Source organism: Amycolatopsis sp. ATCC 39116 (assembly GCF_000231075.2).
In the GTDB taxonomy this organism is placed as follows: Bacteria; Actinomycetota; Actinomycetes; order Mycobacteriales; family Pseudonocardiaceae; genus Amycolatopsis_E; species Amycolatopsis_E tucumanensis.
Map to the genome: position 1 here is coordinate 1 of NZ_AFWY03000021.1, position 55942 is coordinate 55942.

Genomic DNA, 55942 nt, shown 5'->3' on the forward strand with positions numbered 1-55942 from the left:
AAGCTGCTGCTTCTATAAAACTTTTGTGTTCTCGCGGAGGGCGTCAGCAACCCTACTGGTTTAGTAGTAGTGGTTGGCGACCCACCCGCGGGCCGACCAAGAACTTTACCCGGTTCGGTTCGCGGTGTCAACACCGCCCGACCCTGGTCCGTCCGCCGGGGCTTTCGGCCCCGTCGTCCCGGTCTCCCTGGCGACGAAGAGAAGATTACATGCCCCGGAACCCCCCTGAAACAGGGGGGTCCCTTAACGGCATTTCCCCTGGTCAGAGCACCGGTAGGAGCGTCTTGAGCTCGTACGGCGTGACCGAGCGCCGGTAGGCGTCCCACTCGGCGCGCTTGTTCCGGAGGAAGAAGTCGTAGACGTGCTCGCCCAGCGCGTCGGGCAGCAGCTCGGACTTCTCCATCTCGGCGAGGGCCTCGCCGAGGTTCTGCGGCAGCTGGTCGTACCCGGCCGCGCGGCGCTCGGCGTCGCTCATCGACCAGATGTTGTCCTCGGCCGCCGGCGGCAGCTCGTAGCCCTTCTCGATCCCCTTCAACCCGGCGGCGATCACGACCGAGTACGCCAGGTAGGGGTTGCAGGCGGAGTCGATCGTGCGGATCTCGACCCGTCGCGACGACGCCTTCCCCGGCGAGTAGTTCGGCACCCGCACCAGCGCGGACCGGTTCGCCCGGCCCCACGACACCGTGGTCGGTGCCTCTCCCCCGCTGATCAGCCGCTTGTACGAGTTCACCCACTGGTTGGTCACGGCGGAGATCTCCCGCGCGTGGTGGAGCAGGCCGGCGACGAAGGCCTTGCCCGTCTCGGACAACTCGTACGGGTCTTCCGGGTTGTGGAACGCGTTGCGGTCGCCCTCGAACAACGACACGTGCGTGTGCATCCCCGAGCCGGGCTGCTCGGTGAACGGTTTCGGCATGAAGGTCGCACGCACCCCCTGGGTCAGCGCGACCTCCTTGACCACGTACCGGAACGTCATGACGTTGTCGGCCATGGTCAGCGCGTCGGCGTAGCGCAGGTCGATCTCCTGCTGCCCCGGCGCGCCCTCGTGGTGGCTGAACTCGACCGAGATGCCCATCGCCTCCAGCGCCTCGATGGCGTGGCGGCGGAAGTGCGTCGCCGTGGCGTGACTGGCCTGGTCGAAGTACCCGCCGTTGTCCGCGGGCTCCGGCTCGCTGCCGTCCGACGGCAACGACGAGAGCAGGAAGAACTCGATCTCCGGGTGCACGTAGCAGGTGAACCCGGCCTCCCCCGCCTTCGACAGCTGGCGCCGCAGCACGTGCCGCGGGTCGGCCCAGGACGGCGACCCGTCGGGCATCGCGATGTCGCAGAACATCCGCGCGGAGTAGTGCCCGCCCTCCGGGGTCTCCCAGGGCAGCACCTGGAACGTCGACGGGTCGGGCTTCGCGACCATGTCCGATTCGTAGACGCGCGCGAAGCCTTCGATGGCCGATCCGTCGAACCCGATCCCGTCGCTGAAGGCGCCCTCCAGCTCGGCGGGGGCCACCGCCACCGACTTCAGGAAACCGAGTACGTCGGTGAACCACAGACGGACGAACCGGATGTCACGTTCTTCCAGCGTGCGCAGCACGAACTCCTGCTGGCGATCCATGGCCGCACCCTACGCATGGCGTGTTAACGGCATGTTTCGTGGTTCCGGTGTTGCCCTGACGGAGGGAATGACCAGCGACATCACCGCAGCCAGCGCGCACAATCCGCCCGAGATGTACCACGCGAGGTCGTAACTCCCGGCGTGGTCGTGGATCAGGCCGGCGCCCACCGCGGCGATCGACGCGCCGACCTGGTGGGACGCGAAGACCCAGCCGAACACGATGGGACCGCTCAGGCCGAAGTGCTCACGCGCCAGCGCCACCGTCGGCGGCACCGTGGCGACCCAGTCCAGGCCGTAGAAGATGATGAAAGCCCACATCGGCGGCTCGGTGGTTGGCGCGAACAGGTGCGGCAGCACGATGAGCGACGCGCCGCGCAGGAAGTAGTACACGCCGAGCAGGATCCGCGGGTTGACGCGGTCGGTGAGCCAGCCGGAGGCGATCGTGCCTGCCACGTCGAAGATGCCGACCAGCGCGAGCAGCGAGGCCGCGGTTGTCGGCGGCATCCCGTGCTCGTGCGCCGCGGGCACGAAGTGGGTCTGGATCAGGCCGTTGGTGGAGGCCCCGCAGATCGCGAACCCGCCGGCGAGCAGCCAGAACGCCCGCGTCTTCGCGGCCTGCCCCAGCACCTGCAGCGCGCGCCGGGCCGCTCCAGTCGACGGCGGCAACTCCTCGGCCTCGGTCGCGCCGTACGCGGTCAGGCCGATCTCGCTCGGGTGGTCGCGCAGGAAGATCAGGGTGATCGGCACGACCGCGAGCGCGGCGAAGGACACCACCAGCGACGCGGTCCGCCAGCCGTCGTTCGTGGCGATCGCGGCGAGCAGAGGCAGGAACACCAGCTGCCCGGCCGCGCCCGCGGCGGTCAGGATGCCGCTGACCAGGCCGCGGTGGCGGACGAACCAGCGCGCGGTCACGGTCGCGACGAACGCCAGCGCCATCGAGCCGGTCCCCAGCCCGACCAGCACGCCCCAGCACAACAGCAGCTGCCAGCTCGCGGTCATGAACACCGTCAGACCGCTGCCCGCCGCGACCAGGACCAGCGCGCCGGTCACGACCTTGCGCATGCCGAGGCGCTCCATCAGCGCAGCGGCGAACGGCGCGGTCAGGCCGTAGAGCAGGAGGTTGATCGACACGGCGGCCGAGATCGTGGCCGTCGACCAGCCGAACTCCTCGTGCAGCGGGTCGATCAGCACGCCGGGGGTGGCGCGGAACCCGGCGGCGCCGACCAGCGCGACGAAGGCCGCGAAGGCGACGAACCAGGCCGGGTGGATGCGCGACTTCGTTCTTGTCACCGGTACATGCTCGCCGACCGCGATCACCCGGACGAGTGGCCGGAGCGCCAATATGTGCAAGAATCCGGCCATGCACCGGGTTGTGGTCCTCGCGGTCTCCGAAGTGGTCGGGTACGACCTGAACATCGCGCCGCTCGTGTTCGGCACCGCGGCACAGGACGGCGAACCGCTCTACGACGTGCGGGTTTGCGGGGTCAACGACCGGCCGGTGCGGGTCAGCCACGGCTACGACGCGCAGCTCGGCCACGGCCCGGAAGCACTGGAGGACGCCGACACCGTCGTCATCCCCGGCACCCGCGTGCACGGGCCGCGGCGCGATGGCGTGCTGCCGCCCGACCTGGCCGCGGCGCTGGCCCGGATCCCGTCATCGGCGCGGCTCGTGTCGATCTGCACCGGCGCCTTCGTGCTGGCCGCCGCCGGCGTGCTCGACGGCCGCCGCGCGACCACCCACTGGGCGCACGCGCCCGCCTTCCGGCGCCTCTACCCGCAGGTCGACCTGGACGAGAACGTGTTGTTCGTGGACGACGGCGACGTTCTGACCTCCGCGGGGCTGGCCGCCGGCGTGGACCTGTGCCTGCACCTCGTGCGGTCCGACCACGGCAGCGCGGTCGCCAACCACGTCGCCCGCTACTGCGTGGTGCCGCCGTGGCGCGACGGCGGGCAGTCGCAGTTCATCGAGCAGCCACTGCCCGAGGCCGACGGCAGCACCGCCGCGACGCGCGCGTGGGTGCTGGAGCGGCTCGGCGAACCGCTCGACCTGGCCGCGCTCGCGAAGCACGCGGGCATGAGCGTGCGCACCTTCAGCCGCCGCTTCCGCGCGGAGACCGGGCAGTCGCCGCGGGCATGGCTGAACCAGCAGCGGGTGCTGCACGCCCGCCACCTGCTGGAGACCACGGATCTGCCCGTCGACCGGGTCGCGGCCGAGTCGGGGCTGGGCACCGCGGCTTCGCTGCGGCAGCACCTCAACGCGGCGATCGGCGTCGCTCCGCTGGCATACCGCCGGACCTTCGCCCGCCGCTGATCGCTACCTTGGACGCATGCTCCGCCGACGCACCGCCGGTGTCCTCGCCCTGGTCCTGGCGCTGTCCACCGCCTGTTCGGCCGCGCCAGAGGAACCGCTCCCCGACGGGCGCGCGCTCGTGGACGCCGCCGAGACGAGCCTGAACGGGATCCGCAGCGTGCGGTTCGACTTCAGCGTCAGCTCGACCATCCCCGGCCTGGACATCCGCGAGGTCAAGGGGCAGGCCAGCAAGGACGGCGGGCCGCACGGCACCGCGATCGGGCAGGCCGACGTGCAGGCCTCGGCGGACCGGTTCGAGCTGGACTACGTGCTCGTCGGTGAGACGCTGTTCCTCACCGACACCAAGGGCCAGCAGCGGCAGGCCCCCGTGCCCGCCGACTACAACCCGATGACGCTGCTCGACTCCGAGCGCGGCCTGCCCAAGCTGATGTCGGAGGCGACCGCGCTGAAGACGGAGACGAAGGAGGACGTCCTCGGCGTCGAGGCCTACCGGGTCACCGGCGAGCTGGCGAAGGACGTCATCTCCAGCGTCATCCCCGGCATCCAGGCCGACGTGGACATCAAGTTCTGGGTCACCAAGGCCGAGCCGCGCAACCTGGTGCGCGTCTGGATCCAGGTGCCGCCGCGGCAGCCGAACGAGGGCGCCATCCAGCTGGAACTGGCGCTGTCCGACCAGAACGTGCCCGTCGGGACGTCCACCGGCGGTTAGGCCTGGCAGCGGGTGCCCGGGGCCGGCTGGGAGCCGTCCACCAGGTAGTCCAGGCCGGCGACGTCGACGCACATGTTGCCGTGCAGGAACGCGGTGTGCTGGGTGCCGTCGACGGTGAGCAGGCCGCCGTGGAAGAGGTTCGCGAGGGTGACGCCGGCCTGGTACGGGGTGACCGGGTCGCCGGTCGTCGAGATGACCAGTGGTGGCGCGGCGGAGGTGACCGTCGGCCGGTGCGGCTGGGACGTGCTGGGCACCGGCCAGCTCGCGCACACGTCGAGTTCGCCCTGGTCGGGGCGGCCCCAGCCGAGGAACGGCGCGGCGTCGACCATCCGCTGCCGGGACACCGCCGGATCGACCGCACGCGGGTTGTCCACGCAGCGCACGGCGTAATAGGCGTCCTGCAGCGACGAGTACCGCCCGTCCGCGTCGCGCTCGTAGTAGCCGTCGGCGAGCCGGAGCAGGACCGAGCCGTCACCGCCGCGCAGCAGGCCGAGCCCGGTGTTGAGGAACGGCCAGGACTGGCTCGAGTACATCGCCTCGACCACGCCCGTGATGGCGTCCCGGTAGGACAGCCGCCTGCCGTCGCCGGTCTTCGCCGGAGCGCCGACCAGCGGCTGGACCAGGTTCTGGAACTCGGCCGCCGCCTTCGCCGGGTCGCGGCCCAGCGCGCAGCCGTCGTGGCGCGCGCACTCGGCGGCGAACTCGCCGAACGCGCGGGAGAACCCGGCGCCCTGCGCGACCAGCGAATCCGGATCGGTCGCCGCCGGGTCGATGGCGCCGTCCAGCAGCAACGCGCGGACCCGCTCCGGGAACGCCTCGGCGTAGCTGTAGCCGATCTGGGTGCCGTAGGAGTAGCCGAGGTAGCTCAGCTTCGCCTCGCCCAGCGCGGCCCGCAGGACGTCGAGGTCTTTGACCACGTCCCGCGTGCCCATGTTCGCCAGCATCGCGTCGCCGTGCTCGGTGCGCTGGGCGCACTTCGCCGCGAAGTCCTTCGCCTCCCCGGTCCACGCGGCGTCCGAGGCGCCCGGGTTGTCCGCCCGTTCGGCGTCCCGTTCGGCGTCGGTCAGGCACTGCACGCGCGGCTGGCTCGCCCCGACCCCGCGCGGATCGAAGCCGACGAAGTCGAACCGCAGGCCGATCGCGTTGTTCGACACCGTCGGCACCAGCCGGGCGGCCGCTTCCATGCCGGAACCGCCAGGGCCGCCCGGGTTCATGACCAGCGAGCCGATGCGGTGGGCCGGGTCGAGCGCCTTGTGCCGCAGCACGCCGACGGTGATCGTCTCGCCGCGCGGGTTCGCGTAGTCCAGCGGAACGGTCAGGCGGGCGCACTCCACACCGGGCGTGCGGAACGCCTCCGCGCTCTGCTGCCCCGTCGCGTACGCCGCGCAGTCACCCCACGCGAGCCGCTGGTCGTAGAAGCGGTCGAGCGCGTGGACGTCCGCCACCGGCGAGGGTGACGGCGGCGGCGCGGTGGCCTGCGTGGTGCACGCGGTCAGCGTGACGGACAGCAGGCCCGCGGCGAGCAGCCTCCGGCGGCGGGGAAAACGCATCTGTCACATCGTGCCAGTCCGGTCACCGAGAGGTACAGCGCGCGCCTTCCGCAGGCAGGGTCCCGTCGATCAGGTAGGCGGTGCCGATGTCGTCCACGCAGTCGACTCCCTGCAGGAAGACGGTGTGCTGGGTGCCCTCGAACGTCAGCAGCGCGCCCTTCATCGCCTTCGCGAGGTTCACCCCCGCCTGGTACGGGGTGGCCGGATCGTTCGTGGTCGAGATCACCAGGACCGGCGGCACGCCGGCGACGTTCGGCTCGTGCGGCTCCGAGGTGTTGGGCACCGGCCAGAACGCGCACGGGTCGAGCGCGGCACCGTTGGGCCTGCCGTCGTCGAGGAAGGGCGCCACCTGGTCGTAGCGGTTCTCCGCCTCGAGGATCTCGGCGCGGTCGGTCACCGGCGGGTCGTCGACGCAGCGGATCGCGGTGAAGGCGTCCTGCGTGTTGGCGTAGTTGCCGCTGGCGTCGCGTTCGTTGTACTGGTCGGCCAGCGCCATCAACGTGGTGCCCTGGCCGCTCTTCAGCTCGTTGAGCCCGGCGTTCAGCGGCGCCCACAACTGCTGTGAGTACAACGCCTGAATCGCGCCGAGCGTGGCGTCGTCGTAGCTGAGGACCCGGCCGTCGCGGAGGCGGACCGGGTTCTCGATCAGCGGCCGCACCAGGTTCTGGAAGGCCCGGGTCGCGCCGGCCGGGTCGGTGCCGAGCGCGCAGTCGCGGCGGGCGGCGCACCACCTGGCGAAGTCGTTGAACGCGACGCCGAAGCCCTGCCCCTGCGCGACCAGTGACTCGACCTCGTCCTGGCTCGGGTCCAGCGCGCCGTCGAGGACCATGGCGCGCACGTTCTGCGGGAACGCCTCGGCGTAGGTGTAGCCGATCCGCGTGCCGTAGGAGTAGCCGAGGTAGGTCAGCTTCTCCTCGCCCAGCGCCGACCGCAGGACGTCCATGTCCTTGACGACGTCACGGGTGCCGAGGTTCGCGAGCATCGCGGTGCCGAACTGGGTCCGCTCGGCGCACTTGTCGGCGAATTCCTTGGACTCGGCGTCCTGCCTGGCCACGCCTGCCGGGCTGCCGTCGGCCTCGAGGTCCTCGGCGCGCTGCTCGTCCCGCTCGGCGTCGGTCAGGCAGGTCACGTCGGGTTCGCTGGCGCCGATCCCGCGCGGGTCGAAGCCGACGATGTCGAAGCGCTTGCCGAGGTCGGTGTTCGCGACCCGCGGCGCGAGGCCGGCGGCGGCGTACATGCCGGAGGCGCCGGGACCGCCCGGGTTGAGCACGAGCGCCCCGAGCCGGTCGCCCGTCGCCTTCTGCCGGAGCACGCCGATCGTGATCGTGTCGCCCTGCGGCTTCGTGTAGTCCAGCGGCACGGTCAGCCGGGCGCACTGGAGAGCATCAGCGCGGAAGGCGGACCTGATGTCGTCCGAAGTCGCGTAAGGTGCACAGTCGCCCCAGGTCAACGGCTGTGCGTAGAACCGCTCCAGCCCGGCGGGCACCACCCCGGCCGGGCCGGCCGACTCGGTGCTCGCCGTCGGCGCGGGAGCCGGCGTGGGCTCCGGCGAGGTGCAGGCCGCGACCGGCACCAGCAGGCAGGCGCCGAGGACGGCGGCTCGTATGGACCGGGACCTGGCTCGCTGAAGGAAGCGCACGTCGTGATCGTGCCATCCTGAGTGGGAACACAGGTGCACCGCCACCTCGTTGGCTGGTGGGTTGCGCGCGAGAAGGACAGGAGACCACGGGTGCCAGCACTGATCAGCCGGATGGGCAAGCGGCTGCGCAAGCTCATCGAGCGGCCGGGCAGCGTCGAGCTGACCAAGTACGAGGCGCTGCTGCCGGACATCGAGGCGCTCGAACCCGAGCTGGAGGCCCTGAGCGACGCGGAGCTGACCGAGCGCGCGGGCAAGCTCCGCCTGGAGGCCGAGCTCGGCGACTCGCAGCTGGTGGAGCTGTGCGCGCTCGGCCGCGAAGCCGCGCGGCGGGCGCTGGACGAGCGCGCGTTCGACGTGCAGCTGCTCGGCACGATGGGCCTGCTGTCCGGGCACGTCGTGCAGATGCAGACCGGTGAGGGCAAGACGCTGGCGGGCGCGCTGGCCGCCGCGGGGTACGCGCTGCAGGGCAAGCGCGTGCACGTCATCTCCGTCAACGACTACCTGGCCCGCCGCGACGGCGAGTGGATGAAGCCGGTGTACGACCTGCTCGGCGTCACCGTCGGCTGGGTCGACGGCAGCCTCACCCGCGAGGAGCGGCGCGCGGCCTACGACGCCGAGGTCACCTACGGCGCGGTCAGCGAGATCGGGTTCGACATGCTGCGCGACCGGCTCGTCACCCGCGCCGAGGACGTCGTCCAGCCCGCACCGGAGGTCGCGATCATCGACGAGGCCGACTCGGTGCTCGTCGACGAGGCGCGGGTGCCGCTGGTCATGGCCGGTTCGGTGGACCAGGCGGTCGCCGACACCGAGGTGGCCAACGTGGTCCGGCGGTTGCGGCTGGGCCTGCACTACGAGACCGACACCGACGGCCGCAACGCGTGGCTGACCACCGCCGGCGCGTCCGTCGTGGAGAAGGCGCTCGGCGGGGTCGACCTGTACAGCGAGTCCGGCTCCGAGCGGCTGGCGGCCGTCAACGTCGCCCTGCACGCGCACGCGCTGCTCACCCGCGACGTCGACTACCTGGTGCGCGACGGCAAGGTCGAGCTGATCAACGCCTCCCGCGGCCGGGTCGCCGAGCTGCAGCGCTGGCCGGACGGGCTGCAGGCCGCGGTCGAGGCGAAGGAGCAGGTCGCGCCCACCGACCGCGGCGAGATCCTGGACTCGATCACCGTGCAGGCCCTGATCGCCCGGTACCCGCAGGTCGCGGGCATGACCGGCACCGCGGTCGCGGTCGCCGAGCAGCTGCGCGAGTTCTACCAGCTCGAAGTGGCGGTCATCCCGCCGAACAAGCCGAACGTCCGCGAGGACCTCGACGACCGGATCTTCGCCTCGCCGTCGCACAAGCTGCGCGCGATCGTCAAGGAGATCCGCGAGGTGCACGAGACCGGGCGGCCGATCCTCGTCGGCACGCAGGATGTCGCGGAATCCGAGGAGCTCGCCGAGAAGCTGGCGAAGGCCGACCTGCCGTGCGTCGTCCTCAACGCGCGCAACGACGCCGAGGAAGCCGCGATCATCGCCGAGGCGGGCAAGTTCGGCGCGATCACCGTGTCCACGCAGATGGCGGGCCGTGGCACCGACATCCGGCTGGGCGGCGCGGACGGCAAGGACCGCGAACGCGTCGCCGAGCTGGGCGGTCTGCACGTCATCGGCACCGCGCGGTACCCGTCGAGCCGTCTGGACGGCCAGTTGCGCGGCCGGTCCGGCCGCCAGGGCGACCCGGGCAGCGCGGTGTTCTTCGCGAGCCTGAACGACGAGCTCGTCACGTCGAACGCGCCGGACGTGCCCGATGGCATCGACGCGGACGACTCGGGCGAGATCACCGATCCGGCTGCCAAGCGCCACATCGACCACGCGCAGCGCGTCGCCGAGGGCGTCGACCTGGAGATCCACCGCAACACCTGGCGCTACACGCGGCTGATCGAGCACCAGCGGCGCGAGCTGCTGGAGTACCGCGACGAGCTGCTCCGGACCGACGCGGCCGCGGAGGCGCTGTCCGGTGAGAAGCGCTACGACGAGCTGACCGAGAAGGTCGGCGAGGAGAAGGCGAAGCAGGTCTGCCGCGAGATCATGCTGTACCACCTGGACCAGATGTGGTCGGACCACCTCGCGTTCCTCACCGACGTGCGGGAGAGCATCCACCTGCGCGCGCTGGCGCGGGAGACGCCGCTGGACGAGTTCCACCGCATCGCGATCCCGGAGTTCCGCAAGATCGTGCCCGCGATCAAGGAGCGGTCCGCCGAGACGCTCGCCGACGCGGAGATCGGCGACGACGGGATCGACCTGGCGGCCTCCGGCGTGCGGCGGGCCAGCTCGACGTGGACGTACCTGGTGCACGACGCGCCGTTCGACGCGGGCTTCGAGGAGACGCTGCGGCAGGTGCGCAGCCTCTTGCGGCGCAAGAAGAACTGAGCGGGCATCCGGGGCGTGGCCGACAATGAGGTCATGCTCCGGATCGCGCTGGCCCAGGTGAACCCGACCGTCGGCGACCTCACGGCCAACGCGGCGCAAACCGTGACGTGGGCGCGCAAGGCCGCCGAGGCGGGGGCGCACGTCATCGTGTTCCCCGAGATGTCGCTGACCGGGTACCCGGTCGAGGACCTCGCGTTGCGCGGCACGTTCGCGGAGGCGTCGCGCTCTGCGTTGCGGGCGTTGGCTGCTTCGCTGGCGGACGCGGGTTGCGGTGAGCTGCTCGTGTACGTGGGCTATCTCGACCTGGACGACGTCGGTCCCCGTGACGCGGCAGCCGCCCTGTGGCGCGGCGAGGTGGTCGCGCGGCAGTTCAAGCACCACCTGCCGAACTACGGCGTGTTCGACGAGCAGAGGTGGTTCAAGGCGGGGCGGACGCTGGACGTGCTGCGGTTCCACGGCTGCGACATCGGCATGGTGATCTGCGAGGACCTCTGGCAGGACGGCGGGCCGGTGTCCGCGCTCGGGGCGGCCGGGGTCGGCGTGGTGGTGTCGCCGAACGCCTCGCCGTACGAACGGTCCAAGGACGACATCCGGTTGCCGCTGGTCGCGCGGCGGGCGGCGGAGGCCGGCGCTCCCTTGGTCTACGCGAACCAGGTCGGCGGGCAGGACGACCTCGTGTTCGACGGCGACTCGTTCGTGGTCGGCGCGGGCGGGTCGCTGCTCGCGCGGGCGCCGCAGTTCGTGGAGCACCTGCTGGTGGCGGATGTGTCCGTGGAGGCGGTGGAGTGCGCGCCGGGGACGTACGAGGGGCTCGAGGTGCGGCGGCGGGCGCTCTCGGCGGATCCGGCGCCGGCGTACGAACCCTTGCCCGCTGCGGTGCGCGAGCCGTTGTCCGACGAGGCGGAGGTGTGGTCGGCGCTGGTCGTCGGGTTGCGGGACTACGTGCACAAGAACGGGTTCCGCTCGGTGATCTTCGGGTTCTCCGGCGGGATCGACTCCGCGGTGACGGCGGCGCTGGCGGTGGACGCGCTGGGGGCGGACTCGGTGCACGGCGTGTCGATGCCGTCGCGGTACTCGTCGGCGCATTCGCGGGACGACGCGGCGGAACTGGCGCGGCGGCTGGGATGCCACTTCCGGGTGGAGCCGGTCGAGGACATGGTGCGGGTCTACGTGGATCAGCTCGGACTGTCCGGCCTGGCGGAGGAGAACATCCAGGCGCGGGTGCGCGGCATGCTCCTGATGTCACTGTCCAATCTGGAGGGACATTTGGTGCTGGCGACCGGGAACAAGACCGAGCTGGCGGTCGGGTACTCGACGATGTACGGGGACGCGGTCGGCGGGTTCGCGCCGATCAAGGACGTGTTCAAGACGCAGGTGTGGGCGCTGGCCCGGTGGCGCAACGCCGCGGCCGAGAAACGCGGTGAGGTGCCGCCGATCCCGGAGAACTCGATCGCGAAACCGCCGTCGGCGGAGCTGCGACCGGGGCAGCTGGACACGGATTCCCTGCCGGACTACGGGGTGCTGGACGACATCCTGGACGACTACGTCGAAGGCGACCGGGGTTACGCGGAGTTGGTCGAAGCCGGGTTCGCGCCGGAAACGATCGATCGGGTGATCCGGATGGTCGACCGTGCGGAGTACAAACGCCGCCAGTACCCGATCGGTACGAAGATAACTTTTAAGGCTTTCGGGCGAGATCGACGGCTGCCCATCACGAATTGCTGGCGCGAAGGGGAGTTCTGAGCCGGAAACTGTCGGACCCGGGTGCCATCATTCCCTCCATGCCCCTCCTGGAAGGAACTGTTGTCATGGCTGGGAATGTCCGTCCGGTGGCCGACGAGCGCGACGGCCTGCTCGCTTTTCTCGCGCAGCAGCGGTATGTCCTGCGTCTCGCGGCCCGTGGTCTGACCGAGGCGCAGGCGCGGCTGACGCCCACGCGGAGCGCGCTGAGCATCGGCGGGCTGATCAAACACGTGACGAGCACCGAGCGACGGTGGATGGCGGCGGTGCGCGGTTCCCCTGTGGACAGCGATGGCGTGGCGGATTTCGTTGTGGGTGAAGGGGAAACGCTGTCCGATGTGCTGACCGCGTACGACTCGGCGGCCAGGGAGACCGAGGAGATCGTCGCCGGGATCCCGGATGTCGGGCAGCCGGTGCGGGTGCCGTGGCTCCCGGACGAAGTGGACGCGTGGACGGTGCGGTGGGTGCTGCTGCACCTGATCGAGGAAACCGCGCGGCACGCCGGGCACGCGGACATCCTGCGCGAACACATCGACGGCGCGACCGCGGTGCCACTGATGGCCGCGGCGGAGGGATGGCCCGTCAGACCGTGGCTGACGCCCCGCGCCCCCAGCGGCTGACGACGCTGCTGCGGTTGCGCTCGCTGGCGATGCGCTCGCAGCCGGGCAGGTGATGGCGACTACCTCCGCCGCTTCGGTCGCAGGCCCCGCCGGGAGCAACGTGCACCCCTCCCGACACGATGTCCGCCGCACTCGCACGCAAGAACACGTCAGCCGCCCCGACGGATGCGCGCCGAGCGCCGCTTGAAACCCGCACGCGACCGCGGCCACGGATAACCCGTCGGGCCATGACCCGACGCGATGCCCGGCACCCTCCCACGGAAGGCTGCCATCCCACGCAAGAGGGTCACGCAAGAACCGAGCCTCCCACCGCCAAGCCCAGGCCCGGGCTTCACGACCCGGTCCCGAGCCAACTCCAAAGGAGATCCCTTGAACCGCAACCCACACGCCAGCCACCCCACCGGACGCACTCCCCCGGGCGCGCCGAATACCCGCTGAAACCTAACGCGACCGCGGCCACGGATAACCCGTCGGACCGTGACCCGGCACGACGCCCTCCCACTGAAGGCCGCCGTCCCACACGAGACGGCCACGCAAGAACTCGCCTTCCCACCACCGTGCCCAGTCCCGCGCTTCGCAAGCCGGTCCCGAACCAACGCCAAAGGAGCTGCCTTGAACAACAACCCACACGCCAGCCACCCCACCGGACGCGCTCCCCCGAGCCGGGCGCGCCCGCGTCAGAAGAGGGTCGGCTGGACGTCCGCGCCTTCGATGATGAGCATCTGCCGCTTGGTCTCCACCCCACCGCGTGCGGAGAACCCACCCATACGGCGCCCGGCGGCCAGCACCCGGTGGCACGGCACGACGATCGGGAAGGGGTTGTGCCCCAGCGCCTGGCCGACGGCCTGCGCCGAACCCGGCATGCCCAGCCGGTGGGCGATGTCGCCGTAGGTGAGGGTCCGTCCGGGCGGGATGTTCCGCGCGATCTCGTACACGCGGCGGTTGAACTCCGGCACGCCCTGGTAGTCGAGAACGATCCCGAGCAGGTCCCGGCGCTCGCCGCGCAGGAGTGCGGTGATCTCGTCGATCGCGGCCTGGACCTCGTCCGGCGGCGTCGACTCGGCGGCCTCGGGGAAGGCGGCCCGGAGGCGTGCCCGTGTGGTGGCGGGGGCGCCGTCGGGCAGACGGACGCCGGTCACACCGTGCTCGCCCCAGGCGATGCCGCAGTGACCGATCGCGGTGTCGAAGAGCGCGTAACCCAGTGCTGTCATGGTGTCCCCTCAGGCCGGGAGGGCCTGTGCCTCCAGCGTCTCCTTGATGACCGCGGTGCCTTGCTCCATCAAAGCACCGGTGCGGGCCGCGAGGGTTCCGGGGAGGAGGTCGGCGACCCAGACGAACCGGGTCCGGCCCGGTCCGTCGGCGAACACCTGCGCGACGCCGTTGTGGTGGCTGTAGGGCCCGCCGACGACGGACCAGACGAGCCGGTGCGCGTCGTCGTCGAGGTCGACCAGCACCTCGCGCACGACGGTGCCGTCGAAGAAGGTGACGATCCGGTCCGTGCCGTCCAGGCGCGTGTCGGTGACGAAGCCGGGGGCGAGGCGTTCGTGCAGCGCGCCCCAATCCCGGAGAGCTGCCCAGACCACGTCGAGAGGAGTGTCGATCAGGGTTTCCGTACGTATCGAAGCCATGCGGTCAGCGTGCCGCGCGGCCGGCCCGGGGTCTTGAAGATTCTTGCGCTGTCCGGCGGGTACCCGGCGTCATGGGCTCACTGCGGGTCGGCGTGGTCGCGTCGTTCGACTTCACCAGGGACGACGAGATCCGCCGCTGGCTGCCCGACGGAGTCGAGCTGGAGGTGCGCCGGACGGCCGAGGCCCCGGCCGACGACAACCTGACGATGGTGTCCGCGCTGGCGGATCCCGCGTACCTGACGGCCCCGGTCCGCGCGCTGTGCGACACGGGCGCCGTGGCGATCGCGTACGCCTGCACGGCCTGCAGTTTCGTGGGCGGTGAGGCAGGCGAACGCGCCCTGCGGCAAGCCATGGAGGCCGCTGGCGCACCTCGGGCGCTGACCACGTCCGGCGCGGTCGTCGACGCACTGCGGAGCGTCGGCGCGTGGCGGTTGGCCGTGGTGCACCCGTACGCGCCCGCGGTGGGCCGGCGCCTGCACAAGTACCTGACGGCGCACGGGTTCGAGATCACCAGGATCACCGGTTTCGCCCTGGCGGTCGACGAGGTCCCCGACGTCCAGCCCGAGGAGGTGACGGACCTGATCCGCGAGGGCGACACCCGCACGGCCGACGCGGTGTTCGTGAGCTGCACCGGCCTGCCCACTTACGACGTGATCGCGCCACTGGAGCGGGAGCTGGGCAAGCCCGTGGTCACCGCGAACCAAGCCACGATGTGGGCACTGCTCCACAGCGTGGGCGAAAAGGCCCTCGGCCCGGGACAACACCTGCTGGCGAGCTGACCCCAGCCGACGGCGTAGCCCTGAGGCGCGCCGCCGGCCGCGCGCGAACGGCCGGGCGCAACAAAGTGCCACGACGTTGGGGGTAGAGCGTCGGGCACCGGGGCGGGAGGCTGCGAAGGCCGTGTGGTTCGGGCCGCAGAGCGCCGCGGGCCCGGCCCTTTGCACCGCGCAGTGCCCGGGCGCCGGGGCGGCTGGCGCCCTGAGCACCCGGGGCCCCGGGTGCCGGAGCGGCAGGGTGCCCAGCGGCAGAATGCCGGGACGCCCGGGTGACTGAGCACAGGGAAGCCCCGGATGCCGGGGCGGCAGGGCCTAGGGTGCCTGGGCGCTGCGGTGCCTGGACCCTGCGGTGCCTGGACCCTGCAGTGCAGGGGCCTTGCGGTGCCGGGGCGCCTGGGCGGTAGGGCGTCGACCTTCGCGGGGCGCGGCGCCAATGGCGTCGGAACTGCAGAGCGGCAGTGCCTCCAGCCTCGCGCGACGCGGCGCCAAGGGCGCCGGACATGTGCACCGGAGCGGCACAGCGTCCGGGCGTCGAGCCTCAGGGGCGCGGGGCCAAGGGCGCCGGCACAAGAACGTCCGCACCAAGGCGCCCGGAATTGTCGTACCCGCGGGGTACCGTCGCGCGCATGGTGGCCGTTCTGTCCATTGCCTCGCGCGCGGGTGTCGTGGTGCGGCTTGTGCGTTGTGGGGGCGGGCACCGCGGGTGGTCGGCTCCTGAGGGGCGCTCCTCGCCGGAACTGGTGCTCGTTCGGCGCGGCTGGTTCCGGCGCCGGACGCGTGCCGGGGTCTTCGAGGCCGATCCGGCCCTCGGCTACCTCTCGCTGCCCGACGAGGAAGAGACCTTCGCGCATCCCGGCGGCGGTGACGTGTGCACCGCCATCCAGTTCGCGCCCTCGCTGTGGGCTTCGCTCTTCGGGGAACACCGGCCGGCCACCCCGGCCGTCTACGTCGACGCCGCGCTCGAGTTCGCCCACCGGCGGCTCATCGCGTCGACCCGGCAGGCCGACCCCGACTACGCGCTGCCGGAAAGCCTGCTCGCCCTCACCCGGGCCGCCATCGGGCCCGCGCCCCACCTCGGCACCCAGGCCGCGCCTCACCCCGGCGCCCGGGTCACCGACCGGGACATCGTCGCCAGGGCGCGCATCGCCATCGTCGAACGGCACCCGGCCGCCGGCACCCTCCTCTCCCTCGCCGAACTGCTCCACGTCTCACCGTTCCGGCTCAGCCGCGCCTTCACCCGCGAGGTGGGCGTGCCCCTCACCCGCTACCGCAACCGGGTCCGCGTCGGCCTGGTGCTGGAACGCCTCGAAGCCGGCGACACGGACCTGGCCGGACTCGCGGCCGACCTCGGCTTCGCCGACCAGGCCCACCTCACCCGCACCGTCAAGGAACACGTCGGCCACCCGCCGGCCGCCCTCCGGCGCCTGCTCGGAACCACCGCCGTGTGAAGCTCATCGCAGCTCCTTGGGCTGCCTCACGTCCTGGTGTCACGCTGGGTTTCCCAGATCCACGACCCGGGGACCCGACGAGGGCCTCGAGGGAAGGACGGTCGACGAAGATGTCCACCACCAGCGGCGAGACCGCGGCCCCGTACGGCTCCGGCCCGGCTTCCGGCGCCCCGGCCAAGAAGGTCCGCATCCCCCACCTGCAGGAACTCAAGCGCCGCGGCGAGCCGTGGCCCATGCTCACCACCTACGACATGTACACGGCCGAACTGTTCGACGAGGCCGGCATCCCGGTGCTCCTCGTCGGCGACTCGGCCGCCAACAACGTCTTCGGCTACGAGACCTCGCTCCCGGTGACCGTCGACGAACTGCTCCCCCTCGTCCGCGCCGTCACCCGCGCCACCAAACGGGCGCTCGTCGTCGCGGACCTGCCGTTCGGCTCCTACCAGCTCTCCCCCGAACAGGCCCTCGCCACCGCCGTCCGCTTCATGAAGGAAGGCCGCGCGCACGCCGTCAAACTCGAAGGCGGCCGCCGGTTCGCGCCGCACGTCGAGGCCCTCACCGGCGCGGGCGTGCCGGTCATGGGCCACATCGGCTTCACCCCGCAGAGCGAGCACAACCTCGGCGGCTACCGGGTCCAGGGCCGCGGCGAAGCGGGCGCCGACCTGATCGCCGACGCGCTCGCGCTCCAGGAAGCCGGCGCGTTCGCCGTCGTCATGGAGATGGTGCCGGCCGAAGTCGCGAAGCAGGTCACGCACGAGCTGAAGATCCCGACGGTCGGCATCGGGGCCGGCCCGGACTGCGACGCCCAGGTGCTGGTGTGGCAGGACATGGCCGGCCTGCGCCGCGGCAAGGCGCCCCGCTTCGTCAAGCGGTACGCCGACCTCGCCGGCGCCCTCTCCGGCGCCGCGGCCGCCTTCGCCGACGAAGTGCGCCGCGGCGAGTTCCCCGCGCCCGAGCACGCCTTCCACTGACGGCCCCTGCCGCCCGCCGTCCGCGGCGGGCGGCAGTCACGCCAGGAAATACGCGAGACTCCCGAGTCCGGCGACCACGCAATAAATCGCGAACGGCGTCAACGTGCGGGTCTCGAAATAACGCGTCAGGAATCGCAGCGCCAGATAGGCGGCGACCCCGGCCACCACGCTGCCCACCAGTGCCGGACCGAGGGAGGCCTGGTTCGCCGGCGTGAACAGCGACGGCAGCTTCAGCACCCCCGCGGCCAGGATCACCGGCGTGGCCAGCAGGAACGCGAACCGCGCGGCGTCCTCGTGCGACAGACCCCGCCGCAGGCCGGCCACCATCGTGATGCCGGACCGGCTGATCCCGGGGAACAACGCGAGGATCTGCGCCGCCCCGATCAGCACCGCCTCACCGACGCCGAGCCGCGCCAGGCGGCGGTCGGCAGCCTCCTCGGCGCGGATGATCCGGATGGGCATCGTGATCTCCGCCGAGAAGTCCCGCGTCACCTCGGACGGCTCGGGCACCGGCGTGACCGGGACCGGCCGGCGGGAAGCACGCGCGGACCGCTCCACGGCCAGCAGCACGAGCCCGTTGAGCGCCAGGAACACCGCGGTCGGCACCGGCTTGCCGAGGAAGTCCCGCAACACGCCTTCCAGCAGCAACCCGGCCAGCCCGACCGGGATCGTCGCCAGCGCCAGCAACCACGCCAGCCGCTGGTCGGGATCGGACACGCGGCGGTCACGCACCGAAGTCCACAACCCGCGCACGATGCGCGCCCAGTCCCGCCGGTAGAAGACCACCAGCGCCAGCGCGGTCGCGACGTGCATCGCGACCAGCACCGCCAGGTACGGCGACTCGCCGCCCATGCTCAGGTCCCGCGCCCAGGAACCGCCCAGCAACGCCGGGATGAGGATGCTGTGCCCAAGGCTGGACACCGGAAACAATTCCGACACGCCTTGCAAAGCGCCGACGACAATCGCCTCGAAATATGTCACAGCGGACATCGCGGACCTCTTTTCCGACCGCCGGAAACCGTCCGTCGAAAATACCTGAGGCGCTACAGCCGCCCGCCGCTGGCCGTGTCACCGGACAGCCGCTGCGCGAGGTACACCGGGACTGTCGACACGACGATCAGCACCGCGGCGACCACGTTGACCACCGGCGCCTGGTTGGGCCGGAACAGGTTGTCCAGGATCCAGATCGGCAGCGTCTGCAAGCCGGCACCGAGGGTGAACGTGGTCACGATGATCTCGTCGAACGACAACGCGAACGCCAGCAGCCCGCCCGCGAGCAGCGCCGACCGCAACATCGGGAACGTGACCAGCCGGAACGTGGTGATCCCGTCGGCGCCGAGGTCCATCGACGCCTCTTCGAGGTTCCCGCCCATGCGCCGCAGCCGCGCGACGACGTTGTTGAACACCACGACGATGCAGAACGTGGCGTGCGCGACGATCGCGGTGAACAGGCCGAGGTCGACGCCCAAGATGGTGCGGAACGCGTTGTTCAGCGCGATTCCGGTGACGATCCCGGGCAGGGCGATCGGCAGGATGATCAGCAGCGACACCGTGTCCTTGCCGAAGAACCGGTACCGCTGCAGGGCGAACGCCGCCATCATGCCGAGCACCAGCGCGATCGCGGTGGCCGCCAACCCCGCCTGCAGGCTGGTCCACAACGCCCGCAGCACACCCTCGTTCTGCGCAGCGCGGCCCCACCACTCGAGGGTGAACCCGGACGGCGGCCAGCCGAACGTGGTGTCGCTGTTGACCGAGTTCAGCAGCACCACCAGCAGCGGCACGTAGATCACGGCGAGCCCGAGCACCAGCGCGGCGAGCAGGACGTACTTGGTCTTCTTGGACAGCATCATCGGAAACCGCCTAGAGGTTGTCCAGCGCACCGGTCCGGCGCACCGCGGCGAGGTAGACGAGCATGATCACGACCGGCACCGTCGCGACCGTCGCCGCGAACGGGAGGTTGTTCGCCGCGCCGATGTTGTCGTAGACGACGTTGCCGAGCATCTGGCCGGCGCCGCCGACGATCTTGACGGTGATGTAGTCGCCCAGCGTCAGCGAGAACGTGAAGATCGACCCGGCCACGATCGCGGGGAACGTCAGCGGCAGCACCACCGAGCGGAACGTCCGCCACGACCGGCCGCCCAGGTCGCTCGACGCCTCGACCAGCGAGTTCGGCAGCCGGTCCAGTCCCGCGTAGATCGGCAGGATCATGTACGGCAGCCACAGGTAGGACAGCGTCAGGATGGTTGCGATCAGGCCGTAGCCGGGGGTGGCGCCGAAGAGCCACCCGACCAGCCCGTTGCCCGACAGCATGACCCGCCACGAGTACGCCTTGACGAGGTAGCTGGCCCACAGCGGCGTCATCACGGCGATCACCAGGATCCGCTGCGCCCGTGGCGAGGCGAACTTGGCCATGTAGAAGGCCATCGGGAAGGCGATGACCGCGTCGATCACCGTGACGGCCACCGCGATCCCGAGGGTGCGGAACGTGATCGTGCGGTAGACCTCGTCGGTGAACAGGGTGGCGAAGTTGTCCAGCGACCACTCGGTGACGACCTGGCCGGTGAACGTGTCGGTGTGCCAGAAGGCGGTGACGAACAACGCCGCCAGTGCGCCGAGGTAGGCCAGGCCCAGCCAGAGCAGTGGCGCGCTGAGCAGCATGCCCAGCCGCAACCTGGGTTTGCGGTAGAGGAATCCCGACACACTGGCGGCGATGCTCATGTCAGCCCTTGATCTCCGTCCACGCGCGAGTCCACTCGCCGTAGTCCTTGCACTTGACGTCGGTGCGGCCGTCGACGCACTGGGCGATCGGCGTGGTCCAGTACCAGATCTGGCCGGCGTAGGCGGCGTCACCGGCGTGGTAGGTCTCGCAGTGCTTGGCGTCCGCGGTCAGCGAGCAGGCCTTCGGGTTGGCCGGGGCCTCGCCGAAGTACTCGGCGACCTTCGCGTTGGCCTGGGGGCTGACGATGTGGTCGAGCCACTTGTAGGCGCAGGTCTTGTGCGGCGACTTGGTGGCCACCATCCAGGTGTCCGACCAGCCGGTGGCGCCCTCGACGGGCAGGGTCGACTCCAGCGGCGCGCCCTCGGACTTGGTCAGGTTGACCGTCACCTGCCACGCGGTGCCGATGACGGCGTCGCCGTTCTTCAGCGCCTGGCTTTCCTTGAGGTAGTCCGACCAGTACTCCGACACCAGCGGGCGCTGCTGCTTGAGCAGGTCGACCGCGGCCTGGAACTGCTTGTCGTCCAGCGCGTAGGGGTTCTTGATGCCCAGTTCCGGCTTGGTCTTCATCAGGTACAGCGCGGCGTCGGCGATGTAGATCGGCGAGTCGTACGCGGTGACCTTGCCCTTGTACGGGGAGTTCGCGTCGAACACCACGGACCACGAGGTGGGCGCGGGGCTGACCTTGTCGGTGCGGTAGGTCAGGACGTTGGCGCCCCAACCGTGGGGCACGCCGTAGGAGACGTTGTTCACGCTGTTCCACGGCTTGTTCTTGAGGAAGTCGAAGACGTCGGCGTAGTTCGGGATGAGGCTGGTGTTGACCGGTTCGGTGTCGCCGGCGGCGATGAGCCGCAGCGAGGCGTCACCCGAGGCGGAGATGACGTCGTACTGGCCGGTCTTCATGAGGCTGACGGCCTCATCGGAGGTGCCGAAGGTCTTCACGTTGACCTTGCACCCGGTGGCCTGCTCGAACGGGGTCACCCAGTCGACGTTGGGGTCGTTGGACCCGTTCTCCGCGTAACCGGGCCAGGCCAGGATGTTCAGCGCGCCCTCGGGCTGACCGAGCTGGGAGAGGGCTTCGAGCTTGGGCGGGGTGAAGCCCTGCCCGCCCGCGCTGGACGAGCTGGACGAAGTGCTCGACGTGCCGCAGGCCGCGACCGCGGTCCCCGCACACATCAGCCCCGCGATCAAGCGCAGGGTCCGGCTGTTGCGCATCTGGATGGCTCCTTACTCGGTTATGCGGAAGTTGTGCTCTTGCCGCCAACACAGGCGGACTCGGTTGTCGGCAAGTTCGAGGGGTGCTCCGGCGTTCTGCCGGACCACCGAGAGCTGCCCGCCGACGTCCAGCGCCACCACGTAGCGAACCGTGGCGCCGGCGTAGGAGGTGCTGGTCACCGTGCCCGTCGCGGAGATCTCGCCGACCGCGGCGGGCTGCGACAGGTCCGGATCGATGCGGATCTTTTCCGGCCGGATGCTGAACACGCCGCGCGTGCCGAGCACCGCCTCGGCGCTGTCGCCGGACAGCAGGTTCGACGTGCCGACGAACCCGGCGACGAACGCGGTCGCCGGCTCCTCGTACACCTCGCTCGGCGTGCCGACCTGTTCGATCCCGCCGGTGTTGAACACGGCGATCCGGTCGCTCATCGTCAGCGCCTCGTCCTGGTCGTGCGTCACGAAGATGAACGTGATGCCGACGTCGCGCTGGATCTGCTTCAGCTCGGTCTGCATGGCGTGCCGCAGTTTCAGGTCCAGCGCGCCGAGCGGTTCGTCGAGCAGCAGCACCTTGGGGCGGTTGACGAGCGCGCGGGCCAGTGCGACGCGTTGCCGCTGACCGCCGGAGAGCTGCGTGGGTTTGCGGCCCTCGAACCCTTCCAAGTGGACGGTCCGCAGCGCCTCGCGGGCGCGTTCGCGGCGTTGCGCGCGGGGCACCTTCTTGACCCGCAACCCGTACTCGACGTTCTGCTGCACCGTCATGTGCGGGAAGAGCGCGTAGTCCTGGAACACGGTGTTGACGTCCCGCTCGAACGGCGCCAGCCGGGTGACGTCTCGGCCGGCCAGTTCGACCGTCCCGGACGTGGGCAGCTCGAACCCGGCGATCATGCGCAGCACGGTCGTCTTGCCCGAGCCGGACGGGCCGAGCATCGAGAAGAACTCGCCCTGCGCGATGTCCAGGTCGACGCCCTCGACGGCGACCACGGAGCCGAACTCCTTGCGCAGGCCACGCAGCCGGATCGCGCTCGTGGTCTCCGCCGGGGCGGTCTTCTCGGCCAGTGCGGGAGCTTGGTTGGGCGACATGTCGATCACCAGGCCGTCATGACGTGCTTGACGCGGGTGTAGTCCTCGAGCCCGTACAGCGAGAGGTCCTTGCCGTAGCCGGACTTCTTGAACCCGCCGTGCGGCATCTCGGCCACCAGCGGGATGTGCGTGTTGATCCACACGCAGCCGAAGTCGAGCTTCGCGGACAGGCGCATCGCGCGGCGGTGGTCGGCGGTCCAGATCGACGACGCGAGCCCGTACTCGACACCGTTGGCGGCGGCCAGCGCCTCGTCGTCGCCGCTGAACCGCTGCACCGTGATGACCGGACCGAACACCTCGTTCTGCGAGATCTCGTCGTCCTGCCGGACCCCGGACACCACGGTGGGTTCGAAGAAGAAACCTTCGTCGCGGGCGCGCTTGCCGCCGGTGTGGACGGTCGCGTGCGCGGGTAGCCGCTCGATGAACCCGGCGACCTTCGCGAGGTGGGCGGCGCTGTTGAGCGGCCCGTAGAGCACGTCCGGGTCGTCCGGCAGTCCGGTCTTCGTCGCCTCCGCGTGCCGGGTCAGCGCGGCCACGAACTCGTCGTGCACGTCGTCGTGGACCAGCACGCGGGTGGCGGCCGTGCAGTCCTGGCCGGCGTTGAAGAACCCGGCGCCCGCGATGGTCTCGGCCGCGTCCTCGATGTCGGCGTCCGGGAAGACGATCACCGGCGCCTTGCCGCCCAGTTCCAGGTGGACGCGCTTGAGGTCGGCGGCCGCGGAGCCGGCGACCTCGATGCCTGCGCGGACCGAGCCGGTGATCGACACCATCGCCGGGATGTCGTGCTCGACCAGCGCCCGGCCGGTCGCCCGGTCACCGCAGACGACGTTGAGCACGCCCGGCGGCAGGAACTCCGCGGCGATCTCGGCGAGGAGCACAGTGGACGCCGGCGTCGTGTCGGACGGCTTGAGCACCACCGTGTTCCCGGCCGCCAGCGCCGGCGCGATCTTCCAGATCGCCATCATCAGCGGGTAGTTCCACGGCGTCACCTGGGCGCACACCCCGATCGGCTCGCGCCGGACGTAGGAGGTGTGCCCGGTGAGGTACTCCCCGGCGGCGCGGCCCTCCAGCGCGCGGGCGGCCCCGGCGAAGAACCGCAACTGGTCGACGAGCACCGGGATCTCCTCGGCCGTGGTCACGGCCAGCGGCTTGCCCGTGTTCGCCGACTCGACGCGGACGATCTCCTCGGCGCGGCGCTCGACGGCGTCGGCGATCTTCAGCAACGCGGCCTGACGATCGCCCGGCGTGGTCTCGCGCCACTGCTCGAAGGCCCGGGCCGCCGCACGCAGGGCGCGGTCCACGTCCTGCGCGCCGCCGACCGGCGCGGTGCAGTACGGCCGTCCGGTGACCGGATCGATGATCTCGGCGACGGCGCCGTCCGCGGAATCCGCGGGTTCGCCGTCGATGAAGTGCTTCAGCTGGTGCACGGGCAGGCTCCTGGCTCAGCGGGGACGGTGCGGGTCGGTACCCCGATGGCCGGAAAACATATAAGACCATATTTCATAGGACAAGTCTTTGAGGCAGGATTGTTCGCGGCGGTACCCGAAAGAAGGAGCCCGATGCGAAGGCCGTTGACGTCCCCCAGCGCGCGATCAGTCCTGTTCGCGCCCCTGGACCAGACCGGGCGGGCCGAGCTCGTCGCCCGGCGGCTGGTGGACGCGATCACGCTGGGTGTCCTCGCCGACCAGGAGCAACTGCCGAGCGAGGCCGAGCTCGCCGAGCAGTTCGGGGTCTCGACCGTGACCGTGCGGGAGGCGCTGGTGGCCCTGCGTCAGCAGGGTCTGGTGCAGACGAAGAGAGGCCGCGGGGGCGGCAGCTTCGTCTGCGCGCCGCCGGAGGAGAACGACGAGACGTGGCGGGCGCGCCTGCGCGAGGTCTCGCTCAGTGAGCTGCGGGACATCGGCGACGACTACGTGGCGATCGCGGGCGCCGCGGCCCGGCTGGCGGCCGAGCGCAGCTCCACCGAGGACATCGCGCGCCTCCAGCTCGCCGCGGAGGACATGGACGGCGCGGCCGGCACCGCGGCCGCCCGCGCCGAGCGGCAGTTCCACCTGGAGGTCGCCGCCGCGTCCCAGTCCCCGCGCCTCACGCACCAGGAGATCCGGTTGCAGAGCGAACAGGGCGCGCTGCTGTGGCTGCCGCTCGGGCACCACGATCCGGTGACGGCGTGCACTGAGCACCGGGCCATCGCCGCCGCGATCGCCCAGGCCGACGGCGAACTCGCCCGCAAGCTGACCGAGCAGCACATCCTGGACACCATCGACCGATTGGGTGAGGTGCATCTTGACCTACTCGGGTCCTAAGCTTCGACACCTCGACTACACCAGGGGCGGCAACGTGAACGACACGCTGGCCGGCGAGGACATCGCCGAAGAGGTGTCCGGCATCGTCGAGGGCGTCTTCGGGCGGCTCGCGCCCGCGGTCGCCGCGGCCACCGCGGTCCTCGGCAGACCGGGCCCGGTCCGCGCCGCCGACCTGGACGCGCTGCGCCCGGACGTGCTCGCGGCGCTCGGCGAACGGGTGGTGGGCGCCGGTTTCATCGCCGCCCCGGACGCGCTCGCCGACCAGCGCTTCGGCTTCGAATGGTGGACCTGCACGCCGGGCGGGCCGCCCGCGCAGCTGTTCATCAGCCTCGACCCGGCCAGTGACCACTTCCTGGACTACACGCGGCAGTCGTGGTTCACCGTGCCGCGCGATTCCGGCCGCCGCCACATCACCGGGCCGTACGTCGACTACCTGTGCACCGACGAGTACACGCTGACCTTCACCGTCCCGGTGCTGCGCGACGGCGCGTTCGCCGGGGTCGTCGGCGCGGACGTGTTCGTGCACGAGTTCGAGCGGCTGCTGCTGCCGAAGCTGCGGCGCGTCGACGGACGAGCGGCGGTGATCAACGCGCAGGGCCGCGTGATCGCCGCCAACACCGCCCGTCAGGCGACCGGTTCGCTGGTGCGGGATCCGGACATCGCGTCCTGGTGGAACGGCGGCGCGCAGCCGGTGCACGACGCGGACACGGTGCTGCTGCGCTGCGGGGACGCGCCGATCGCGCTGCTGGTCACCAGGCGCTGAACGCCGCCGACAGCTCGCGGTGGGCGTCCACGAGGGACGGTCCGTACCAGGTCAGGTAGCGGCCGGAGACCAGCACGTACGGCACGTCCGGGAACGCCTCGGGGCCGTCGATGTCGGTGAACAGGTACGGCTCGTCGGGCAGCACCAGCAGGTCGGCGCCGTCGGCGAACCGCGCCCGCAGCTCGTCGATCTTCGGGCGCGGGTACCGGTCTTCGTGGTCGGCGTAGACGTTGGCGACCCCGAGGCGGTGCAGCAGGTCGCCGCCGAACGTGTCCCGGCCGAGCACGATCCACGGCTTGCGCCACACCGGAATCACGGCACGCACGCGCTCGGGAGCCGCCTCCCGCCACAGCTCCTCGGCGGTCACCAGCCAGTCCGGTTCGGACACCTCGAACGCCTGGGTCAGCAGGCGGCGCAGCGACGCCAGCGCGTGCGGAACGGTCGCCGGCGCCTCCATCACCCACACCGGAATGCCGTTGGCGCGCAGGCGTTCCACGTCCTCCGGCCGGTTTTCCTCGGAGTTGGCGAGCACCAGGTCCGGACGCAGCGCGAGGACGTCGTCGACCTTCGGGTACTTCGAGCCGCCCACCCGCGACACCTGGAGGCTGTCCGGGTGGGTGCAGTAGTCGGTGGCGCCGGCGATGCGGCCCGGCACGGTCGCCTCGACCGCTTCCGTCAGCGCCGGGACCAGCGAGACCACGCGCTGGGGCGCGCCACGCAGCGGCACGTCCTCGCCGAGGTCGTCGAACAGCGTCATCGGTCTCCTTCGAGGTGTTCCAGCAGTACGTCGCCGTGGCAGGGTTCCGGCGCGCACCAGCAGCCCAGCGCCCGGCCGGACAGCTCGCCGAGCCGGTCCAGCAGGTCCGGCCGGCCGTCCAGGTACTCGCGGTAGTGCCGCACCATGGCGGCGCGGTCGGTCTTGCCCTCCTTGACGAACGGGTTCGCGAAGTCGGACTCCGGCCAGGAGTGCCGGTTGCCCCGGTGCCCGATGTAGGTGATCAGGTCGTTCTCCACGAGCCACGGCACGAGGTGCTTGTGCGGCCCCGATTTCCGCACGTTGACGACCACCGCGTGGCCGTCGCGCACGCGCTGCGCCAGCTCGCGTTCCTCGTCGGTCCAGTCGCTCATGCCCGCTCGAACGACACCTTCCGCTTGTCGACGTCCACCGCGGTCAGCCGGACGCTGATGCGGCGGCCCTCCGGCAAATTCTCCCCCGCGCACCGCGCCATCACCGGCGGATCGGCCAGCAGGATCTCCGCGCGGTTCTCCTCCGCCCGCAGGACGACCGCCTCGAAGGTCTCGCCGACGCGGTCGGCCAGCATCCACGCCTCGACCTGGTCCAGACAGGCCTTCTCGACCCGCGCGGCGAGCAGGTCCGACGCGTTCATCAGGCCGGGCAGCTCGGTCAGCGCGGCGCGGGCCCACGCGGGAACCGGCTCGCCGGCGTTGACGGCCAGGCAGACCTCGGTGGCGAAGCGGTCGGCCAGTCGCCGGATGGGCGCGGTGACGTGCGCGTACGGGGCGCCGATGCCGGCGTGCGTGACGACCTCGGGCAGTTCGCCGTCGAAGGTGGTGTAGCCGGCGCCGCGCAGCAGGCGGGTGGTGTCGGTGTAGAAGGCCATCGACTCCGGCTGGGCGGGGTCGAGCCCGGCGAGCAGCTCGGCCACGCTCGCCCCGGCCGGCCAGTCGATGCCCAGCGCGCGGGCCGCGCCGCGCAGCCACTGGAGCGTCTCGGCGTCCGGCTCGGGCAGGGTGCGCAGCAGGCCGATCTTCGCGTCGATCATCATCCGCGCCGCGGCCATTCCGGTGAGCAGGGAGATCTCGGCGTTCCAGGCCTCGAGTCTCGTGCGCGGCCGCATGCCGAGCACCCAGTCGCCGCCGTTCGCGCCGATGATCCGGTCCGGCAGCTGCGGTTCGACCGCGCCGCGGCGCACCGCCAGTTCACGGCGGAGCGTGCCCAGCTCGGGCAGGGCGGCGATCGACGGGTGCGGCGCGGCCGGGTCCTCGGTCGCGTAGTCGAGTTGGTCGGTGGAGCGGACGAGCGCGCGGCGCACGGTGGCGTGCGTGAGTTCGCCGTCGCGGTCGAGGTCGAGGGTCCACAGCACGGCGGGCCGGACCTCGCGCGGCAGCAGGCTCGCCGCGCCCTCGGACAGCACCGGCGGGTGCAGCGGCACGGTGCCGTCGGGCAGGTAGAGGGTCTGGCCGCGGCGGCGGGCCTCCCGGTCGATCGGGCCGCCCGGCGCGACGAACGCGGCGAGGTCGGCGATCGCATAGTGCACGAGGAAGCCGCCGGACCGCCGCTCGATGAGGACGGCCTGGTCGAGGTCCTTCGCGCCCGGCGGATCGAGCGTGACCAGGGGCAGGTCGGTGGCGTCGGCGCGGTCGGCGGCCAGTCCGGACGGATCCATCACGACGCCCTCGGCCTCGGCCAGTACGGCCGGGTCGAAGTCCTCCGGCAGCTCGAACTCGGCGCGCAGCCGGGCGAAGCCGCCGTCCGCCGAGTTCGTGCTGGTCACGACGTGGGGCACACCTAGACCCTAACCCGGTATGGCCGTTCCGGTCGCCCGTTCGGGGTTGAGCCGGACGGGTGTATCTTGCCCGCACACCGTCGAAAAGCGATATCGTTTTCATCTATATGAAGGGTGCGCACACTGTGAAAGTCGCCTTTGTCGGCAAGGGCGGAAGCGGGAAGACGACGCTGACCTCGCTGTTCGCCGCTTATCTCTCCGGTTCCGGCCACCCCGTACTGGCCATCGACGCCGACATCAACCAGCACCTCGCCGTCGCGCTGGGCGCGTCCGCGGAGGAGGCGGCCGCGCTGCCGACGCTCGGCGAGCACCTCCCCCTGATCAAGGACTGGCTGCGCGGCGACAACCCGCGGATCACCAGCGCCGAGGCGATGATCAAGACGACGCCGCCGGGGCGCGGGTCGCGGCTGGTGCGGCCGTTCGAGGACAACCCGGTCTTCACGGCGTGCTTCCGCGACGTCGCCGGGGTGCGGCTGGGCGTGACCGGGCAGTTCACCGAGGACGAGCTCGGGGTGGCCTGCTACCACTCGAAGGTCGGCGCGGCGGAGCTGCTGCTGAACCACCTGGTCGACGACGCGGGCGAGTACGTCGTGATGGACATGACCGCGGGCGCCGACGCGTTCGCCTCCGGCCTGTTCACCCGCTTCGACGTGACGTTCCTGGTGTGCGAGCCGACGCTGCGCAGCGTCGGCGTGTACCGGCAGTACGCCGAGTACGCGCGTGACTTCGGCGTGCGGCTCGCGGTGGTCGGGAACAAGGTCACCGACGACGAGGACGTCGAGTTCCTGCGCGACCAGCTGGGTTCGGACCTGCTGTGCTGGCTGTCCGGGTCGTCGCACGTGCGCGCCGCCGAACGCGGCCGGGCGCGGCCGATCACCGCGCTGGAGCCGCACAACCTGGACGCCCTCGCCACCATCCAGTCCACTGTGGATGGCACGCCGCGGGACTGGGCGAAGTTCCACCGCCAGGCCGTCGAGTTCCACCTGCGCAACGCCCGGTCGTGGGGCAACGAGCGCGCGGGACAGGACCTGGCCGAGCAGGTGGACCCCGAGTTCGTGCCCGGCCCGCCAGCGCTGGCCGGGGCGTAGGAAGAAATCGAAAGGAGCACGATGTCCCTCGATGTACCCGCCGACCTGCTCGCCCGCGCCGAATCCGGTGAGGTGAGCGACGCCGAGTTCGTCGCCTGCGTGCGCGACTCGCTGCCCTACGCGTGGCAGGTGATCAGCGAAGTGGCCGCGGACCTCGAGGGCGGCGCCGCCGACTTCGCCGACCACGCGACCCCGCCGCCGAGCGAGAAGGAGCGGGGCCAGCTGCTGCGGGCGCTGGCTTCGGACGCGATCCGCGGCGGGCTGGAGCGGCACTTCGGCATGAAGCTGGCGTTCCAGAACTGCCACCGCGTCGCGGCCTTCCGCCCGGCCGCCGTGGACAGCGACGCGTACCGGGAGTTCATCTCGCCGGCCGGCCAGCTGCGCAACCAGAGCCCCGCACTGCGCGACTGCTGAGGCTTTTTCGAGAAGGGCCCCGGACCGGTCGCGGTCCGGGGCCCTGTCACGTCAGCGCCACTTGGCGTCTTCCTCGTCGGCCTTCTTGGTGCGCTCACGGGCGATCTCGAGCGCGCGCTTGGCCGTGGCCTCGTCGGGGTAGGGGCCGAGGAGGTCGATGGACCGCGACCGCTCGAGGTGCTCGACCTCGCCGGTGCGGGTGTTGTAGTACCAGCCCTGGTCCGGGTTCGGGTCCTTGCTCTTCGCCATAGAGCGAGCTTCGCACCCGGCGGCGGGCGGCGCCAGCGGCACCGCGCCGGTCAGGGGCGGTAGCGGTACGGCAGCTCCGTCGGCTGGCCGGTCGGGCCGAACTCGTGCTCCGGGTTGTCCGGCTCGAACCAGTCGCGGTTCACCTGCGGCGTGCCGCGCGGCGGCGTCGGCTCCGGGTCGGTGGGCCGGGTGAGCGGGATGCCGGCCGCCGGGGTCGGCTGGGGTTGCGGGGGCAGCGGCTCGGTGAACCGGGGCGGCTCCTCCGGGGGCTCCATCGTGCGCCAGGCCTGCGGGTTCGTCACCCGCTGCGGCTGCTCGGGCGGCGTGCCCGGCATCGCGGCTCCAGCCGGGGCAGCGGCCGGACCGGTCTCGGGCGCGGCGGGGCCGGGCTGGCCCGGCATCGCAGCTCCAGCCGGAGCGGCCGGGCCGGTTCCAGGCGACGTGCCCTGACCCGGCATCGCGACTCCAGCCGGCGCGGCGGGCGAACCGGCATCGGGCGCGGCCGGGCCCGTTCCGGGTGGTGTGCGTGGCGCGGCGAGCTTCTTCGGCGGCTCCGGCAGCGGCGGCACCTCCGGCGACGGCGTGGTCGGCGTGGTCCGCCACACCGGCGCGGGCGGGATGATCATCGGGGCGGCGCGGGGGACGTCCGCGTCCGGGGCGGGCGCCGCCGCCTCCCGGCGGGCCTGTCCGCGCGGCGGGATCGGGTCGAGGCAGGGCACCAGGACGGTCGTGTTCTCCGGCTCCTCGACCTTCCGCCCGCTGCGCTCGCGGTAGACCATGTCGCCGTCGGCGTCGATCTCGACCAGGTAGCCGACCTCGGCGAGCTGCTCCTCGTCCAGGTCGACGAGCTTCTCGTAGCGCGACGGCACGGTGCGGTAGACCGGCCACGACAGCGACCGGTGCGTCTGGTGGAACTGCGACAGCAACCCGGCCATCTGCTGCTGCCACGGCAGCGACATCGACTCCGCCAGCGAACGCGGCAGCACGACGTAACCCTCGTCCACACCCGGCAACCCCTGCGACAGGTAGTCGGCCAGGGGCGTGCTCGACGCGGGCGGGCCCGGCCGCGGCGGGGGCGGCGGGGCGCCGAACAGGTCGTTGAGTTGCGCCGGCTTCTTGTTGCGCTTACCGAACTTCTTCGCCACGGGGCACCACCTTCTACACGCCGGGCCGGACTGCCTGCGGCACAAGCTCGTCTTCGTTCCAGGAGACCTTCCGGGTGTGCACCGGCACGCCGGTCTGCTGAGCCTCCACGATCTTCCCGTCGCCAAGGTACATCGCGACGTGGTGGATGGTCGCCGGGTTCGACGGGTCGTACGCCCAGAAGAGCAGGTCACCGGGCTGGGCGTCACGCACCGGAAGCATCGCGCCGTTCTTGTACTGGTCCCGCGACACCCGGCTGAGCGTGATGCCCGCCGCCTCGTAGGCCCGCAGCATCAGGCCGGAGCAGTCGTAGGAGTTCGGCCCGGTCGCGCCCCACACGTACGGCTTGCCCTGCTCCCCCAGCGCGAACTGGATCGCGGCGGCCGCGGCGTTGTTGGGCGGCAGCACCAGGCCCGCGCTCTGACCGCAGCCGACCATGTCCGCGACCTGGCCCAGGTTCTCCACCAGGTGGGCCGCCATCTGCTCCCACTTGTGGTAGCGCTCGGGGAACGCCGACCGCTCCACGTCCTGCGCCGACGCGCCGGGACGCTGCTTGTCCCAGTCCGGCACGGTGAGCAGGACGTTGTAGAACTTGTTGATCTGGTACGGGATGTCCTGCAGCTGCGATGGCGTGCCCCAGCCCATCGACGGGCGCATCTGGAAGATGCCCAGCGAGTCGCGGTCGCCGTAGCTCAGGTTCCGCATGCCGGACTCGGTCATGCCGGCCTGGATCGCGATCTGCCACGCGCGCGGGGAAAGGCCGCGCTGCTTGCCGATCTCGATGATCTGGCTGATGATGTAGCGCTGCTCGTCGTTGAGCTTCGCGGCCTGCGCGGCGCCGTGGTCGGTGCCCGGCACGCTCGGGCCGATCGCCGCGTCGCAGCTGACGTTGGTGTAGGCGGCCTGCATCTGGGCCCGCTGCTGGTCGCTGACGACCTTCGTCACGACACCGACGGTCGCGACCCCGGCGAAGAGAACGGCGACGAGAACGCCGACGAGGACACCCAGCCGCATGGGTCAGCTCGCCTGGTCGTAGCCGGTGACGAGCCAGCCGGACGGGGTCTTCGCGACGGTGATCGACAGCTGCGGGCCGTCGGTCGGCACGAGCACCTCGACGGAACTGGTGTAGGACTTCGTGACGGTGGGTTCGCCGGTGACCCTGGTGGCCGGGATGTTCGCCGGGTCCACAGTGGACATCTCCGGCAGGTACTCCTCCGTCGTGAGTGGACGGAGTCCCTCCAGCCATTGCGCGTTGGTCATGCCTGCCGGGTGGGTGGCCCACGCGGTGGCCCACTGCTTCGCGGTCTGCAGGGCCGCCGGGTCCGGCGCGGCGGAGGTCGGCTGCAGCAGCGGCGCGGTGAGCCGGGTCGACATCGGGGCGGGCGAGGAGCCCGCGCTGGTCGGGCTGCTGCTGGCGCCGGGGTCCTGGATGCGGACCGGCGTCGGCCCGGAGCGGTTCGGGTTGCCAAGGAGCTGCGGCACGACGATGCCGATGGCCACGATCAGCGCGATCACCGCGACGGCGGTGCCGACGAGGTGGGCGGGCGAGCGCAGCGGGAAACCCCAGATGCGGCGGTAGACGGCGGCGCGGCCGCGGTTGGTCCGGATCGGCATCTACATCACCGCACGATCCGGTCGGTGTCACGGGAGTCGTCGCGCACCTCGAGCCCGCGCGAAGGCCGGTACAGCACGTGCACCGGCTTGCCGCCGACGAGTTCCTGCCCGGCGCGGCGCGGTTCCGGCCGCTGGGCGGGGGTGGCGCTCATGCCCGGCCGCGAGATGCGCGACGGGACGACGACGGGGTCGGGTTCGTCCCAGCCGCGGTCGTAGACGGGCGAGGTGTCGACGCGGCGGCTGGGCCGCTGCGCGACGGGCGGCATCCAGCCGTCCGCGCGGCGCGTGGTGCCGGGCGGGGCGGAGTAGACGAACGCGTCCGGGTCCGCGCCTTCCGGGGCGTAGCCGGCATACGCGGGCTGGTGGCCGCCGCCGGCGGGCAGGCCCGGTCTGGTGTGCCCGGGCAACGCCGGCCCACCGCCGGGCCAGGGCGCGCCGGACCAGGCGGCGGCGGGGCGGGCGGCCATGGCGCCGGCGCCGTCGAGACGCTGGGCCGTGGCGAAGACGGTCGCCTCGGGACGCCCACGGCCCGCCGACCCGGTCGGGCTGGCGACCTCGCTCTCCTCGCCCTCGCGGACGCTCTCCCAGAACTCGTCCTGCGGCGTCGGCCCCTGCTTCTTCCGGAAGCGGCTGAACAGGCCGCCACTCGGGGCCGGAATGGAGGACCCGACCATGCCGACGGACATCTCGACCATCTGCCAGAGGCGGCGAACCGGCCTGCCGACGAGGAACAGCAGGATCGTGACGAGACCCGCCAGGATCATCTGCGTCAGGATGGACAACCGGGCGGCCGGCGAGAAGATGGCCTGCAGCAGCAACGCGTGCACACCGGCCAGGACCGACAGCACCAGGAGGTTGAAGCCGACGCCACCGAGCACCCGGGCGACGCGGCGCAGGAGGTCGTGGTGCAGCATCGCGATCAGGCCGATCAGCGGTGCGGTCAGCACGAACAGCCGGATGATCACCTGGGCCAGGAGCACTGAAGCCTTCGCCAGCAGTTGGAACAACGCGTAGGCGAGGCTCTGCCCCAGCGCGAGGAAGCCGGAGCCGGTGCGGCTGCCGCCTTCCCCGGTGAAGTACGGGGTGGCGGGGCCGAGCTGGGTCGCGATGTTCTTGTAGGCGGCCTTCTTCGCGTCGACCACGCTCTGGTTCGCGTCGTCACCGTTGTTGAGCTGGTTCCAGGTGAACGCCTGGGCATCGAGCAGCGGCCGGCCGAACTGCTGCGCCTGCGGGGAGTCCGGCGACCCGAACTCGCCCCGCAGCCAGTTGTTGTAGACGACCTGCGTGTGCAACTCCGTCGGCAGGATCTCCCACGGGTACTGCCCGGAGGAGTCGTCGATGAATCCCGCCTGGATGTTGGTCGTCGTGTCGACGATCGCCTTGTCGAGTGGATCGAGGTAACGCAACATCGCCAGCGAGGAGGCGGCGAGCCAGACCGCGGCCAGCGCGTACAGGCCCCGCTTGCTCAGCGCCGCCAGGTCACCCCGCCAGATGTTCCGGAACATCATGATCGCGAGCAGGAGCGCGACGAGCCCGAACAGCTGCGCGTAGATGTTGTTGTAGACCTTCTCCGCCCCGGCCTTCACGGCACCGTAGATCGGGTCGAGCAACCCACCCTGCAGGATCGTGTAGTGGAGCGAGTTCGTGGCGCCGACCAGGTTCTTGCCGACGTTGAACGCCTGGTTCCCGGCCCACGTGTCGATGGTCGTGTTCGGGCTCGTGATCCCTGACAACGGTCCGCAGTCCGTCTGGTAGACGTGCCAGACCATCCCGGCGTAGCTGTAGTCGAGGTAGGCGCTGCCCGCGAGGCCGTGGCTACGGGACTGGTCCAGCGCGCCGACGAGGCCCGAGCCCGGTCGCTCCGGGATCGGTGCGTCGCCACATGCCGCTGCTGAGGCGGATGGTGCCATCACCGTCGTCTGGAAGCCCATCAGCAGTGCGACCGCCACGACGGCCGCCCAGCGGGACGGTCTCTTTCGCCGGCTGCCGCGGTTCTTCAAGCCCCTCCGCAGCGCGTGCCAGCCACCGGCCAGCGCTAGCACGCTCAGGATCGTCACGAGCGTCATGCGGCGTCCCAGCCGCCGCGCTTGCCCGCACCGGCTCGTTCGCCCTCGGCGGAGCCACCGGAGCCCGCCGAACCGCCGGAACTCCCGGAGCCCGGCACGTCCTCGGCCAGGATCTGCTCCTCCGTCAGCCCCAGATCGCGCTCGGCGGCCAGCTCCAGGTCCGGCTCGAGCTCGTCGTCCGGTGGCGGGGCCGCCACGTGCTGGCGCGGCGGCTCCGCGTCCCGGGCGTGCGTGTCCGCGGGCAAGGCGTCCTTCGAGCCCGGCGTCGTGTCCAGCGACGCACGCAGGTGGGCCAGGTGCGGCCCGGAGAAGTCCACCCGGATCCGCTCCACGCCACCGGCGCCGTCGCCGAAGATGAACTGCCTCGGCTCGCGGTCGCGCTCCAGGCCGCGCTGCGCGCCGGGCCGCCTGCCCAGCGACGCGACCACCTGCTCGTACCCGACCCCGACCGGCACCTTCAACAACCGCAGCGCGTCGGCCTGCGCCTCGTCGTCGTCCAGGCGCCCGACGAACACCGAGTCGAGCAGCGCGACGAAACCCTGGATCTTCAGGAAGTCCGCCGGGATCTGCGAGGACAACAGCACCCGGACGTTCCACTTCCGCGAGTCACGCGCGAACCGGTTCATCAGCACGCGACCGGTCGGCACCTCGGACAGGAAGAACGCCTCGTCGATCCACACGCCCTTGCGCAGGTCCTTCGGCTTCTCGTACACCGACCGCTGCGTCAGCCACGCCGCCAGGTTCAGCATCTCGACACCGAGCGCCTCGGCGTCGGTCCAGTGCTCGCGGCCGACGCCGTCCTTGGGCAGCGTCAGCCCGGCCATCGTCAGGACCGTCAGCCGGTCGTCCCGCGTCTCCGAGTACGGGTCAGCGTCGTTCTCGGGGATCAGCAGCGACATGCGCTCGCGCATCTCGTCCAGGAAGTCCGCCACCACGACCGCGTGCTCGTGGTGCTCGCTGGAGTCCCGGCGCAGCGCGTCGATCACCTGGCCGGGGTCGGCGTCGTACCGGCCGCCGACGGCCCGCACCGCCCGCAGCAGCACGATCCGGCTCTGCGGCATCCGCGCGACCTCGTACGGCAGCACACCGGTGAGCACGTCCAGCACGAGCCGCCGCCGGGTCGCGCCGGCCAGCGCCCGCTCGCGCCGCCACGCCCGCTCCGGGTCCTCCTCGTCCATGAAGTGCTCGAGCAGCGGCTCGGCCACCACCCGGTACGGGTTCAGGATGCCGGGTTGTGCATTCAGCAAGTTGATGGGCCGCGCGTACGGCCGGATCTCCGGCAGGTCGCACAACCGGGACAGCGGGCCGGACGGGTCCAGCAGCGTCCAGTGCGCCCCGGCCCGCAGCGTCTTGTAGACGATGCCGCCGCCGAGGAACGACTTGCCGCCACCGAGACCGGCGACCATCGCGGTCAGACCGGAGCCGTCCCGGATCTCCTGCGCCATCCACGGGTCCCAGGCGACCGGGCGCCGGGTGGCGGTGACCGTCTCGCCGAGCAGGATGCCCCGCCGGTCGCCGACCTCGGCCGTCGCCGTCGGCACCGCCGCCGCGGCCCACACCACCGAACCGCGGCGCATGTACGCCGACGAGGACAGCGGCTCGCCCGGGATGAACTCCCGCGCCAGCGCGTACTGCGCCTCCGGGTGCTCGATCGCGATCTTCGGCTTGTACAGGTCGAGCAGCTGCTGGGCCAGCCGCAGCGCCTCGCGCTCGCTGTCACCGGACACCGCCAGCCGCCACCACGACCGCACGCGCGTGGCCAGCGCGGTGAAGCCCGACGTCATCTCGTCGTCGATCTCCAGCACGCGGGTCGCCTGCCGCGCCAGCGACTGCGGCGGCTCCAGCTCGTGCTCGTCGGTGTAGTGCTTGACCTGCGAGCGCACCTTGTTCATCTGGCGCTGCAGCTCGCCGGCCACCTCCTCGGGGCGGCGCACGTAGATGCGGGCCGACCACTCCACCGAGGCGGGCAGCCGGTCCGCGTGCTGCACCCACGGGTCGTCGACCTCGGGAATCTGCAGGCCGTGCATCTGGCCGACGGTCAGCACCGCGAGGTGCCGTTGCACCCCGGCGTTCGACCCGGTGCGGCCGCGCACGGTGAGCGTCGGCGCGTACGGCTCGGCGTGGAAGTCCGCCGCGTCGGTGAAGCTGGCCAGGTCCTCCGGCTCCCACGCCGCGCCGGGCACGGCGGGCAGGTGCCGTGGCGCGGGCAGGCCGAGCGAGCACGAGCGGTGCATCAGCCAGGACATCTCCTCGGCGTGCACCGGGCGGCCCTCCAGGCCGGACGATCCGATCACCTGGTCCAGGTGCTCGACCTCGGAGTCCAGCGCGGCCAGCTCGGCGTCGACGGCCTCGGGCAGGATGCGGCGCAGCAGCGGGGCGGCGCGCTCGACCGCGCGGTCGACGACCCGCCTGGTCTGCACCTGCACCCCGATGTAGACCTCTTTTTCGGCCATCGACCGGCCGAGGAGCTGCTGCTGCTCGCCGATCAGGTAGTCGTCGAACGACAGCGCGCCGGGCACGTCCGGCGGGCGGCGGATGGCGTTGTGGACGTGCGCCTCGGCCCACATCCGGATCGGGTACGGGCGGGTGGTGACGCGCAGGTGCAGCCAGCGGCCCTGCAGCTCGGCGTACTGGCCGGCGATCGCGGCGATCAGGTCGCGCCGCTGCGAGTCCGACCGGAACGACCACCGCTGCGGCGCCAGCCGGTACCAGGCGTAGACCTCGTTCTCGGTGCGCACCAGGTGCCCGTCGATGGTTCGCAGGGAGATCGACGGGGTATAGCTGGGAATCGCCTGCTCACCGGGGAGCCGGCGGCCCTGCTTGCCGGGGGCGCGACCCGGCTGCGGCGGCCACTGCGCAGCCCCGCTCGGGTCGGACTTCCCGGCCTTCCGGCGTCCGCCGCTTCCGAACAACCCCTACCTCCTACCGTGGCGCCGAAGTGCGCGCGCCACGCGGTCGTGCTGGCTGGTGGTGAGGATGCGACCCCGCCGGAGCGAGGTGCCGTTTGTGCTTGGGCAGCGGCCGCTGGTTCCGCACGCGGATCTTCGTGGCCGTGACCGCACCGCCCTCTCCGGAGGTCTTCTCGCGGGGCGTCTGCAGCTCGCGCAGCCACATCGTCATGACGGCTCCGAGCGGACGCTCGTGACTGATCTTGGCGGTGATCATCCGGGTGATCAAGATCGTGATGACGAACGCCCACGCGGTGGAGAAGAAGCCGAACCCGAAGCCGAGCTGCCGCTCCACCGCCAGTACGACGAGGAACACCGGGATGCCGACGCCCCAGGCCACGTAGCGGGCCCGCCAAGGGAACGTCGCCTTCGGCGGGCCGAGCCATACCGCGTCGACCCGGTAGACCTCGTCATCGGTTCGAATCCGCACGCGCGCTACCCCGCGCCGTCAGCTGGTGAACAAGCCGGCGATCCACTCGCCGACGTTGACGCCGAGCCCGCTCACGGCGAGGCCGACGATCGCGAGCGCGATCACCACACCGGCCAGGCGGCGCATGACTCCGGCGTTGTCGCCTTTGCCGCCACCGAGCCAGAGCAGCAGCAGCGCGACGGCGAGCAGGACCAGGGGGATGATGTTGTCGAGGAGCCACTGCTGGACTCCACGGGTCCTGATCTCGCCCTGCGCCAGCTGCTGCACAAGTGTCATCATGGTCATCGCGTACTCCCAGGTGCGAGGAGTGTGGGTGTCGGGTGGGTCGGCGCGGGGCAGGCCCACGAGGTCGGAAAGTCCGGTCCGGTCTGTCTAGCCCATCATGGCGTCACAAGCTGTGACGGTCAAAGCGCTCTCTGTCGAACGGCAGTCCATCCACACCAGGCACAGTACGGCCACTTCTCCTGAACTCGTCGCCCTCCATCATCGTGGCAAGACCGCTCAGGGTTAACCCCCTGCACCCGGATTTCCTAGTGTGGGTAGGGACTCACCCACAGGCGCAGTCACGCTTCACTCTGGGTGCGCGGTATCGCTCCTCGATGGCGCGGACAACAGTGTGGCATGCCCCGATCGGCCGCATGGCACGTACCCGGGCGTGACGACTTCTCCGGGCGAGTCGATCATCCGATCCGGCGATCGCGCTCACGCAGCGCCCAGGTGGACCCGTTTTGCCCTCACGATCCGTGATCGGTACGCACTTTCGGGTGGACTCAGGTGTAAGCGCTCACCGCCGGGGCGCCGCGGTGGGACGCGGTGGTCCGGAGGGCGCGGTGAACAGCGGGTGATCGGGATCTGAACCGCGGTGGCGGACAGTTGGGGAGCGCTTTCCGGCGGCGTGGTGGTGACGCAGGGCGAGCGCGAACGCTTGCTTCCTCACGGAAGGTGAGATTTCAGGGCGGCGGATCGTCGGCGAGCGGTGGCTCGAACCAGGGTCAGGCGCTGTCGCCATCCGGGCGGCGCTGGGGCAACGCCCTGCTGCGGCAGGGCATTGCCCCAGGGCGAACCCGGGGCCGACTCCAGGGTTCGAGGGGGCCGGCCACTGTGCGCACCCCGGGACGGTGTCGTGCGGGCGTAGCGCCGGCTCCCGGAGTCACGTGGACGCGCGTTGGGCAGGCCTCAGCGCGGGCCGCCGCGGCCGAGACCGGGCTCAGGCCCGCGCCGTCGCGAAGATTCCGTCCGGGAAGGCTCCGTGGGCGACGGCGTGCCGTGCGAGTTCGCGGGCCAGCTCGTGCAACCGGGCGGCCTTCTCGGCGCCCAGGTGGCGCCACGGGGCCGTCGCGGAGGCGTTCGTCTGCTCTTCGAGGCTCTGCCGCAGCACGGCGCCCTCCGAGGTGAGCCGGCCGTCGGCGTCCAGCAGGCCCTGCTCGCGCAGCTCCTCGACGCCCGCGGCCCACTGCTCGTCGGACCAGCCGCGCGTCGCCTTCGCCACCGGCTCCAGGAAGCCCTTCCCCGTCGCCGTGTAGGTGATCAGCGCGGCCAGCCCGCTCAGCCCGTGCCCGACCAGCGCCGCGATGTGCCCGTCGCCGCGGTACTCCCGCAGCAGCGTCGCCGCGTGCCAGAGGACCAGGTGCGGCGACGACGGCCACTCCAGCTCCGCGTGCCCGGCATACAACGGGCGCCCCTCCGGGCTCAACACCGACGCCGCCGAACGCGCCAGCTCCGCCGCCTCCGCGAGCCGCGGCGAGGTGATCAGCTCCTCGCCCAGCACGCGGCGCAACCCGCCGTCGGCCGCGGCCAGCCGCGCCGCCAGGATCTCCGCCGGCGCGGCGAGCGTCCACGCCCGCGGGATGTGCCTGGCGACCAGCTCCGGGTTGAAGTTGTAGAAGGTGGCCGCGACGACGCCCGGGCCGACCGGGCCCATCGGCGCGGCCCGGCTCGCGAAGTAGCACATCCGGCCCGGCCGCAGCCCGGCCGCGGTCAGCGCCTGCTCCGCCTCTGGCGCGAAGTAGACGAACGAGTGCAGCGGTTCGAGCACCCGGTGGCACCGGAACGCGACGTCGCGGGCTTCTGCGTGATCCACGAGCCCGACCGTAGGCCACCGGCGGGCCCGCGGGAAAGGGGCGGACGAGTTGGCCTGTAAGCCGGATCCTGTTCCGCGGCCGGAACCGCGGCGGCGGCCATCCATCTAGGCCTGCCGTTGCCGGCAGGCTCGAGCGGCCTACCCGCAGGCATCGGACGGGCCGCCCTCGATCGCCTGCGCAGGCGCCTCGCGGCGCCCTCTTGGCCTTGCTCCGGGTGGGGTTTACCTAGCCACCCCGGTCACCCGGGGTGCTGGTGGTCTCTTACACCACCGTTTCACCCTTACCCCGGCGGTGAAGCCGGGGCGGTCTGTTTTCTGTGGCACTGTCCCGCGGGTCGCCCCGGGTTGCGGTTAGCAACCACCCTGCCCTGCGGAGTCCGGACTTTCCTCGAGGGAGTGACCCCTCGCGACCGCCCGGCCAACTCGTCCGCCCACTCAGGGTAACCGTTCCCACGCCGTGGACGTCGGTTGCCCCTCCCCCTGCCCGCCGCTTTACTCGGAATCAGATCGCGCGGCCGTCGACGCACAATTCCCGAAACCATTTCCGTGGAGCCTTCATGCCCGCACCACTCAAATTCGCCTATTGGGTGCCCAACGTCAGTGGCGGACTGGTCACCAGCCGCATCGAACAACGCACCGACTGGGGTTACGACTACAACCGCGAACTCGCCGTGCTCGCCGAGAACAACGGATTCGAGTACGCGCTGACCCAGGTCCGCTACACCGCCAGCTACGGCGCCGCCTACCAGCACGAGTCCACCGGGTTCAGCCTGGCGCTGCTGCTCGCGACCCAGCGGCTCAAGGTCATCGCGGCCGTCCACCCCGGACTGTGGCACCCCGGCGTGCTGGCGAAGTTCGTGGCCAGCGCGGACGTGCTGTCCGGCGGCCGGGCCGCGGTCAACGTGGTCAGCGGCTGGTTCAAGGACGAGTTCACCGGCCTCGGCGAGCCGTGGCTGGAGCACGACGAACGCTACCGGCGGTCCGAGGAGTTCATCCGCGTCCTCAAGGAACTGTGGACGAACGACGCGGCCGAGTTCCGCGGCGACTTCTACCGCATCCACGACTTCGACATCAAACCCAAACCGCTGTCCACACCGGACCGCCCGCACCCGGAGGTGTTCCAGGGCGGCAACTCGACCGCGGCCCGCAAGCTGGCCGGCCGCGTGTCCGACTGGTACTTCAGCAACGGCAAGGACTTCGACGGCTTCAGCGAGCAGGTCGCGGAGGTCCGCGGGTACGCCGCGGAGCACGACCACCACGTCCGCTTCGGGCTCAACGGGTTCGTGATCGCCAGGGACACCGAGGCCGAGGCGCGGGACGTGCTGCGGGAGATCGTGGACAAGGCGGACGTCCAGGCCGTCGAGGGCTTCCGGTCCGCGGTCCAGCAGGCCGGGCGGTCGACATCGGACAAGAAGGGCATGTGGGCGGACTCCGAGTTCGCCGACCTGGTCCAGTACAACGACGGGTTCCGCACCGGGCTCATCGGCACGCCGGAGCAGATCGCGCGCCGGGCGGTGGAGTACAAGCGGCGCGGGGCGGACCTGCTGCTGCTCGGTTTCCTGCACTACCACGAGGACGTCGAGTACTTCGGCCGCGAAGTGCTGCCCATCATCCGCGAGCTCGAAAAGGAACTCGACGCCACCGCCGCCACCCCCGAACCCGTAGGGAGCTTCTCGTGACCGACTGGATCGCCCGCGCCCGTGAGGTCGCCGCCCAGCTGGCGGTCGACGCCGTCGAGCGCGACCGGGCCAACGAGACGCCCTACGCCGAGGTCCGGCTGCTCAAGGACAACGGCCTGGTCACCCTGCTCGGGCCCGCAGAGCACGGCGGCGGCGGGCAGACCTGGGAGACCGCCTACCGCGTGATCCGGGAGATCGCCAAGGCGGACGGCTCGATCGGCCAGCTGCTCGGCTACCACTACCTGTGGGCGTGGGCGGCGCGCCTGGTCGGCACCGACGCGCAGATCGCCGCGGTCGAGGAGCTGTACACGAAGAACAACTTCTTCTTCGGCGGCGCGGTCAACCCGCGCGACTCGGACCTGAAGATCGCCCAGGACGGCGACGAGCTCGTCTACCACGGGCACAAGTCGTTCTCCACCGGCAGCAAGGTGTCGGACCTGACCGTGCTGGAGGGCGTCCTGGAAGGGACCGACGAGCACGTCTTCGCGATCGTGCCGTCGAAACAGCCGGGAATCGTGTTCCACGACGACTGGGACAACATCGGGCAGCGGCTCACCGAATCGGGCAGCGTGACCATTTCCGACGTGCGCGTGCCCTGGTCGGATGCCGCCGGATACGTGGACCGGAAATTCCAGCCGCTCGTCTACAACACGCTGAACGTGCCGACGATCCAGCTGGTGTTCACCAATTTCTACCTCGGCATCGCGCAGGGGGCGCTGGAGTCGGCGCTGGCCTACACGCGGGAGCGGACCCGCGCCTGGCCCTACGGCGGGGACGACAAGGCCTCGGCCACCGAGGAGTGGTACGTGCTGGAGGGCTACGGCGACCTGCAGGCCAAGCTGTGGGCGGCGGAAGCACTGGTGGACCGGGCCGGGGCGGCGATCTCGCCGCTCCTGCACGCGCCGCGGGAGGAGCTGACGCCCGAGGCGCGCGGCGAGGTGGCGGTGCTGATCGCCGCGGCCAAGCAGCGGATCGTCGACACCGGGCTGGAGATCGGCACGAAGATCTTCGAGCTGACCGGCGCGCGGGCGAGCGCCACGAAGTACGGGCTGGACCGGTTCTGGCGGAACCTGCGCACGCACTCGCTGCACGACCCGCTGCCGTACAAGCGGCGGGAGGTCGGCGACTACACGCTGAACGGCCGGCTCCCCGAGCCGACCTGGTACACGTAGCCACCTGTTGCCGGAAGGCCACCCCCGCAGCGCTCGGGCGCGGGGGTGGCCTTCACCCGTGAGCGGGGGTAGCTAGCGTTGGGGCGTGGTCGCGGCGGTCGGGAGTCTCGGGGCGCTGGCCGCCGTTCTCGGGTTCGCCATGGCGCGCCCACGCGGCTTGCCGGAGGCGCTGGTCGCCGTGCCCGCCGCGCTCGTCGTGCTCGCCGTCGGGCTGGTCTCGCCCGGTGAAGCGCTGGCGCAGGTCACCGCGATGGCGCCGACACTCGGGTTCCTCGCGGCGATCCTCGTGCTGGCCGACCTCGCCGACCGCGAGGGAGTGTTCCGGTGGCTCGGCGCCCGGCTGGCCACTGCCTCCCACGGCAGGCCGCGACGGCTGCTGGCGTTGACCTTCGCGGCGGCCGCGGGCACGACCGCGGTGCTGAGCCTCGACGCGACCGTCGTCCTGCTGACGCCGGTCGTCCTGGCCACCACGCGGACGCTCGACCTGCCGCCCAAGCCGCACGTCTACGCGTGCGCGCACCTGGCCAACTCGGCGTCCACGCTGCTGCCCGTCTCGAACCTGACCAACCTGCTGGCCTTCGCGGCGTCCGGGCTGACCTTCACCGGGTTCGCCGCGCTGATGGCCCTGCCGTGGCTGGTCACCGTTGCCGTCGAGCTGGCGGTCTTCGGGTGGTTCTTCCGGCGCGACCTGGCCGGGTTCGCGAAGCCGCCCGCCGTCGACCGGCCCGCGCCGGTCTTCACGCTGGTCGTCATCGGGCTGACGCTCGCCGGGTTCGGGGCGGGGCCGCTGATCGGGCTCGCACCGGGGTGGGTGGCCGCGATCGCCGCCGCCGTGCTGGCCGTGCGGGCGCTCGCGCGGCGCGAGACCAGCCCGCGGCAGCTGGTGGTGGCGGCGAACCCGCTGCTCAGCCTGTTCGTGCTCGGGCTCGCGATCGTCGTGCAGGCGGTGTCGGACCACCTGCTCGGCGGTCCCCTGCGGGCGTTGCTGCCGGACACGGCCAGCCTGCCCGGGTTGCTGCTGGCGGCCTTCGTGGCGGCCGCGCTGGCCAACCTGGTCAACAACCTCCCGGCGACGCTGATCCTGCTGGCGGCGCTCGGCCCGCACCCGGCACCCGGGGTGCTGCTCGCCGTGCTGCTGGGCGTGAACATCGGGCCGAACGCCACGTACCTCGGCTCGCTCGCGACGCTGCTGTGGCGCCGCGTCCTCGGCCGGGACGCCCCACCGCTCGGCGAGTTCACGCGGCTCGGGCTGGCAACGGTGCCAGTGAGCCTCGCGGCGGCGACCGTCGCGCTGTGGCTGGTGCTCTAGGCACGAGAGCGAATCGCCGCCCCCATCGTCAGTAGCGCACCGTGCCGGCGGCCAGCGGTGGGTACACCGTCGAGGGCTCTCCGTCGACCGTGGTGCCGGCGAACTGGAGCATCGCCCGCTGCTCGCCGTGCATCGAGGCCGGGTAGTCCAGCTCCGGGGCCGACACCTCGTCCAGGGTGCGCACGTGCTCCGGCGGCAAGGTGACCTCGTCGAGGTTGTCCTCCAGGTGCCCGAGGCGCCGGGCGCCCAGGATCGGCACCACTCCCCGCGCCCGCAGCCATGCCAGCGACACCGCTGCGGACGTCGTGCCCAGTTCCTCGGCGATCGCGGCGACCGCCTCGATCACCGCGTAGTCGGACTCGGCGGGACCGCCGACGAACGCCGCCCGGGCGGAATCGGCCGGTGCGGCGCCGCGGCGGTACTTGCCGGACAGGAAACCGTTCTTCAGCGGGCTCCACGCGACCAGCCCGAGGACCTGCTCGGCGGCCAGCGGCGCGATCTCGCCCTCGACCGTGCGCGCCAGCAACGAGTACTCGACCTGCAACGCGATCAACGGCGTCCAGCCGCGCAGCAGCGCCGTGGTCTGCGCCTGCGCGGTGACCCAGGCGGGCGTGTTGGAGAAGCCGATGTAGCGGACCTTGCCTGCGCGGACCAGGTCGTCGAGGGCCCGCAGCGTCTCCTCGACCGGGGTGTTGCGGTCCCAGTTGTGCAGCCAGTACAGGTCCACGTGATCGGTGCGCAGGCGGCGCAGCGACTCGTCGAGCTGGGCGATGACCGACCGCCGTCCCGCACCGCCGCCGTTCGGGTCGCCTGGGTGCATGTTGGTGAAGAACTTGGTCGCCAGCACCACGCGGTCGCGGCGTCCTGGGTGGGCGGCGAACCAGTCGCCGAGGATCTTCTCGGAATGCCCGTTCGTGTAGAAGTTCGCGGTGTCCACGAAGTTCCCGCCGCGGTCGAGGTAGGTCGCCAGGATCTTCTCCGACTCCTCGGCGCCGCACCCGGCGCCGCCGGGATCGTCGCCGAAGGTCATCGCGCCGAGGGCGTACGGGCTGACCCGCAGGCCGGATCGGCCCAGGGTGAGGTAGTGGTCGAGCGGCATGGGAGGCGCTCCTCGTGTCGGTCCGGATGGTCCTCCCATCGAAGCCCGCGCGAGGTGTTTCGAGGTAGACCGATCCGCGCGGCCTCTTGCACGATCCTCTCGGCTCCGCCCGGATCGGGCTTGTGCCTCCTCGGCCCCGGGTGGTTCCGTCGAGAGGTGCTCGACGAGATCCGCGACCTCATCGCGGCCCACGCCCGCCCGGACCTGCGGACGCCGGTCGACGGCCTGCTGCTGTCCCGGGTGGACGACACCGAGCCGGAGCACTCGCTCACCGAACCGCTGCTGGTGCTGATGGCCCAGGGCGGCAAACGGCTGCTGCTCGGCGACCGGGTGTTCGAGTACCGGGCGGGCCAGTTCCTCCTGGTCACCGCCGCGCTGCCGGTCACCGGCCGGTTCCTGGCGGCGCCGTCGCTGGGTGCCGGACTGGTGCTGCGGCCGTCCGCGATCGCGCCGCTGCTGCTGGAGGCGCCCGCCCCGCGCACCCCGGCCGGCCCCGCCATCGCCACCGGGGACGCCGACGCCGACCTGCTCGACGCCGTGACCCGGCTGCTGCGGCTGCTCGACCGGCCCGCCGACGTGCCCGTGCTCGCCCCGCTCATCGAGCGGGAGATCCTCTGGCGCCTGCTCACCGGCCCGTGCGGGGCGACGCTGCGCCAGATCGGCCTTGCCGACAGCAGCCTGAGCCTGGTCGGCCGCGCCATCGCCCGGATCAGGGAGAACTACGCCGAGCCGATCAGGATCGCGGAGCTCGCGCGGCTGTGCGGGCTGAGCGCATCGGCGTTCCACCGGCACTTCCGCGCGGTCACCGCGATGAGCCCGCTGCAGTTCCAGAAGCGGATCCGGCTGCAGGAGGCGCGGTCACTGCTGCTGGCCCGGCCCGACGACGTCGCCGGTGTCGGGCACCTCGTCGGCTACGACAGCCCGTCGCAGTTCAGCCGGGAATACCGCCGCCTGTTCGGCGCGCCACCCGGCCGGGACGCCGCGCGTCTGCGGGCCTCGGCGCCCGCCTTGCCGTGAGAATCAGGCCAAGTGCGAGATGTCGTTGACCAGGCGCACCGACGCGTTGCCGTCCGGGTAGAACTCCACGATCGACAGCGACGCCAGGTCCAGGTGCAGCCGGAACAGCAGCGACGGGCCGGCGTCCAGGCCGAGCCGCAGCAGGGACTTGATCGGGGTGACGTGGCTGACCACGATGATCGTCCGGCCGGCGTGGCTCTCGACCAGCTCGTCCCGCGTGCGGCGGACCCGCTGGTGCACCGCGTCGAAGCTCTCCCCGCCCGGCGCGGGCACCGACGGGTCGCGCAGCCAGCGGCCGTGCAGCTCGGGATCGCGCTGGGCGGCCTCCGTGAAGGTCAGCCCCTCCCACTCGCCGAAGTCGGTCTCCAGCAGGCCGGGGTGGGTCTCCACCCGGGCGCCGAGCGCGTCGGCGACCGACTGGGCCGTCTGCTTCGCCCTGGTCAGCGGGGACGCCACGATCGCGGTGTCCGTGCCGAGGTCGGACAACGCGGCGAGGCGCTTGGCGGCCGCGGCGGCCTGCTGCAGGCCGTGCTCGGTCAGCGGCACGTCGCCGCGTCCCGAGTACCGGCGGTCGACCGACATCGCGGTCTGCCCGTGCCGCAGCAGCATCATCCGCGTCGGTGTGCCCTGCGCGCCGGTCCACTTCTGCGGCGTCGTGCGCTCCGGGCCCGCGCCCTTGCCCGCCTGGGTGTCCATCGCCTCGTTGGCGAGCCGGTCGGCGTGCGCGTTCTCGGCGCGCGGGATCCACTCGTAGCGCACCGCCGCGAAGCCGGCGGCCAGCTCGCGCGCCTGCTCGGCGAGCGGCTTCAGCGCCTCGTGCTTGATCTTCCAGCGGCCGGACATCTGCTCGACCACCAGCTTCGAGTCCATCCGGACGTCGACCTCGGTGGCGCCCGCCTCCGCGGCCGCCCGGAGCCCGGCGATCAGGCCCGAGTACTCGGCGAAGTTGTTCGTCGCCACCCCGAGCCCCTCCTGGCGCTCGGCCAGGACCGCGCCCGTCGCGGCGTCGCGGACAACGGCCCCGTACCCGGCCGGCCCGGGGTTGCCCCGCGAACCGCCGTCGGCCTCGACGACCACTCTCACAGGCCCGACTCCACCGTCCGCACCAGGATCGCGCCGCAGTTCTCGCACTGCACGACCTCGTCCTCGGCCGCCGCCTTGAGCTCGGACACCGTGTTGCGGTCGAACTCCATGTTGCAGGCCAGGCACTTGCGCGCCCGCACCAGCGCGGCGCCGATGCCCTTGTGCGCGCGGACCCGCTCGTACAGCTTCAGCAGCCCCTCCGGGAACCGCGGCACCAGCTTCGCGCGGTCCTCCTCGCGGCGGGCCTTCGTGGTGTCCAGGTCCTTGAGCGTCTCGTCGCGGCGGCCCTCGACGTCGGCCAGCGCCTGCTCGGTCTTGTCGACCTCGGCCCCGGTGCGCTGCACGTCCAGGCCGAGCGCTTCGCGGCGCTCCATCAGCTCCAGCAGGTCGTCCTCGAGCGCGCTCTGGCGCCGGGCCAGGGTCTCCAGCTCGTGCTGCAGGTCCGCGACCTGCTTGGCGGGCAGGGTGCCGCCGTCGATCAGCTTGCGGTCGCGGTCCTCGCGGGCGCGGACGGACTCGATCTCCTTCTCCTGGCGGGCGATCTCGCGGTCCAGGTCGGAGGCGGCGGTCTCGTGCCGGATCGCCGTGTCGCGCAGCTCGCGCAGGGTCTTCTGGATGCCCTCGATCTCGGCGAGCTCGGGCATGGTCCGGCGGCGGTGCTCGACCCGGGACAGCTCGGCATCCACTTTCGCGAGCTCGAGCAGCTGACGCTGGACGGCTGGCTCTGCCTTCACTGGTACTCCCTCGGATTACGCACGGATGGTCCACGGATCGGTTCGGCGCGCGGACACGTGAACGTTGACGTTACCCGCAAAGGCGTCCCGCAGGACGGCCGAGGCTTGACCGCACCACGGCCACTCGCTGGCCCAGTGGGTCAGGCCGACCAGTGCGGGCGCGTCCGCGCCGGTTTCCAGGTGCTCGCCGGCGGGGTGGTGCCGCAGGTCGGCGGTGACGTAGGCGTCCACGCCGGCCGCGGTCGCGGCGCCGAGGAAGCTGTCCCCGGCCCCGCCGGACACCGCCACCGTCCTAATCAGACGGTCCGGGTCGCCCGCCCCGAGCACGCCCGGCTCGGTGGCGGGCAGGGCGCCGGCCACCCGGCGCACGAACGCGGCGAACGGCTCCGGCTCGGGCAGCTCGCCGATGCGGCCGAGGCCGGTGGAGCCGTCCGGGTGCGGGTCGAGCGGTCGGAGCACCCGCAGCCCGATGGCCTCGGCCAGTGCGTCGGACACGCCGGGGTTCGCGGAGTCGGCGTTCGTGTGCGCGCAGTACAGGGCGATGCCGGCGCGGATGAGGCGGTGCACCAGCGCGCCCTTCGGGGTGTCGGCAGGCACGCCGTGCACGCCGCGCAGCAGCAGCGGGTGGTGCGCGACGACCAGCTGGACCCCGGTCTCGATGGCCTCGTCGATGGTGGCCGCGACCGGGTCGACGCAGATCAGGACGTCGGTGACCGGCTCGGCGGGGTCGCCACAGACCAGGCCGACCGCGTCCCAGCTCTCCGCGAGCGCGGGCGGGTAGGCGTCCTCCAGTGCGGCGATCACTTCGGCGAGGGCGGGCATGGGGGGATCTTCGCATGCGGCGTGGGGCAGACTGCGGGGTGTGACCGAGCCGAGCCTGCACATCTGCTTCGTCTGTTCCGGCAACATCTGCCGCTCCCCCATGGCGGCCATCGTCTTCCGGGCGCACCTGGAGCGCGCCGGGCTGGCCGACCGGGTGCGCGTCACCAGCGCCGGCACCGGGCCGTGGCACGTCGGCGAACCGGCCGATCCGCGTGCCCGCGAGACGCTGCGCGAGCACGGCTACACCGGCAAGCACGTGGCCGCGCAGGTCGACAGCGACCACCTGTCCGCCGACCTGCTGCTCGCCGCGGACCAGGGCCACCTGCGGGAATTGCGGCGGCTGGTGGACGACCCCTCGCGCGTGCGGTTGCTGCGGTCCTTCGACCCGGAGGCGCCGGAGGGTGCGGAGGTGCCGGACCCGTACTACGGCGGCGACGACGGGTTCGACGAGGTCCTCGCGATGGTCGAACGGACCGTTCCCGCGCTGCTGGACTGGGCGAAGGCGCAGCTCTGAGCTGCGCTCATGCGGTTGCGGCCGCACGCGGTTACCGTGGCGGCGGGCAGACGAAAAGGTGCTGGACATGAGCGTTCGCGAAGCCGTCGAACGGCTGCTGGGACTCCCGGTCACCGGGGTGCGCCGCAGCGGTGGCGCGGTGTGCCTGGTGACCGCCGAGGGGCGGGGTGTGCTGGTCGCGAAGCAGGGCAGCGGCCCCGGCGCGACCGACGCCGAAGCCGCCGGGCTGCGGTGGCTCGGCGAGCACGGGGACGTGCCGGTGCCGCAGGTCCACGCGCACGACGACGAGTGGATCGTCATGGAGTACGTGCCGCCGACGTACCCCGAGACCGCCGCGGCGGAAGCGTTCGGGCGCGGCCTGGCGCGGCTGCACCTGCGGGGCGCGCCCGCGTACGGTTCGCCGCCGCCCGGCGGACCGGCCGACGCGTGGATGGGCCTCGCCCCGATGCGCAACGAGGAGTGCCCGGACTGGGCGACGTTCTACGGTTCGCACCGCGTGCTGCCGTACGTGCGGATGTGCGTGGACCAGGGCCTGTACGACGCGGGGCAGGCGGAGGTGTTCGAGCGGTTGTGCGCGCGGCTGCCCGAGTTGGGCGGCACGGCCGAACCCCCGTCCCGTGTACACGGCGACGCGTGGAGCGGCAACGTGCACTGGGGGCAGGGCGCGGTGTGGCTGATCGACCCCGCGGCGCACGGCGGGCACCGCGAGACGGACCTGGCGATGCTGCGGCTGTTCGGCACGCCGCTGCTGGAGCACATCCTGGGCGCGTACGAGGAAGCGGCGAAGGACCTGGACGCCCCACTCGCCGACGGCTGGCGGGACCGCGTGGAGCTGCACCAGCTGTTCCCGCTGCTCATGCACGCGGCGGTGTTCGGGGCCGGCTACGCGCGGCAGGCGCTGCGCGCGGCGGAGGCGGCGCTGGCGCGCTGAGGCGGGAGCGCGCCGCGGAGCGCGGGAGCGTGAGGTGCGCGCGGGAGCGCGGCAGCGCAGTGTGAGGAGTGGCGTGCACGTGCGCGCGCGGGCGGTGAGGGACCAAGGCCGGAGGCGCGACTGAGAAGGGGCACGCCCGGCGTGCCGATCTAGGGACCGTAGGCCGCGTGCTGGCGCGGGCAAGGCGAGCCACGCGGGACGCGACCGATGTCACCTGCCACACGCTGCGCTGACCTCCCCACACAGCCCCCACCGGGGACGGCCTACCGTAGGGGTGTGCGGCTGAAGTTCCTCCTCCGGCCGAGCTGGCTCGCCCTCGTGGTGGGTGTGCTCGCGTTCGCGTTCGCCTGCTTCACGCTGCTGTCCCCGTGGCAGTTCTCCCGCAACGACGAGCGCGAGGCCCAGAACAGGGCCATCGAGGCCTCCCTCACCGCCGACCCCCGCCCGTTGGACGACGTTCTCCCGCCCGGCGCCGTCCCCGACGCGAACACCGAGTGGACCCGCGTCGAGATCACCGGCTCCTACCTGCCGGAACACGAGGTCGTGGCCCGCCTGCGGACCGTTCAGGGGCAGCCCGCGTTCGAGGTGCTCACCCCGTTCCGCGCCACCGACGGCCAGGTCGTCCTCGTCGACCGGGGCTACCTCCAGCCGGACTCCCGCACCGAGGTCCCGCCCTACGCCGCACCCCCGGCGGGCACCGTGACGATCGTCGCGCGGATCCGGGAGGACGAGAACGACCCGAAGAACCGGGACGCCTTCGCCGACGCCTCCACCCACGGCAAGCTGCAGAGCTACAGCGTCGACTCCCGCGTGGTGGCGCGGTCGAGCGGCCTGGACATCCGCAGCGGCTACTTCCAGCTCGACTCCGACCAGCCGGGTGTGCTCAACGCCCTGCCGCTGCCGCAGACCGACGCGGGCCCGTTCTTCTCCTACGCGCTGCAGTGGATCGCGTTCGGGGTCATGGCCATCGCGGGCCTGGTGTACTTCACGGTCCGCGAGCTGAAGCCCGGCGGTGTGCTCAACGAGATGGCCGAAAAGAACAAGCGCAAGCGCAAGTCGGTCGCCGAAATCCTGGCCGAAGACGAGGTCAACGAGACCGGCGGCGAAGACCGAACAGAGCAGCCAGCACAGCGGAACTGACCCCGGCCAGCCACCCCACCACCCGCGACAACTCGACCGCGCGCGTCACGTGCCCGGCGTCCGGGTTCCGGCCGTCGCCCAGCACCGGCAGTTCCTCGACGCCGTGCGGGTAGACCGTGCGGCCACCGAGGCGGATCTCCAGCGCCCCCGCGAACGCCGCCTCCATCCGGCCGGCGTTCGGGCTCGGGTGGGCCGCCGTGTCCCGCCGCCACGCGCGCCACGCCCCGGCCGCCGAGCCGCCGACCACCGGCGCGCTCGACACCGTCAGCGCGGCCGCGAACCGGGTCGGCAGCAGGTTGACCAGGTCGTCGAGGCGCCGCGCGAACCACCCGGCCGGACGGGTCGGGTCGCCAACGGTCCGCAGCACCGACACGGTCCGCGCGGCGAGCAGGCCGGGCATTCCGGCGACCGCGCCCCAGAACAGCGGGCCGACGACGGCGTCCGCGGTGTGTTGCGCGACCGACTCCACCGCCGCACGGGACAGGCCGACGACGTTCAGCCCGCCGGTCTGCCTGCTGTCCAGTTCGGACAACGTCTCGCGGGCCGCGTCCAGTTCGCCCTCTTCGAGGTCGCGGGCCAGTTCGGTGCCGTCCGCCGCGAGACCGGCGCCGCCGAGCACGGCCCACGTCGCGACGGCCGTGCCGAGCGCCTGCAGAACGGGACTGCGCCGCAGCGACCGCTCCGCCAGCACCCCGGCCACCACGGCCGAGCCGGCCAGCCCGCCGGCGAAGGCGACGCCGGCCAGGCGGTGCTGGGGCAGGCTCGCGTCGACGGTCCGGACGGCGCGGGTGAACACGGTGACCGGCCGTCCGCGCTTCGGCTCGCCGATCACCCCGTCCGCCGCCGCCCCCAGCAGCAGTCCGATCGCCCGTGCGGCACTCACTCGTGGCTCCCCCCGAGGTCGGTATCCGCCGTGAGGCTACTCGAACTGCTGGGCGACCTCGTCGCGCGCCTGGACCATGATGTCCCGCATCGCACGCTCGGCCCGGTCGGCGTCCGCCTCGTCGATGGCGCGGGCGACCTCCAGGTGCAGCGCGACCGCCTCCGGCTGCGGCTCCGGCGGCATCAGGCCGTGCTCGGTCCGCCCGGTCAGCACCTCTGCGACGACCGCCGAGAGCTGCGTGAACATCGGGTTGCCCGACGCCGCGAGCACCAGGTGGTGAAAAGCGATGTCGTGCCCGAGGAAGGTGTGCAGGTCCCGCGCGTGTGCGGTGACCTCCAGCCGGGCACCCAGTGCCCGTAGCCGCCCGCGCTCCTCGGGGGTCGCGCGGATCGCGGCGAAACGCGCGGCGCTCGGCTCGACCGCCCACCGCAGCTCCATCAGGTTGCGCAGGGCGACGGGACGCTGCTCGCCGTCCAGTTGCCAGCGGATCAACCGGGGGTCGTAGTGGTTCCAGTCGGCGCAGTCCCGGACCGTGATGCCGACGCGGCGCTTGCTGGTGGTCAGCCGCATCGCCTCGAGCGCGCGGACGACCTCACGCGCCACGGTGCGCGAGGCGCCGTGGTTCTGCTGCAGCTCTTCCAGCCGCAGCACCGTGCCCGGCGGCAGCTTCCCGCAGGCGATCGCGGTCCCCACCGCGTCGAGCATGCGCTCGTGAATTCCCTCGGCCACGCAGGTGACGCTAGACCACTGATTCGATTAAGTAGTACTTGTGGGTTGAATAAGTAGTACTTTTGCGTTGCACTGATCGAGTGACAGCGAGGTCGGAGGAGCGAAGCCAATGACGGTCATCGTCGTGATGGGTGTCGCCGGTTCGGGCAAGACGACGGTGGGTTCGGCGTTGGCCGAGCGCCTCGGCGTCGAATACGCGGAAGCCGACGCCTTCCACCCGCCGGCGAACATCGAGAAGATGTCGTCCGGCCACCCGCTCGACGACGAAGACCGGTGGCCGTGGCTGCACGCCATCGCGGCGTGGATCTCCGAACACCAGGCCACGGGCGGCGTGGTGTCGTCGTCCGCGCTGAAGCGGCGCTACCGCGACGTGCTGCGGACCGGCGGGGACGTGTGGTTCCTGCACCTCGACGGCCCCCGGGACGTCCTCGCCGAGCGGATGCAGGGGCGCACCGGGCACTTCATGCCGGTGTCGCTGCTGGACTCCCAGCTCGCCGATCTCGAACCCCTCGAAACCGATGAGCGCGGCCTGATCGCCGACATCCTCGAACCCCCGTCGGCGATCGTGGACCGCGCGCTCACCGAGCTGGCAAAGGAGCAGCCGTGAGTACTCTCGCCGCCGCCTGGACCGGGACCGACACCCGGCTGGTCGTCGCGACCCTGATCGGCATCGCCGTGATCGTGGTGCTGATCAGCAAGGCCCGCATGCACGCCTTCCTGTCGCTGATTATCGGATCGGTGGTCGTCGGCCTGCTGGGCGGGCTGCCGGTCGACAAAGTGATCAAGAGCTTTTCCAGTGGGGTGGGCTCGACCGTCGCGTCGGTCGGCCTGCTGATCGCGCTGGGCGCGATGCTCGGCAAGCTGCTGGCCGATTCCGGTGGGGCGGAACAGATCGTCGACACGATCCTGTCCCGCACCTCGTCGAAGGCGCTGCCGTGGGCGATGGCGCTGGTCGCCGCCCTGATCGGGCTGCCGATGTTCTTCGAGATCGGCCTGGTCATGCTCATCCCGGTCGTGCTGCTGGTCGCCAAGCGCAGCGGCAAACCGCTGATGCTGGTCGGGATCCCCGCGCTGGCCGGGCTTTCCGTGCTGCACGGCCTGGTGCCGCCGCACCCCGGCCCGCTTGCCGCGGCCGGCGCGCTGAACGCGAGCGTCGGCATCGTGCTCGGCCTCGGCCTGCTGGTCGCGATCCCGACGGTGATCATCGCGGGCCCGCTGTTCGGCAAGCTCGCCGCGCGCTGGGTGCCCGAGGCGCGGGCGCCGGAACACCTGATCCCGTCCGCTGGCGGGAGCGAGGACGAGCGGCGGCGGCCGAGCTTCACCGCGACGCTGGTGACCGTGCTGCTGCCGGTGGTCCTGATGCTGGGCAAGGCGATCGCGGACATCGTCGCCGACAGCGGCAACCCGGTCCGCCGGGTGCTGGACTTCGTCGGTGACCCGCTGATCGCGCTGCTCGCCGCGGTGCTGCTGGGCATGTTCACGCTCGGCCGCGCCGCCGGGTTCACCCGCGACCGGCTGGCTTCGACGGTCCGCGAGTCGCTCGGCCCGATCGCCGGGATCATCCTGATCGTCGCCGCGGGCGGCGGGTTTAAGCAGATCCTCGTCGACGCGGGCGTCGGCAACGTCGTCACGCAGCTCGCCGAGGGCGCCAACATCCCGGCGCTGCTGCTCGGCTGGCTGGTCGCGGTGCTGATCCGGCTCGCGACGGGCTCGGCGACCGTGGCGACGGTGTCCGCGGCCGGGCTGGTGTCCGGCCTGGCGGCGACGATGTCGCCCACCGAGGCGGCGCTGCTGGTGCTCGCGATCGGCGCGGGCTCGCTGTTCTTCTCGCACGTCAACGACGCCGGGTTCTGGCTGGTCAAGGAGTACTTCGGGTTGTCCGTCGGCCAGACCATCCGGAGCTGGTCGATCATGGAGACGGTGATCTCGGTGGTCGCGATCGCGATCATCCTGCCGCTGGGCGCGCTGCTCGCCTGAGGCCGAGGGGCCTTCGGTTGGTGCCGAAGGCCCCTTATGCCGTCCGCGCCGCCGCAGAACGCTTGGCGGCATGACCGAAAAACTCCTGATCGACGAGTACCTGCCCGGATACGAGGCCCACCAGCTCGACGCCGTCGTGGTCGACGCGCCCCCGGACGCGGCCTATCGCGCGGTCCGCGACCTGGACCCGGACAAGGTCGCACAGGCAGTTCCCCTGCTGCGGGTGCTCGGCCGGGTCCGCGCTCTTCCGGCCGCGATCGCCGACCGGATCCGCGGCGACACCGAACCGCCACCGGAATCCCTGCCCGCCGAGGAGTACCAGGCGGCGTTCGTACTGCTCGACGAGCGGCCGGGCGCGGAGTTCGTGGTCGGCATGATCGGCAAGTTCATGACGGCGACGCAGCTGGAGTTCCGGCGGTTCGAGCCGGGCGAGTTCACCGGGTTCGAGGAGCCCGGCTACGGCAAGGTGGCGCTGAACTTCGTCGTCCAGCCGTACGGGCCGGGCCGGTCGCTGCTGACGACCGAAACCCGCACGGCGACGACGGATGCGTTGTCGCGCAACCGGTTCGCCCGGTACTGGACCGTGGTCGGACCGTTCGCCGGGTTCATCATGCGGCGATGGCTGCGCCTGGCGAAGCGCAACGCCGAGTCAGCCGAACGCGACGTGGTCCAGCCAGAAGGCCAGCAGTGACGCGTCCCCGGTGACGGCGAGCCCCTCCACCGGCCTGCGGCGGTAGACGAGCAGCAGCAGGTCGGTGAGCGAGCCGCGCACGGTGACCGCCGCGTCGGCGGGGCCGCGGCGCCAGCGG

At 71.7% G+C, this 55942-nt stretch carries 53 protein-coding genes and 1 other RNA gene (1 of these 54 cut by a window edge); 22 read left to right on the forward strand and 32 right to left on the reverse strand.

Going from position 1 to position 55942, the window contains the following annotated elements:
• Positions 1 to 262: 262 nt before the first annotated feature.
• Positions 263 to 1606, reverse strand: coding sequence for a type I glutamate--ammonia ligase (gene glnA, locus AMY39116_RS0321480; RefSeq protein WP_017987056.1), 1344 nt, complete (start codon positions 1604 to 1606; stop codon positions 263 to 265).
• 9 nt (positions 1607 to 1615) lie between these two features.
• A complete protein-coding gene (locus AMY39116_RS0321485) occupies positions 1616 to 2968 on the reverse strand; it encodes an MFS transporter (protein WP_272883077.1) in 1353 nt (450 codons plus the stop codon).
• Between AMY39116_RS0321485 and AMY39116_RS0321490 the strand changes: the two genes are divergently transcribed.
• Both AMY39116_RS0321490 and AMY39116_RS0321495 read left to right on the forward strand, forming a co-directional pair.
• A complete protein-coding gene (locus AMY39116_RS0321490) occupies positions 2967 to 3917 on the forward strand; it encodes a GlxA family transcriptional regulator (RefSeq protein WP_020419695.1) in 951 nt (316 codons plus the stop codon). The genes AMY39116_RS0321485 and AMY39116_RS0321490 overlap by 2 nt on opposite strands.
• Before the next feature lie 16 nt (positions 3918 to 3933).
• On the forward strand, positions 3934 to 4626 hold the full coding sequence (locus AMY39116_RS0321495; RefSeq protein WP_020419696.1) for an LppX_LprAFG lipoprotein: 693 nt from the start codon (positions 3934 to 3936) through the stop codon (positions 4624 to 4626).
• Here AMY39116_RS0321495 and AMY39116_RS0321500 read toward each other — a convergent pair.
• Together AMY39116_RS0321500 and AMY39116_RS0321505 are read right to left on the reverse strand one after the other, a co-directional pair.
• A complete protein-coding gene (locus tag AMY39116_RS0321500) occupies positions 4623 to 6176 on the reverse strand; it encodes an alpha/beta hydrolase (RefSeq protein ID WP_020419697.1) in 1554 nt (517 codons plus the stop codon). The two genes, AMY39116_RS0321495 and AMY39116_RS0321500, sit on opposite strands and share 4 nt — an antisense overlap.
• A 22-nt stretch (positions 6177 to 6198) precedes the next feature.
• Entirely contained in the window at positions 6199 to 7749 is a 1551-nt protein-coding gene (locus AMY39116_RS0321505; protein ID WP_020419698.1) for an alpha/beta hydrolase, read from the reverse strand.
• Positions 7750 to 7926: 177 nt separating this feature from the next.
• On the opposite strand from AMY39116_RS0321505, the gene secA2 reads away from it, so the two are divergent.
• From secA2 to AMY39116_RS0321520, 3 genes are all read left to right on the forward strand, one after another.
• Positions 7927 to 10224 carry an accessory Sec system translocase SecA2 gene (secA2, locus tag AMY39116_RS0321510; protein WP_020419699.1) on the forward strand — a complete coding sequence of 766 codons (2298 nt, stop codon included), beginning with the start codon at positions 7927 to 7929 and terminating at the stop codon, positions 10222 to 10224.
• 33 nt (positions 10225 to 10257) lie between these two features.
• Positions 10258 to 11967 carry an NAD+ synthase gene (locus tag AMY39116_RS0321515; protein WP_020419700.1) on the forward strand — a complete coding sequence of 570 codons (1710 nt, stop codon included), beginning with the start codon at positions 10258 to 10260 and terminating at the stop codon, positions 11965 to 11967.
• Positions 11968 to 12032: 65 nt separating this feature from the next.
• A complete protein-coding gene (locus AMY39116_RS0321520) occupies positions 12033 to 12584 on the forward strand; it encodes a DinB family protein (RefSeq protein WP_027936119.1) in 552 nt (183 codons plus the stop codon).
• Positions 12585 to 13261: 677 nt separating this feature from the next.
• Here AMY39116_RS0321520 and AMY39116_RS0321525 read toward each other — a convergent pair.
• Both AMY39116_RS0321525 and AMY39116_RS0321530 read right to left on the reverse strand, forming a co-directional pair.
• Positions 13262 to 13795 (reverse strand): methylated-DNA--[protein]-cysteine S-methyltransferase, encoded by a 534-nt coding sequence (locus tag AMY39116_RS0321525; protein WP_020419702.1) that lies wholly within the window; start codon positions 13793 to 13795, stop codon positions 13262 to 13264.
• Between the two features lie 9 nt (positions 13796 to 13804).
• On the reverse strand, positions 13805 to 14212 hold the full coding sequence (locus AMY39116_RS0321530; RefSeq protein ID WP_027936120.1) for an SRPBCC family protein: 408 nt from the start codon (positions 14210 to 14212) through the stop codon (positions 13805 to 13807).
• A gap of 71 nt (positions 14213 to 14283) precedes the next feature.
• On the opposite strand from AMY39116_RS0321530, the gene AMY39116_RS0321535 reads away from it, so the two are divergent.
• The 3 genes from AMY39116_RS0321535 to panB all read left to right on the forward strand — a co-directional run bounded on the left by AMY39116_RS0321535 (position 14284) and on the right by panB (position 17407).
• On the forward strand, positions 14284 to 14991 hold the full coding sequence (locus AMY39116_RS0321535) for an Asp/Glu racemase (RefSeq protein ID WP_020419704.1): 708 nt from the start codon (positions 14284 to 14286) through the stop codon (positions 14989 to 14991).
• Between the two features lie 623 nt (positions 14992 to 15614).
• Positions 15615 to 16436: an AraC family transcriptional regulator gene (locus AMY39116_RS0321540; protein WP_193354375.1), complete on the forward strand. Its 822-nt coding sequence runs from the start codon at positions 15615 to 15617 to the stop codon at positions 16434 to 16436.
• Between the two features lie 110 nt (positions 16437 to 16546).
• Positions 16547 to 17407, forward strand: coding sequence for a 3-methyl-2-oxobutanoate hydroxymethyltransferase (panB, locus tag AMY39116_RS0321545; protein ID WP_020419706.1), 861 nt, complete (start codon positions 16547 to 16549; stop codon positions 17405 to 17407).
• Between the two features lie 36 nt (positions 17408 to 17443).
• Here the strand turns inward: panB and AMY39116_RS0321550 are convergent, their stop codons facing one another.
• Genes AMY39116_RS0321550 through AMY39116_RS0321575 form a run of 6 tightly spaced genes read right to left on the reverse strand, consistent with a single transcriptional unit; the run spans position 17444 to position 23845 of the window.
• Complete coding sequence (locus AMY39116_RS0321550; protein ID WP_027936122.1) at positions 17444 to 18397, reverse strand: undecaprenyl-diphosphate phosphatase; 954 nt, start codon at positions 18395 to 18397, stop codon at positions 17444 to 17446.
• A 53-nt stretch (positions 18398 to 18450) separates the two neighbouring features.
• A complete protein-coding gene (locus tag AMY39116_RS0321555) occupies positions 18451 to 19257 on the reverse strand; it encodes an ABC transporter permease (protein ID WP_017987041.1) in 807 nt (268 codons plus the stop codon).
• Between the two features lie 10 nt (positions 19258 to 19267).
• Complete coding sequence (locus AMY39116_RS0321560; protein WP_020419708.1) at positions 19268 to 20125, reverse strand: ABC transporter permease; 858 nt, start codon at positions 20123 to 20125, stop codon at positions 19268 to 19270.
• A 1-nt stretch (position 20126) separates the two neighbouring features.
• The gene (locus AMY39116_RS0321565; protein ID WP_020419709.1) at positions 20127 to 21338 is read right to left on the reverse strand and encodes an ABC transporter substrate-binding protein; all 1212 of its coding nucleotides are present in this window, start codon (positions 21336 to 21338) and stop codon (positions 20127 to 20129) included.
• A 12-nt stretch (positions 21339 to 21350) separates the two neighbouring features.
• Positions 21351 to 22418: an ABC transporter ATP-binding protein gene (locus AMY39116_RS0321570; protein WP_037324027.1), complete on the reverse strand. Its 1068-nt coding sequence runs from the start codon at positions 22416 to 22418 to the stop codon at positions 21351 to 21353.
• A 5-nt stretch (positions 22419 to 22423) separates the two neighbouring features.
• The gene (locus AMY39116_RS0321575; protein WP_020419711.1) at positions 22424 to 23845 is read right to left on the reverse strand and encodes a gamma-aminobutyraldehyde dehydrogenase; all 1422 of its coding nucleotides are present in this window, start codon (positions 23843 to 23845) and stop codon (positions 22424 to 22426) included.
• A gap of 132 nt (positions 23846 to 23977) precedes the next feature.
• On the opposite strand from AMY39116_RS0321575, the gene AMY39116_RS0321580 reads away from it, so the two are divergent.
• Positions 23978 to 24721: a FadR/GntR family transcriptional regulator gene (locus AMY39116_RS0321580; protein WP_027932302.1), complete on the forward strand. Its 744-nt coding sequence runs from the start codon at positions 23978 to 23980 to the stop codon at positions 24719 to 24721.
• 34 nt (positions 24722 to 24755) lie between these two features.
• The gene (locus tag AMY39116_RS0321585) at positions 24756 to 25484 is read left to right on the forward strand and encodes a cache domain-containing protein (RefSeq protein WP_020419713.1); all 729 of its coding nucleotides are present in this window, start codon (positions 24756 to 24758) and stop codon (positions 25482 to 25484) included.
• On the opposite strand, the gene AMY39116_RS0321590 is transcribed toward AMY39116_RS0321585, so the two are convergent.
• From AMY39116_RS0321590 to AMY39116_RS0321600, 3 genes are read right to left on the reverse strand one after another with little or no spacing between them, the layout of a single operon-like run.
• The gene (locus AMY39116_RS0321590) at positions 25471 to 26241 is read right to left on the reverse strand and encodes a helical backbone metal receptor (RefSeq protein ID WP_020419714.1); all 771 of its coding nucleotides are present in this window, start codon (positions 26239 to 26241) and stop codon (positions 25471 to 25473) included. The two genes, AMY39116_RS0321585 and AMY39116_RS0321590, sit on opposite strands and share 14 nt — an antisense overlap.
• Positions 26238 to 26612 (reverse strand): DUF4326 domain-containing protein, encoded by a 375-nt coding sequence (locus AMY39116_RS0321595; RefSeq protein WP_020419715.1) that lies wholly within the window; start codon positions 26610 to 26612, stop codon positions 26238 to 26240. Before AMY39116_RS0321595 ends, AMY39116_RS0321590 begins: the two co-directional genes overlap by 4 nt.
• A complete protein-coding gene (locus tag AMY39116_RS0321600) occupies positions 26609 to 28012 on the reverse strand; it encodes an RNB domain-containing ribonuclease (protein WP_020419716.1) in 1404 nt (467 codons plus the stop codon). Before AMY39116_RS0321600 ends, AMY39116_RS0321595 begins: the two co-directional genes overlap by 4 nt.
• 125 nt (positions 28013 to 28137) lie before the next feature.
• On the opposite strand from AMY39116_RS0321600, the gene AMY39116_RS0321605 reads away from it, so the two are divergent.
• Both AMY39116_RS0321605 and AMY39116_RS0321610 read left to right on the forward strand, forming a co-directional pair.
• Positions 28138 to 29100 carry an ATP-binding protein gene (locus tag AMY39116_RS0321605; protein WP_020419717.1) on the forward strand — a complete coding sequence of 321 codons (963 nt, stop codon included), beginning with the start codon at positions 28138 to 28140 and terminating at the stop codon, positions 29098 to 29100.
• Positions 29101 to 29121: 21 nt separating this feature from the next.
• Positions 29122 to 29514 carry an SCO5389 family protein gene (locus AMY39116_RS0321610; protein ID WP_017987030.1) on the forward strand — a complete coding sequence of 131 codons (393 nt, stop codon included), beginning with the start codon at positions 29122 to 29124 and terminating at the stop codon, positions 29512 to 29514.
• Between the two features lie 51 nt (positions 29515 to 29565).
• Here the strand turns inward: AMY39116_RS0321610 and AMY39116_RS0321615 are convergent, their stop codons facing one another.
• The 10 genes from AMY39116_RS0321615 to rnpB all read right to left on the reverse strand — a co-directional run bounded on the left by AMY39116_RS0321615 (position 29566) and on the right by rnpB (position 40470).
• Positions 29566 to 29763 carry a hypothetical protein gene (locus AMY39116_RS0321615; protein WP_017987029.1) on the reverse strand — a complete coding sequence of 66 codons (198 nt, stop codon included), beginning with the start codon at positions 29761 to 29763 and terminating at the stop codon, positions 29566 to 29568.
• A 50-nt stretch (positions 29764 to 29813) separates the two neighbouring features.
• A complete protein-coding gene (locus AMY39116_RS0321620; protein ID WP_020419718.1) occupies positions 29814 to 30908 on the reverse strand; it encodes a hypothetical protein in 1095 nt (364 codons plus the stop codon).
• Positions 30909 to 30921: 13 nt separating this feature from the next.
• Entirely contained in the window at positions 30922 to 31920 is a 999-nt protein-coding gene (locus AMY39116_RS0321625) for a C40 family peptidase (RefSeq protein WP_020419719.1), read from the reverse strand.
• A gap of 3 nt (positions 31921 to 31923) precedes the next feature.
• Positions 31924 to 32520 (reverse strand): hypothetical protein, encoded by a 597-nt coding sequence (locus tag AMY39116_RS0321630; protein WP_020419720.1) that lies wholly within the window; start codon positions 32518 to 32520, stop codon positions 31924 to 31926.
• A 5-nt stretch (positions 32521 to 32525) separates the two neighbouring features.
• A complete protein-coding gene (locus tag AMY39116_RS0321635) occupies positions 32526 to 34586 on the reverse strand; it encodes a hypothetical protein (RefSeq protein ID WP_020419721.1) in 2061 nt (686 codons plus the stop codon).
• Positions 34583 to 37498, reverse strand: coding sequence for an ATP-binding protein (locus tag AMY39116_RS0321640; protein WP_020419722.1), 2916 nt, complete (start codon positions 37496 to 37498; stop codon positions 34583 to 34585). The genes AMY39116_RS0321635 and AMY39116_RS0321640 overlap by 4 nt, the downstream gene beginning before the upstream one ends.
• Positions 37499 to 37508: 10 nt before the next feature.
• Positions 37509 to 37964: a hypothetical protein gene (locus tag AMY39116_RS0321645; protein WP_020419723.1), complete on the reverse strand. Its 456-nt coding sequence runs from the start codon at positions 37962 to 37964 to the stop codon at positions 37509 to 37511.
• Positions 37965 to 37982: 18 nt separating this feature from the next.
• On the reverse strand, positions 37983 to 38249 hold the full coding sequence (locus AMY39116_RS0321650) for a hypothetical protein (RefSeq protein WP_017987022.1): 267 nt from the start codon (positions 38247 to 38249) through the stop codon (positions 37983 to 37985).
• Between the two features lie 922 nt (positions 38250 to 39171).
• Positions 39172 to 40044 (reverse strand): hypothetical protein, encoded by an 873-nt coding sequence (locus AMY39116_RS0321655; RefSeq protein WP_020419725.1) that lies wholly within the window; start codon positions 40042 to 40044, stop codon positions 39172 to 39174.
• Between the two features lie 41 nt (positions 40045 to 40085).
• An RNA gene (rnpB, locus tag AMY39116_RS44760) (RNase P RNA component class A) lies at positions 40086 to 40470 on the reverse strand.
• Between the two features lie 131 nt (positions 40471 to 40601).
• Between rnpB and sfnG the strand changes: the two genes are divergently transcribed.
• The 3 genes from sfnG to AMY39116_RS0321670 all read left to right on the forward strand — a co-directional run bounded on the left by sfnG (position 40602) and on the right by AMY39116_RS0321670 (position 44204).
• Positions 40602 to 41723, forward strand: coding sequence for a dimethylsulfone monooxygenase SfnG (gene sfnG, locus AMY39116_RS0321660; protein ID WP_020419726.1), 1122 nt, complete (start codon positions 40602 to 40604; stop codon positions 41721 to 41723).
• The gene (locus AMY39116_RS0321665) at positions 41720 to 42895 is read left to right on the forward strand and encodes an acyl-CoA dehydrogenase family protein (protein ID WP_020419727.1); all 1176 of its coding nucleotides are present in this window, start codon (positions 41720 to 41722) and stop codon (positions 42893 to 42895) included. Before sfnG ends, AMY39116_RS0321665 begins: the two co-directional genes overlap by 4 nt.
• Positions 42896 to 43034: 139 nt before the next feature.
• A complete protein-coding gene (locus AMY39116_RS0321670; RefSeq protein WP_051123579.1) occupies positions 43035 to 44204 on the forward strand; it encodes an SLC13 family permease in 1170 nt (389 codons plus the stop codon).
• A gap of 28 nt (positions 44205 to 44232) precedes the next feature.
• On the opposite strand, the gene AMY39116_RS0321675 is transcribed toward AMY39116_RS0321670, so the two are convergent.
• Positions 44233 to 45303: an aldo/keto reductase gene (locus AMY39116_RS0321675; protein WP_020419729.1), complete on the reverse strand. Its 1071-nt coding sequence runs from the start codon at positions 45301 to 45303 to the stop codon at positions 44233 to 44235.
• Between the two features lie 156 nt (positions 45304 to 45459).
• Between AMY39116_RS0321675 and AMY39116_RS0321680 the strand changes: the two genes are divergently transcribed.
• Positions 45460 to 46320 carry an AraC family transcriptional regulator gene (locus tag AMY39116_RS0321680; RefSeq protein WP_020419730.1) on the forward strand — a complete coding sequence of 287 codons (861 nt, stop codon included), beginning with the start codon at positions 45460 to 45462 and terminating at the stop codon, positions 46318 to 46320.
• A 3-nt stretch (positions 46321 to 46323) separates the two neighbouring features.
• Here AMY39116_RS0321680 and AMY39116_RS0321685 read toward each other — a convergent pair whose 3' ends face one another.
• From AMY39116_RS0321685 to AMY39116_RS0321695, 3 genes are read right to left on the reverse strand one after another with little or no spacing between them, the layout of a single operon-like run.
• Entirely contained in the window at positions 46324 to 47397 is a 1074-nt protein-coding gene (locus AMY39116_RS0321685) for a bifunctional RNase H/acid phosphatase (RefSeq protein ID WP_020419731.1), read from the reverse strand.
• Between the two features lie 2 nt (positions 47398 to 47399).
• The gene (locus AMY39116_RS0321690) at positions 47400 to 48137 is read right to left on the reverse strand and encodes a zinc ribbon domain-containing protein (RefSeq protein WP_020419732.1); all 738 of its coding nucleotides are present in this window, start codon (positions 48135 to 48137) and stop codon (positions 47400 to 47402) included.
• 15 nt (positions 48138 to 48152) lie between these two features.
• Positions 48153 to 48959 carry a Nif3-like dinuclear metal center hexameric protein gene (locus AMY39116_RS0321695; protein ID WP_020419733.1) on the reverse strand — a complete coding sequence of 269 codons (807 nt, stop codon included), beginning with the start codon at positions 48957 to 48959 and terminating at the stop codon, positions 48153 to 48155.
• Here AMY39116_RS0321695 and AMY39116_RS0321700 point away from each other — a divergent pair.
• The 3 genes from AMY39116_RS0321700 to AMY39116_RS0321710 all read left to right on the forward strand — a co-directional run bounded on the left by AMY39116_RS0321700 (position 48958) and on the right by AMY39116_RS0321710 (position 51544).
• Positions 48958 to 49473 (forward strand): low molecular weight protein-tyrosine-phosphatase, encoded by a 516-nt coding sequence (locus AMY39116_RS0321700; RefSeq protein ID WP_051123577.1) that lies wholly within the window; start codon positions 48958 to 48960, stop codon positions 49471 to 49473. The two genes, AMY39116_RS0321695 and AMY39116_RS0321700, sit on opposite strands and share 2 nt — an antisense overlap.
• A 67-nt stretch (positions 49474 to 49540) precedes the next feature.
• Positions 49541 to 50404, forward strand: a complete 864-nt coding sequence (locus AMY39116_RS0321705) for a fructosamine kinase family protein (protein ID WP_020419735.1) — start codon at positions 49541 to 49543, stop codon at positions 50402 to 50404.
• Between the two features lie 276 nt (positions 50405 to 50680).
• Positions 50681 to 51544 carry an SURF1 family protein gene (locus tag AMY39116_RS0321710; RefSeq protein ID WP_020419736.1) on the forward strand — a complete coding sequence of 288 codons (864 nt, stop codon included), beginning with the start codon at positions 50681 to 50683 and terminating at the stop codon, positions 51542 to 51544.
• Here AMY39116_RS0321710 and AMY39116_RS0321715 read toward each other — a convergent pair.
• Positions 51492 to 52427, reverse strand: a complete 936-nt coding sequence (locus tag AMY39116_RS0321715) for a cobalamin biosynthesis protein (RefSeq protein WP_020419737.1) — start codon at positions 52425 to 52427, stop codon at positions 51492 to 51494. The two genes, AMY39116_RS0321710 and AMY39116_RS0321715, sit on opposite strands and share 53 nt — an antisense overlap.
• 36 nt (positions 52428 to 52463) lie before the next feature.
• Positions 52464 to 53132: a FadR/GntR family transcriptional regulator gene (locus AMY39116_RS0321720; protein ID WP_020419738.1), complete on the reverse strand. Its 669-nt coding sequence runs from the start codon at positions 53130 to 53132 to the stop codon at positions 52464 to 52466.
• 133 nt (positions 53133 to 53265) lie between these two features.
• Here AMY39116_RS0321720 and AMY39116_RS0321725 point away from each other — a divergent pair, with 133 nt between their 5' ends.
• The 3 genes from AMY39116_RS0321725 to AMY39116_RS0321735 all read left to right on the forward strand — a co-directional run bounded on the left by AMY39116_RS0321725 (position 53266) and on the right by AMY39116_RS0321735 (position 55824).
• Complete coding sequence (locus AMY39116_RS0321725; RefSeq protein ID WP_020419739.1) at positions 53266 to 53763, forward strand: gluconokinase; 498 nt, start codon at positions 53266 to 53268, stop codon at positions 53761 to 53763.
• Positions 53760 to 55133, forward strand: coding sequence for a gluconate:H+ symporter (locus AMY39116_RS0321730; protein ID WP_020419740.1), 1374 nt, complete (start codon positions 53760 to 53762; stop codon positions 55131 to 55133). Before AMY39116_RS0321725 ends, AMY39116_RS0321730 begins: the two co-directional genes overlap by 4 nt.
• A gap of 70 nt (positions 55134 to 55203) precedes the next feature.
• Entirely contained in the window at positions 55204 to 55824 is a 621-nt protein-coding gene (locus AMY39116_RS0321735; protein WP_020419741.1) for a hypothetical protein, read from the forward strand.
• Here AMY39116_RS0321735 and AMY39116_RS0321740 read toward each other — a convergent pair.
• Positions 55783 to 55942, reverse strand: partial view of a maleylpyruvate isomerase family mycothiol-dependent enzyme gene (locus AMY39116_RS0321740; protein WP_020419742.1) — the 3' portion only. The gene runs 593 nt beyond the window's last position; the window shows 160 of its 753 coding nt (coding positions 594-753); its start codon lies off the right edge, out of view — the gene reads right to left on this strand; its stop codon occupies positions 55783 to 55785. The genes AMY39116_RS0321735 and AMY39116_RS0321740 overlap by 42 nt on opposite strands.

Coding starts and splice junctions, on each gene's coding strand:
- AMY39116_RS0321500 (WP_020419697.1), bottom strand. CDS start 6,176: ATGCGTTTTCCCCGCCGCCGGAGGCTGCTCGCCGCGGGCCTGCTGTCC.
- AMY39116_RS0321590 (WP_020419714.1), bottom strand. CDS start 26,241: ATGACGCTGTTCGACGACCTCGGCGAGGACGTGCCGCTGCGTGGCGCG.
- AMY39116_RS0321485 (WP_272883077.1), bottom strand. CDS start 2,968: ATGGCCGGATTCTTGCACATATTGGCGCTCCGGCCACTCGTCCGGGTG.
- AMY39116_RS0321650 (WP_017987022.1), bottom strand. CDS start 38,249: ATGACCATGATGACACTTGTGCAGCAGCTGGCGCAGGGCGAGATCAGG.
- AMY39116_RS0321495 (WP_020419696.1), top strand. CDS start 3,934: ATGCTCCGCCGACGCACCGCCGGTGTCCTCGCCCTGGTCCTGGCGCTG.
- AMY39116_RS0321530 (WP_027936120.1), bottom strand. CDS start 14,212: ATGGCTTCGATACGTACGGAAACCCTGATCGACACTCCTCTCGACGTG.
- AMY39116_RS0321580 (WP_027932302.1), top strand. CDS start 23,978: ATGCGAAGGCCGTTGACGTCCCCCAGCGCGCGATCAGTCCTGTTCGCG.
- AMY39116_RS0321565 (WP_020419709.1), bottom strand. CDS start 21,338: ATGCGCAACAGCCGGACCCTGCGCTTGATCGCGGGGCTGATGTGTGCG.
- AMY39116_RS0321630 (WP_020419720.1), bottom strand. CDS start 32,520: ATGCCGATCCGGACCAACCGCGGCCGCGCCGCCGTCTACCGCCGCATC.
- AMY39116_RS0321550 (WP_027936122.1), bottom strand. CDS start 18,397: ATGTCCGCTGTGACATATTTCGAGGCGATTGTCGTCGGCGCTTTGCAA.
- AMY39116_RS0321520 (WP_027936119.1), top strand. CDS start 12,033: ATGGCTGGGAATGTCCGTCCGGTGGCCGACGAGCGCGACGGCCTGCTC.
- panB (WP_020419706.1), top strand. CDS start 16,547: ATGTCCACCACCAGCGGCGAGACCGCGGCCCCGTACGGCTCCGGCCCG.
- secA2 (WP_020419699.1), top strand. CDS start 7,927: ATGGGCAAGCGGCTGCGCAAGCTCATCGAGCGGCCGGGCAGCGTCGAG.
- AMY39116_RS0321555 (WP_017987041.1), bottom strand. CDS start 19,257: ATGATGCTGTCCAAGAAGACCAAGTACGTCCTGCTCGCCGCGCTGGTG.
- AMY39116_RS0321560 (WP_020419708.1), bottom strand. CDS start 20,125: ATGAGCATCGCCGCCAGTGTGTCGGGATTCCTCTACCGCAAACCCAGG.
- AMY39116_RS0321670 (WP_051123579.1), top strand. CDS start 43,035: ATGGCGCGCCCACGCGGCTTGCCGGAGGCGCTGGTCGCCGTGCCCGCC.
- glnA (WP_017987056.1), bottom strand. CDS start 1,606: ATGGATCGCCAGCAGGAGTTCGTGCTGCGCACGCTGGAAGAACGTGAC.
- AMY39116_RS0321635 (WP_020419721.1), bottom strand. CDS start 34,586: ATGACGCTCGTGACGATCCTGAGCGTGCTAGCGCTGGCCGGTGGCTGG.
- AMY39116_RS0321705 (WP_020419735.1), top strand. CDS start 49,541: ATGAGCGTTCGCGAAGCCGTCGAACGGCTGCTGGGACTCCCGGTCACC.
- AMY39116_RS0321570 (WP_037324027.1), bottom strand. CDS start 22,418: ATGTCGCCCAACCAAGCTCCCGCACTGGCCGAGAAGACCGCCCCGGCG.
- AMY39116_RS0321735 (WP_020419741.1), top strand. CDS start 55,204: ATGACCGAAAAACTCCTGATCGACGAGTACCTGCCCGGATACGAGGCC.
- AMY39116_RS0321540 (WP_193354375.1), top strand. CDS start 15,615: ATGGTGGCCGTTCTGTCCATTGCCTCGCGCGCGGGTGTCGTGGTGCGG.
- AMY39116_RS0321700 (WP_051123577.1), top strand. CDS start 48,958: ATGGGGGGATCTTCGCATGCGGCGTGGGGCAGACTGCGGGGTGTGACC.
- AMY39116_RS0321595 (WP_020419715.1), bottom strand. CDS start 26,612: ATGAGCGACTGGACCGACGAGGAACGCGAGCTGGCGCAGCGCGTGCGC.
- AMY39116_RS0321675 (WP_020419729.1), bottom strand. CDS start 45,303: ATGCCGCTCGACCACTACCTCACCCTGGGCCGATCCGGCCTGCGGGTC.
- AMY39116_RS0321625 (WP_020419719.1), bottom strand. CDS start 31,920: ATGCGGCTGGGTGTCCTCGTCGGCGTTCTCGTCGCCGTTCTCTTCGCC.
- AMY39116_RS0321515 (WP_020419700.1), top strand. CDS start 10,258: ATGCTCCGGATCGCGCTGGCCCAGGTGAACCCGACCGTCGGCGACCTC.
- AMY39116_RS0321525 (WP_020419702.1), bottom strand. CDS start 13,795: ATGACAGCACTGGGTTACGCGCTCTTCGACACCGCGATCGGTCACTGC.
- AMY39116_RS0321490 (WP_020419695.1), top strand. CDS start 2,967: ATGCACCGGGTTGTGGTCCTCGCGGTCTCCGAAGTGGTCGGGTACGAC.
- sfnG (WP_020419726.1), top strand. CDS start 40,602: ATGCCCGCACCACTCAAATTCGCCTATTGGGTGCCCAACGTCAGTGGC.
- AMY39116_RS0321615 (WP_017987029.1), bottom strand. CDS start 29,763: ATGGCGAAGAGCAAGGACCCGAACCCGGACCAGGGCTGGTACTACAAC.
- AMY39116_RS0321695 (WP_020419733.1), bottom strand. CDS start 48,959: ATGCCCGCCCTCGCCGAAGTGATCGCCGCACTGGAGGACGCCTACCCG.
- AMY39116_RS0321535 (WP_020419704.1), top strand. CDS start 14,284: ATGGGCTCACTGCGGGTCGGCGTGGTCGCGTCGTTCGACTTCACCAGG.
- AMY39116_RS0321725 (WP_020419739.1), top strand. CDS start 53,266: ATGACGGTCATCGTCGTGATGGGTGTCGCCGGTTCGGGCAAGACGACG.
- AMY39116_RS0321720 (WP_020419738.1), bottom strand. CDS start 53,132: ATGCTCGACGCGGTGGGGACCGCGATCGCCTGCGGGAAGCTGCCGCCG.
- AMY39116_RS0321610 (WP_017987030.1), top strand. CDS start 29,122: ATGTCCCTCGATGTACCCGCCGACCTGCTCGCCCGCGCCGAATCCGGT.